The sequence below is a fragment of the Mobiluncus sp. genome, from assembly GCF_985070215.1.
This window is the reverse complement of record NZ_CFKZQR010000013.1, coordinates 1-49,307: the sequence shown is the minus strand read 5'-3', so window position 1 is coordinate 49,307 and position 49,307 is coordinate 1. Positions and strand designations below refer to the sequence as shown.

Annotated in this window: 40 protein-coding genes and 4 tRNA genes; 20 read left to right on the top strand and 24 right to left on the bottom strand. The window is 55.3% G+C overall.

Going from position 1 to position 49,307, the window contains the following annotated elements; genetic code table 11:
• Window positions 1-221 precede the first annotated feature (221 nt).
• Window positions 222-701, top strand: a complete 480-nt coding sequence (locus AC5LBQ_RS04350; protein ID WP_366125153.1) for a DUF2116 family Zn-ribbon domain-containing protein — start codon at window positions 222-224, stop codon at window positions 699-701.
• Window positions 698-3,463: a MobF family relaxase gene (gene mobF, locus AC5LBQ_RS04345; RefSeq protein ID WP_493264728.1), complete on the top strand. Its 2,766-nt coding sequence runs from the start codon at window positions 698-700 to the stop codon at window positions 3,461-3,463. Before AC5LBQ_RS04350 ends, mobF begins: the two co-directional genes overlap by 4 nt.
• Window positions 3,464-3,523: 60 nt before the next feature.
• Here mobF and AC5LBQ_RS04340 read toward each other — a convergent pair whose 3' ends face one another.
• Complete coding sequence (locus AC5LBQ_RS04340) at window positions 3,524-4,636, bottom strand: tyrosine-type recombinase/integrase (protein ID WP_493264727.1); 1,113 nt, start codon at window positions 4,634-4,636, stop codon at window positions 3,524-3,526.
• Window positions 4,637-4,810: 174 nt separating this feature from the next.
• Window positions 4,811-4,895, bottom strand: a tRNA-Ser gene (locus AC5LBQ_RS04335).
• A gap of 94 nt (window positions 4,896-4,989) precedes the next feature.
• Here AC5LBQ_RS04335 and AC5LBQ_RS04330 point away from each other — a divergent pair.
• Both AC5LBQ_RS04330 and pyk read left to right on the top strand, forming a co-directional pair.
• A tRNA-Ser gene (locus AC5LBQ_RS04330) sits at window positions 4,990-5,075 on the top strand.
• A 139-nt stretch (window positions 5,076-5,214) separates the two neighbouring features.
• Window positions 5,215-6,636, top strand: coding sequence for a pyruvate kinase (gene pyk / locus AC5LBQ_RS04325; protein ID WP_307741905.1), 1,422 nt, complete (start codon window positions 5,215-5,217; stop codon window positions 6,634-6,636).
• 144 nt (window positions 6,637-6,780) lie between these two features.
• Here pyk and AC5LBQ_RS04320 read toward each other — a convergent pair whose 3' ends face one another.
• The 4 genes from AC5LBQ_RS04320 to pheA form a co-directional block, all read right to left on the bottom strand.
• A complete protein-coding gene (locus tag AC5LBQ_RS04320) occupies window positions 6,781-8,088 on the bottom strand; it encodes an AGE family epimerase/isomerase (protein ID WP_295026343.1) in 1,308 nt (435 codons plus the stop codon).
• A 173-nt stretch (window positions 8,089-8,261) separates the two neighbouring features.
• On the bottom strand, window positions 8,262-9,131 hold the full coding sequence (locus AC5LBQ_RS04315; protein ID WP_295026341.1) for an HAD family hydrolase: 870 nt from the start codon (window positions 9,129-9,131) through the stop codon (window positions 8,262-8,264).
• 46 nt (window positions 9,132-9,177) lie between these two features.
• Window positions 9,178-10,467, bottom strand: a complete 1,290-nt coding sequence (gene serS, locus AC5LBQ_RS04310; protein WP_295026339.1) for a serine--tRNA ligase — start codon at window positions 10,465-10,467, stop codon at window positions 9,178-9,180.
• A gap of 57 nt (window positions 10,468-10,524) precedes the next feature.
• The gene (pheA, locus tag AC5LBQ_RS04305) at window positions 10,525-11,535 is read right to left on the bottom strand and encodes a prephenate dehydratase (protein ID WP_297345901.1); all 1,011 of its coding nucleotides are present in this window, start codon (window positions 11,533-11,535) and stop codon (window positions 10,525-10,527) included.
• A 69-nt stretch (window positions 11,536-11,604) separates the two neighbouring features.
• Here pheA and AC5LBQ_RS04300 point away from each other — a divergent pair, with 69 nt between their 5' ends.
• Window positions 11,605-12,177 carry a superantigen-like protein SSL4 gene (locus tag AC5LBQ_RS04300; protein WP_297345902.1) on the top strand — a complete coding sequence of 191 codons (573 nt, stop codon included), beginning with the start codon at window positions 11,605-11,607 and terminating at the stop codon, window positions 12,175-12,177.
• 68 nt (window positions 12,178-12,245) lie between these two features.
• Window positions 12,246-14,342 (top strand): hypothetical protein, encoded by a 2,097-nt coding sequence (locus AC5LBQ_RS04295; RefSeq protein ID WP_493264726.1) that lies wholly within the window; start codon window positions 12,246-12,248, stop codon window positions 14,340-14,342.
• On the opposite strand, the gene AC5LBQ_RS04290 is transcribed toward AC5LBQ_RS04295, so the two are convergent.
• Complete coding sequence (locus AC5LBQ_RS04290) at window positions 14,327-15,106, bottom strand: glycosyltransferase family 2 protein (RefSeq protein ID WP_297345913.1); 780 nt, start codon at window positions 15,104-15,106, stop codon at window positions 14,327-14,329. The two genes, AC5LBQ_RS04295 and AC5LBQ_RS04290, sit on opposite strands and share 16 nt — an antisense overlap.
• A 159-nt stretch (window positions 15,107-15,265) precedes the next feature.
• Between AC5LBQ_RS04290 and pgm the strand changes: the two genes are divergently transcribed.
• Window positions 15,266-16,930, top strand: coding sequence for a phosphoglucomutase (alpha-D-glucose-1,6-bisphosphate-dependent) (pgm, locus tag AC5LBQ_RS04285; RefSeq protein WP_295026332.1), 1,665 nt, complete (start codon window positions 15,266-15,268; stop codon window positions 16,928-16,930).
• 21 nt (window positions 16,931-16,951) lie between these two features.
• Here pgm and AC5LBQ_RS04280 read toward each other — a convergent pair whose 3' ends face one another.
• From AC5LBQ_RS04280 to AC5LBQ_RS04260, 5 genes are all read right to left on the bottom strand, one after another.
• Entirely contained in the window at window positions 16,952-17,680 is a 729-nt protein-coding gene (locus AC5LBQ_RS04280; protein ID WP_295026331.1) for an HNH endonuclease family protein, read from the bottom strand.
• Entirely contained in the window at window positions 17,677-18,492 is an 816-nt protein-coding gene (locus AC5LBQ_RS04275; protein ID WP_374043456.1) for a trimeric intracellular cation channel family protein, read from the bottom strand. The genes AC5LBQ_RS04280 and AC5LBQ_RS04275 overlap by 4 nt, the downstream gene beginning before the upstream one ends.
• 178 nt (window positions 18,493-18,670) lie before the next feature.
• Window positions 18,671-19,921, bottom strand: coding sequence for a VIT1/CCC1 transporter family protein (locus AC5LBQ_RS04270; protein ID WP_307741908.1), 1,251 nt, complete (start codon window positions 19,919-19,921; stop codon window positions 18,671-18,673).
• Window positions 19,922-19,951: 30 nt separating this feature from the next.
• Window positions 19,952-20,335, bottom strand: a complete 384-nt coding sequence (locus AC5LBQ_RS04265) for a hypothetical protein (RefSeq protein WP_297345905.1) — start codon at window positions 20,333-20,335, stop codon at window positions 19,952-19,954.
• Window positions 20,336-20,398: 63 nt separating this feature from the next.
• On the bottom strand, window positions 20,399-21,364 hold the full coding sequence (locus AC5LBQ_RS04260) for a hypothetical protein (RefSeq protein ID WP_307741910.1): 966 nt from the start codon (window positions 21,362-21,364) through the stop codon (window positions 20,399-20,401).
• A 101-nt stretch (window positions 21,365-21,465) separates the two neighbouring features.
• Between AC5LBQ_RS04260 and hrpA the strand changes: the two genes are divergently transcribed.
• Window positions 21,466-25,299 (top strand): ATP-dependent RNA helicase HrpA, encoded by a 3,834-nt coding sequence (gene hrpA, locus AC5LBQ_RS04255; protein ID WP_493264725.1) that lies wholly within the window; start codon window positions 21,466-21,468, stop codon window positions 25,297-25,299.
• A gap of 83 nt (window positions 25,300-25,382) precedes the next feature.
• Here hrpA and AC5LBQ_RS04250 read toward each other — a convergent pair whose 3' ends face one another.
• Entirely contained in the window at window positions 25,383-26,309 is a 927-nt protein-coding gene (locus tag AC5LBQ_RS04250) for a LasA N-terminal domain-containing protein (RefSeq protein ID WP_493264724.1), read from the bottom strand.
• Window positions 26,310-26,403: 94 nt separating this feature from the next.
• Here AC5LBQ_RS04250 and AC5LBQ_RS04245 point away from each other — a divergent pair, with 94 nt between their 5' ends.
• Window positions 26,404-27,072 (top strand): nucleoside/nucleotide kinase family protein, encoded by a 669-nt coding sequence (locus AC5LBQ_RS04245; RefSeq protein WP_295026317.1) that lies wholly within the window; start codon window positions 26,404-26,406, stop codon window positions 27,070-27,072.
• A 32-nt stretch (window positions 27,073-27,104) separates the two neighbouring features.
• On the opposite strand, the gene AC5LBQ_RS04240 is transcribed toward AC5LBQ_RS04245, so the two are convergent.
• From AC5LBQ_RS04240 to nrdF, 3 genes are all read right to left on the bottom strand, one after another.
• The gene (locus AC5LBQ_RS04240) at window positions 27,105-29,018 is read right to left on the bottom strand and encodes a cell wall-binding repeat-containing protein (RefSeq protein WP_493264723.1); all 1,914 of its coding nucleotides are present in this window, start codon (window positions 29,016-29,018) and stop codon (window positions 27,105-27,107) included.
• Window positions 29,019-29,084: 66 nt separating this feature from the next.
• The gene (locus AC5LBQ_RS04235; RefSeq protein ID WP_282922360.1) at window positions 29,085-29,834 is read right to left on the bottom strand and encodes a multidrug transporter; all 750 of its coding nucleotides are present in this window, start codon (window positions 29,832-29,834) and stop codon (window positions 29,085-29,087) included.
• A 189-nt stretch (window positions 29,835-30,023) separates the two neighbouring features.
• Window positions 30,024-30,992, bottom strand: coding sequence for a class 1b ribonucleoside-diphosphate reductase subunit beta (gene nrdF / locus AC5LBQ_RS04230; protein WP_282922359.1), 969 nt, complete (start codon window positions 30,990-30,992; stop codon window positions 30,024-30,026).
• Between the two features lie 209 nt (window positions 30,993-31,201).
• On the opposite strand from nrdF, the gene AC5LBQ_RS04225 reads away from it, so the two are divergent.
• Window positions 31,202-32,107: a hypothetical protein gene (locus tag AC5LBQ_RS04225; protein ID WP_282922358.1), complete on the top strand. Its 906-nt coding sequence runs from the start codon at window positions 31,202-31,204 to the stop codon at window positions 32,105-32,107.
• A gap of 94 nt (window positions 32,108-32,201) precedes the next feature.
• Here AC5LBQ_RS04225 and nrdE read toward each other — a convergent pair whose 3' ends face one another.
• From nrdE to nrdH, 3 genes are all read right to left on the bottom strand, one after another.
• The gene (gene nrdE / locus AC5LBQ_RS04220; protein ID WP_493264722.1) at window positions 32,202-34,346 is read right to left on the bottom strand and encodes a class 1b ribonucleoside-diphosphate reductase subunit alpha; all 2,145 of its coding nucleotides are present in this window, start codon (window positions 34,344-34,346) and stop codon (window positions 32,202-32,204) included.
• Window positions 34,343-34,789: a class Ib ribonucleoside-diphosphate reductase assembly flavoprotein NrdI gene (gene nrdI / locus AC5LBQ_RS04215; RefSeq protein ID WP_297589495.1), complete on the bottom strand. Its 447-nt coding sequence runs from the start codon at window positions 34,787-34,789 to the stop codon at window positions 34,343-34,345. The genes nrdE and nrdI overlap by 4 nt, the downstream gene beginning before the upstream one ends.
• A 134-nt stretch (window positions 34,790-34,923) precedes the next feature.
• A complete protein-coding gene (nrdH, locus tag AC5LBQ_RS04210; protein WP_297589492.1) occupies window positions 34,924-35,172 on the bottom strand; it encodes a glutaredoxin-like protein NrdH in 249 nt (82 codons plus the stop codon).
• 367 nt (window positions 35,173-35,539) lie between these two features.
• Between nrdH and AC5LBQ_RS04205 the strand changes: the two genes are divergently transcribed.
• Window positions 35,540-36,007: an S-ribosylhomocysteine lyase gene (locus AC5LBQ_RS04205; RefSeq protein WP_493264729.1), complete on the top strand. Its 468-nt coding sequence runs from the start codon at window positions 35,540-35,542 to the stop codon at window positions 36,005-36,007.
• A gap of 33 nt (window positions 36,008-36,040) precedes the next feature.
• Here the strand turns inward: AC5LBQ_RS04205 and mtnN are convergent, their stop codons facing one another.
• Window positions 36,041-36,805: a 5'-methylthioadenosine/S-adenosylhomocysteine nucleosidase gene (mtnN, locus tag AC5LBQ_RS04200; RefSeq protein ID WP_493264721.1), complete on the bottom strand. Its 765-nt coding sequence runs from the start codon at window positions 36,803-36,805 to the stop codon at window positions 36,041-36,043.
• A 304-nt stretch (window positions 36,806-37,109) separates the two neighbouring features.
• Here mtnN and AC5LBQ_RS04195 point away from each other — a divergent pair.
• Window positions 37,110-37,194: transfer RNA gene (locus tag AC5LBQ_RS04195), tRNA-Ser, on the top strand.
• Between the two features lie 17 nt (window positions 37,195-37,211).
• Entirely contained in the window at window positions 37,212-38,687 is a 1,476-nt protein-coding gene (locus AC5LBQ_RS04190; protein ID WP_493264720.1) for a four-carbon acid sugar kinase family protein, read from the top strand.
• Window positions 38,688-38,705: 18 nt separating this feature from the next.
• Here the strand turns inward: AC5LBQ_RS04190 and AC5LBQ_RS04185 are convergent, their stop codons facing one another.
• Entirely contained in the window at window positions 38,706-39,248 is a 543-nt protein-coding gene (locus AC5LBQ_RS04185) for a nucleoside deaminase (protein ID WP_491680564.1), read from the bottom strand.
• Window positions 39,249-39,315: 67 nt separating this feature from the next.
• On the opposite strand from AC5LBQ_RS04185, the gene upp reads away from it, so the two are divergent.
• Complete coding sequence (upp, locus tag AC5LBQ_RS04180; RefSeq protein ID WP_282922350.1) at window positions 39,316-39,951, top strand: uracil phosphoribosyltransferase; 636 nt, start codon at window positions 39,316-39,318, stop codon at window positions 39,949-39,951.
• 69 nt (window positions 39,952-40,020) lie between these two features.
• Here the strand turns inward: upp and AC5LBQ_RS04175 are convergent, their stop codons facing one another.
• Both AC5LBQ_RS04175 and AC5LBQ_RS04170 read right to left on the bottom strand, forming a co-directional pair.
• Window positions 40,021-40,851, bottom strand: a complete 831-nt coding sequence (locus AC5LBQ_RS04175) for a MetQ/NlpA family ABC transporter substrate-binding protein (protein ID WP_295026297.1) — start codon at window positions 40,849-40,851, stop codon at window positions 40,021-40,023.
• Between the two features lie 126 nt (window positions 40,852-40,977).
• Window positions 40,978-41,061: transfer RNA gene (locus AC5LBQ_RS04170), tRNA-Leu, on the bottom strand.
• Window positions 41,062-41,394: 333 nt separating this feature from the next.
• Here AC5LBQ_RS04170 and AC5LBQ_RS04165 point away from each other — a divergent pair.
• Window positions 41,395-42,864 (top strand): hypothetical protein, encoded by a 1,470-nt coding sequence (locus AC5LBQ_RS04165; RefSeq protein WP_493264719.1) that lies wholly within the window; start codon window positions 41,395-41,397, stop codon window positions 42,862-42,864.
• 61 nt (window positions 42,865-42,925) lie between these two features.
• Here AC5LBQ_RS04165 and AC5LBQ_RS04160 read toward each other — a convergent pair whose 3' ends face one another.
• The gene (locus tag AC5LBQ_RS04160; protein WP_493264718.1) at window positions 42,926-43,282 is read right to left on the bottom strand and encodes a hypothetical protein; all 357 of its coding nucleotides are present in this window, start codon (window positions 43,280-43,282) and stop codon (window positions 42,926-42,928) included.
• Between the two features lie 95 nt (window positions 43,283-43,377).
• On the opposite strand from AC5LBQ_RS04160, the gene AC5LBQ_RS04155 reads away from it, so the two are divergent.
• From AC5LBQ_RS04155 to AC5LBQ_RS04135, 5 genes are all read left to right on the top strand, one after another.
• A complete protein-coding gene (locus tag AC5LBQ_RS04155; RefSeq protein WP_493264717.1) occupies window positions 43,378-44,802 on the top strand; it encodes a uracil-xanthine permease family protein in 1,425 nt (474 codons plus the stop codon).
• Window positions 44,789-45,394, top strand: a complete 606-nt coding sequence (locus AC5LBQ_RS04150; protein ID WP_295026290.1) for a LytR C-terminal domain-containing protein — start codon at window positions 44,789-44,791, stop codon at window positions 45,392-45,394. The genes AC5LBQ_RS04155 and AC5LBQ_RS04150 overlap by 14 nt, the downstream gene beginning before the upstream one ends.
• Window positions 45,395-45,554: 160 nt before the next feature.
• The gene (locus AC5LBQ_RS04145) at window positions 45,555-46,367 is read left to right on the top strand and encodes a hypothetical protein (RefSeq protein ID WP_493264716.1); all 813 of its coding nucleotides are present in this window, start codon (window positions 45,555-45,557) and stop codon (window positions 46,365-46,367) included.
• Window positions 46,368-46,519: 152 nt separating this feature from the next.
• Entirely contained in the window at window positions 46,520-47,656 is a 1,137-nt protein-coding gene (locus AC5LBQ_RS04140) for an esterase/lipase family protein (RefSeq protein WP_493264715.1), read from the top strand.
• Between the two features lie 72 nt (window positions 47,657-47,728).
• Complete coding sequence (locus tag AC5LBQ_RS04135) at window positions 47,729-49,168, top strand: MFS transporter (protein WP_493264714.1); 1,440 nt, start codon at window positions 47,729-47,731, stop codon at window positions 49,166-49,168.
• Window positions 49,169-49,307 lie beyond the last annotated feature (139 nt).

The following is a 49,307-nucleotide window of genomic DNA, read 5'->3' as shown; positions in this document are numbered from 1 at the left end:
GGGGTCACTTGACCCAAATCCGGGTCAGCAGCTCAGGGTCAGTGACCTGATTCAGGTGGGTCACTGGTGGGTCATGAACCAGAGGGTCAGGGTCAAAACGGGGGTCAGTCGATGTAGGTCAAAGGGGTCAGGCGGGAAGGTCACAATCACCCAACCCGCCGCTGCGGGATGCTGCGCATTAAAGAGTGAAGGTCGGCATTCACCGATTGAAAGGAATACTCATGATTGAAAAGCAATGTCCCGAGTGTGGGAAATTGTACGTCTGTAAAACGTTAGGGAAACGCACTTGCTCAGAATCGTGTAAGCGTGCCAGATTCGAGCGGCTCAACAAAGGCAGAAAATGTAAGAACTGCTATAAAGTTTTCAATCCTAAATTAGGGGACGGAAACTTTTGTTGTAAAAAATGTCGGAGAGAATACAAACAGACAGTTTACGATAGTGAAACTATCACCCGTTGCAGGGTTTGTAAAAAACCCATTCCATCGTGGAGGATGTATTGTTCCACCTCCTGTAAGAACAAATATCATAACGAACAACGCCGCCAAAGACGCATCCTCACCGAAGAACTAACTGTATTATACGACCTTTTGCGACAACTCCACACCCCCAGTGGGGACGACATAATCATTTGTACAGAATGTGGGCATCAGTGGCCGTGCGGCACACTGCAACTATTCGAGGGATGGGTGGAGATAAAATGATGGCAGTAACCGAACTTAAAGACTATGGACGAGGCTCCAAAGGAATCATCAAATACTTGACTGATTCCATAGCGGATGAAAACCCGATACAGCCCAATAGTATCAGCGGTTCCACTCGTTATTACACTAATAATGGTACCCCACCCGGCGTGTGGCTCGGAAGCGGTATAAACGCCTTTGCCGGGATAAACTCAGGCGATATGGTCAGTACCAGTCAGCTGGAAAACCTGATTGGTTTTGGAAAACACCCCGACACGGGTGAACAACTCGGCAGCGCTTTCAAAACGGTTATACCAAAAACAATAGATGAAGAATTCATAGCTCAAGTTGAAGAATACCGCGCTGAAGCACCAGCTGTGGCCAAACGAATCCTGCATAAATACTTTCAAGCAAACGCGAAGCCCAACGGTTCCGTACATGGCTTTGACTTCACGTTCTCACCCGCCAAAGACATCTCCCTACTGTGGGGACTGGGGGATAACGGAGTGCGCGAAATCGTAGAAAAAGCCCACCACGATGCCATCAACCGCACCCTCGCACGCCTCGAAGCCACAGCCCTCTACACTCGCGAAGGCTCAGGAGGAAAAAATCAAGTCAAAACCCGAGGACTCATCGCAGCACGATACGACCACTGGGACACCCGTGAAGGCGACCCTCATCTACACTCACACGTTGTGGTCGCCAATAAGGTTCAAACCCAAGACGGAAAATGGCTCACCATCGACTCACGCGGGGGAGTATTCCCCTCAGCCGTAGCTATCAGCGAATACTACGACAACATCCTGATGGACATTCTCACCGCGCGCCTCGGGGTAGCCTGGGAAATCCGTTCCGAAACCCGCAGCGGGAAACCAATCTGGGGCATCCAAGGCATAGACGAAAGCCTCATTCAAGAATTCTCCACCCGCCACCGGAAAATCGTGGCAGCACGAACAGAATCTAGCAACAGAAAAGACGACAAGGCAGCATGGGACAAAACTAGACGCGCCAAAAAACGCGCCTCACTGGAACAGTTACGTGAACTGTGGGCAACCCGCGCCGGGAAAACCCACCTAGACGACGTATGTAACCTCGATGCCGCTGGTCGTGGACTCGCCACCCCCCAAGACCTCGCCGAACAATATAAACAACAGCTGGGGCATATCGCCCTGCAAGCCTTAGAGAAATCGAAATCAAACTGGAGCCGCTGGAACGTTGTCGCTGAAGTCGAACGCGCCGCCAGAGAAGTCCGCCTCGCCTATGGCAGGGATGAAGTCGTGGAAGAAATCAGCGACAACATTATGGAAGGCATGATTGAACTCAACCCTGACCAACCCACCCAATACCGGCGCTGGTCCACCCAACGCATCCTGGACGCTGAAACCCTCATGCTCGACACCTCTAACACGTATCTCGCGAAAGGCATAGACCACCAGACAGTCGTCACCCAACTCGACCAATGGCGCAGCGATGACGGTTGGGCGCTATCTCGCACCCAAGCAATGGCAGCGTGGGAAATCCTCACTTCCAACCGTACCTGCGACCTGCTCGTAGGACCCGCCGGAGCCGGAAAAACCACCACCCTGTCCGGGCTTGTAGACGTATGGCGACAAAACGGAGGCGAAGTCTACGGCTACGCCCCCTCAGCCGTAGCAGCGAAAGTCCTAAAAGAATCCACCGGAGACGCAAACACACTCGCCTCATGGATACACAGCCAACACCGCCCCGAATTCGATAAAAACACGCTCGTAATCATCGATGAAGCCTCCATGTCCGGCACCCTGGAACTCGCCGAAATCACCCAAGCAGTACGCGAAAAAGGCGGAAAAATCCTGCTCGTAGGCGATCCAAACCAGCTAAACGCAGTCGAAGTCGGGGGAGCCTTCGCCATGCTCACCAGAGAACACCCCACCCCACCCAGCCTCTCAGAAGTTCACCGATTCAAAAACCCCTGGGAAGCCGAAGCCTCTCTCGCGCTACGCACCGGCAAAGACCTATCAGTAGTAGCGACCTATCTAAAAAACGAGCGGATAAAGTCAGGTCCTGCTCAAACCATCGAAACCCAAATGTTTGCAGCCTGGTGGAACGACACCAGCGAAAACAAAGAATCCCTCATGCTCGCAGGCGATAACGAAACAGTCACCCGACTAAACCAAGCCGCCCAAAACCGCCTCATCGAAGCCGGAAAAGTCCAAGCAAACGGACAAACCATCACCCTGCACGACGCAACCCAAGCCCGACTCGGAGACAAAATCGTCACCCGGCGCAATGCTAGGAAAACCATCCATGACGAAGTAATCAACGGTGCAACCTTCCAAATCCGCGCCATCAACAAAGACGGCACTCTCCTCGTATCCCCAATCGGAAAGGACATCCTGCTGACCCTTCCCGCCCAATACGTCACCCAACACGTAGACCTCGGCTACGCGGGCACCATCCACCGCGCGCAAGGACGAACCGTAGACACCTGCCACACCCTCATTTCCGACACCACCACCGCCAACGGTCTCTACGTCGGAATGACTCGCGGGAAAAACTGCAACACAGCTTGGGCCATCACCTCCACCCCAGCCAGCCCAGACGGGCCAACCCCCCAAGAAATCAGTGGCATCCAAATTTTCACTCAAGCCATCCAAAACAGAGAGGACAACCGCACCGCCATCGAACTATTCCAAAAACCAGCCCGGCAGGAAGAAACACCACAAATGGTCGCCACCATACACCCCACCCCACCACCAGTAGACGCATACCCAGAACTTCAAAACAGCGGCTACGAACTATAGGAGTCAAAGCCCAAACTTCCAGGAAGCCAAGGGGGACGCTCTCGCCTGCCCCGGTCAGCATTATCCCCCGAGCTTGGCCGCGAGGGCGCGATCTCTTTCCAGTGAGGCGTGTTGGTAAATCATGGCAGCTCCAACATCGGAGTGTCCAGCCCGTGCCATGAGTTCCGCCAAAGTCGCTCCAGCTTCTCCAGCCAAAGTTAACCCAGTGTGACGTAAATCATGGAATCGTAGTCCTTCCAAGCCTAGAGATTTCACTACCGGGTCAAACCTGGAATGCAGCTCCTTATTTCTGAGCCAAGCTTTCCCCTGTGAGCCAGGCTGCCACACAACCAAGTCAGTGGTTCCAATCCCGTACTCATCCAAGTGTTGCTTAATACGCTCAAGTGCGACAGGGGGGATGGCCACCGTGCGGTTTCCTGCCAGCGTTTTCACCGGTCCTTCTGAAATCGCTCCACCTATCCCACGCTTGGTACTCTTCGTGACTCGAACTGTCCCCGCCAACACATCAATATCCCCGCCACGCAGCGCCGCGATTTCCCCGAAACGCAATGCACACCAACCCGCCAAATCGATAGTAACAGCCAACTCGCGAGGCATTCCTTCACGTATCGCGGCAAGCTGCTGGGGCGTAGCAGTGAGATACTTAGTCCGCCTCTGCCGGTTGGCCACGGCCAACCTCACCCTGGGAACCTGCTCAATATACCCGGCATCCGCAGCATAAGTCAGCATCCGCTTCAACAAATTCGTCGCCTTACGCCGAGTATTCTGTGCCTCCCACTTCATACCAGCATCCCAAGCCACAATCCATTTAGAAGTCATCTTAGTCACCGGCATACTACCAATATCAGGCTGCAAATAACGCACCCAACTAGATCGGTAAGTCCTGATTGTATTCGGGGAATAATCTGCCTGTTCCATCTGGGTCAGCATCTCCACAAAAACCTGCTGCATCGTCGGAACCTTGTGCGCGACCACACGTTCCTCCTCGCGCATCTGTTCAATATCTTCCCCATCAGCAATCCGCACCTGAGCACGTAACAACCACGTCCGCGCCTCATTACGAGTCCGAAAAGTGTTCGGAGCCTTAATTCTGTGACCATCAATCACCGGGGTTTGCGCCTGATAATTCCCAGAAGGAAGCTGACGGATAGTTCCCCAGGCTTCCCTAGACATGACAAAGCCCCCAATCTGGAACGTGCAACTGGTCACATTTCGTGCAACATTTCGTGCAACATCATAGCGAAAGATGGGTAAAAATGTCCAAAGATGGGTAATACACAAGCACGATAAAACGCCGCTATATCAACATAAAATCCGCAGAATATCAACGATTGCCGGGGGTAAAAGCGGAGGGCGAGGGATTCGAACCCCCGGTGAGTTTCCCCACAACGGTTTTCAAGACCGTCACATTCGGCCGCTCTGTCAGCCCTCCATGCGCGAAAAGCGTGATACCGATTCTATCAGGTGAAAGCCGAGCTGCCGACTTTTGGAAAATCTGAGGGAATTTCGCTAGAGTTAAAACCCTTGGAGACGTGGCTGAGCGGCCGAAAGCGGCACCCTGCTAAGGTGTTAGGGGCCTTGCCCCTCGCAGGTTCAAATCCTGTCGTCTCCGCAAACCCGCGTCACCTGTAGTGACGCGGGAATTTTTATACTTACTGGCAGATCCAAGTTCTGTATCCTGCGGCATACGCCTACAGGATATAGAGATAATTCCTTTCAGTTTTGCCGGTTAATGGAGATAGCCTTGTACTATGCGTCGTTCCAAAATTGTCTGTACCCTTGGCCCCGCTACGAATTCTGAGGATAAGATTCGTTCCTTGATGCAAGCCGGGATGAATGTGGTGCGTATCAATCGTTCCCACGGCACTCAAGCGGAGGCGGCTGAGCAAATCGACTTGGTACGCCGAGTTGAGAAAGAATTTGAACATCCCGTGGCTGTCCTGGTTGACTTACAGGGTCCCAAGATTCGCCTGGGGACGTTCGTCAACGGTCTTGAAAATCTCCTTCTGGGGCAGGATTTCACCATTACCACCCGTGATGTACCGGGGGATGCCAGCATCGTCTCTACGACTTTCAAGGGACTGCCAGGCGACTGTCATCCCGGTGATGTGCTTTTGATTGATGACGGTAACGTGCAAGTCAGGGTCACTCGCATCGAAGGCGAGGATGTGGTGACAAAAGTCGAGGTTCCCGGAACAGTATCGGATCATAAAGGGCTGAACTTGCCGGGCGTGGCTGTTTCCGTACCGGCTCTTTCCGAAAAAGATAAAGACGACTTGCGCTGGGCGCTGACCCAGGACGTTGACTACATTGCCCTGTCATTTGTGCGTCGGGCAGATGACCTGGATGACGTACATCGGATAATGGACGAAGTTGGGCATCGCCTCCCGGTTATCGCCAAAATTGAAAAACCCCAGGCTGTGAATCATTTGCAGGAAATTATTCACGCTTTCGATGCCATCATGGTGGCTCGCGGTGATCTCGGGGTGGAAATGCCGCTGGAGGAAATTCCTACTGTGCAAAAGAGAGCCATCGAATTGTGCCGTGCTGAGGCAAAACCGGTCATAGTGGCTACCCAAGTGCTGGAATCCATGATTTGCAACGCGCGTCCCACCAGAGCAGAAGCCTCAGATTGTGCCAATGCGGTGTGGGATGGGGCTAGCGCGGTCATGCTTTCAGGCGAGACGGCGGTGGGCAGCTATCCGATTCAAGCCGTAGAAACAATGGCAAAAATCATCGAAGCTGCTGAGGAGCTAGGAACGCGCCACTTCGCGAAACTCAAGGACGGCGACCTTGATTGGGAATCCATCATTGCGCGTCATTCGATTTTGATTGCGAAGTCAACCAATTCTAAGTTCGTGGCGGCTTTCACAAATTCTGGAGCTACAGCTCACCGGTTGGCTCGATTGCGCTCCACAATACCTCTGTATGTGTTCTGCTATCACGAACACGTCCGTCGCCAATTGGCTCTGGAATGGGGGATTCAAACCTATCCCATCAAAATGGCGCGGCGACTCTATCTGATGATTCATGAGGCGGAAGATATTTTGCTGGAGCGCGGTATTGCCCAACGAGACCAAGTTGCCGTATTTGTCGGGGGTCTCCCCCCAGGGCAAGAGGGCAACACCAACTCTATCCGGTTGCACCGGGTAGGTTCATACCGAGATGTCTGATTCCATTCATTGACACGGTTGACGATTTGCCGAGCGTGAGACGGGGCTGTCGGACTCAGTTGCGACGACTAGGGCGCTGTTCCAGAACCCGGGTATCAGCCTCGGCAGACAAATCGGGAGCGACTGTACCTACAGACCGTCCTGTCATTCGGCGCGATGAGGGTGGTCGAGGTGGCCTTGGGCAATCGCGGCCGGGGTGGAGAGAGCGTTCGGCAAACGCGGAGCCAGCAGTACTCTAACCGAATGAAAAATATCGGGAGCCCCGGGCCATACGGTGTCATCAGGTAGGTTGTTTGCGTTCAGCTCGCCTACCCAGTAGCCATCACTTTGGATTACGTATCCCTCCAAATAGTCCCACCATCGATAGTAAAGCTCGAGGTAAGGTTCTAATTCTTCCACTGAGGCACCCTGTTCACGCAACTCAAAAACCAGGGCTACTACAGCTTGGATGGCTTCCGTGAGAACCCAGGTAAACCGTTGACGCATCAAAGGTTTACCTTGGTAGTCCACGGTAAAGAAAATACCGCTATGGCCGTCTTTACACCACGAATCTGAGGCTGTCCGATTAAAAATCTCCCGGGCCACGTGCAAGTAATCTTTCGGTGGCTCGAGACCGTTTTTTTGTGAAGCGGCAGCGACTTGGACAATTTTCCGTGACCAGCCAAAATTATGTCCGACGTTGATTCCATACGGCCGGCGCGGGTCAGCTGGAGTGCCGACGTTGTAGTTTCGATCCAGATTCCAATTTCCATCGAAATGTTCCGGGACACGCCAATTGTTGTTCCGGGCTTGCTCCATGGCAAATGAAACAATCCGCGAGGCTCGTTCAATCCACTTTTTGTCTTGAGTGGCATCACCGACAGCGAGAAAAGCCGAGACGGCGTGCAGATTTGAGCTCATGCCGTGATAGCTTTCCATCTCAGAAAAATCCCGCGCGAAGTTTTCGTTTACACGGCCAAGTTCTTCGTCCCAAAAGTATTTCTCTTCGACTTTGATGGCTTGTTTCAGTAAGTCTTTAGCGCTACTGACAGGGGTTAATGAAGCTGCGGCAGCTGCCTCCAAAAGATAGGACATAGCCCGTGAGCTTTTCCGATTCCCCTCTGTCCCTGCAGGTATGCCACGCGTATTTGCTAACTTTTGGCGTTCTTGAATTGGTTCAATCAAAGAAAACCAGCCATCGTAGTCAGGATCTTTGAACGCATATGTGATGGCTTGGACTCCGTGTTCGCACCGTCGCAGAGATCCGGGGATTCCCAATAACGAAGCTACGGCATAAATGTAGGTCGAGCGAGCCGTCAAATCGAGCTCCACAGGTTTTGCTGTATCGACGCTCCCATCGCTGCGAATGTACCCAAAACCGCCGTGAATGTATGCATGCTGGCCGTATTCCAGCACCGTTTGCAGGTGATTTCCTAGCCAACGAACATGTTCAGTGGAATCGAATCTTGGCATTGTCGCTCCCTCCTCACCAGCCATCGATACGAAAATTTTACCCGTTGATTCCTAAGTTTTTTGGACTTCGGTTGAATTTTCAACACTTATTAATTGCTTGAGAGAGTAAGTTTCGCGTTGCGTTCGGCAGATTTTTATCTGGTAACCGATTCACCCTGGAGGCTTCGAGTACTTCAAAGTCCCATTACTTGGGTGAGAGCTTCCAAGACTGCACCCGCACCCTGCTTCGTGTCCGGCAGGGTAGTGGCGGCAGCGGCTGCCTTGACTTCGGGTCGGGCATTTCCCATGGCGACACCGTAACCAGCGGTTCGCAGCAGGGGGATATCGTTACCTCCGTCTCCGATGGCAATAGTGTGACCCAAGTCAACCCCTAAATTCGCGCAAACAGTGGCAAGTCCGTGCCCTTTTGAAGTTCCCGGAGGGTTGATGTCCAGCCAGGAACGCCACCCGATAGCGTGTTCCACCCCGGTAAAATCAATGCGATTAACCGCGCAATGAAATTCCTCATTATTCAACTGGGGTTCACGAATGACCACCCGGGAAACCGGGGTCGCCAAAAGTGTATCGAGGTCTTGAACCTCCAGGGTTTCACGCAGTTCTCCGGGAGGGAAAGGCTTGGAAACCCGGAAACCGAGGGGATTGTCCTCCACTCCAATGCAGGCTTCGGGAAGAACCTGCAGCACGCGAGCAACTATGGGACGAGGATCGAAAGTATATTGATTCGTCAGGGCGTAACCGTCAGTTTGCGTATAATGACCGACCAAGGAGCCATTAGCACTGGCAATCCAGGCACTTTCCAGTTCCAGCCCTTCCACCACCGGCAGGGTTGCCGGAACGGAACGTCCTGTGGTGATGCAGATGTGAACCCCACCAATACGGAGTCGATCGGCATATTCCTTTACTTTGGGATAAATCTGCTGTTCGGGGGTGACTATGGTGCCGTCAATGTCCAGGGAGACCAACACGTCACGAGGATTTTTGGGCAAGCCCATTAGTCCCAGCGCGATAGCGTGGCGCGTGACTTGTTCGGCATACTCGCCCAAAAAAACCTCCGGAATCGGCTAATATCCTGATGGAAAACGATTCAAGTTATTTACCTGGTTGACTGATAGGTTCCAGAACTTCCAACCCGCCCAGATAGGGACGTAACCCGGCGGGTACCCGCACCGAACCATCGGCCTGCTGATGGTTTTCTAAAATAGCCACAATCCAGCGCGTAGTTCCCAACGTTCCGTTCAAAGTGGCGCAGACCTGCGGTTTTCCTTCCGCATCGCGGTAGCGAATTCCTAGGCGTCGTGCCTGGAAGGTCGTGCAGTTGGAGGTAGACGTGACCTCCATAAACCGCTTCTGGGTGGGAAGCCAGGCTTCGCAGTCAAACTTTTGCGCCGCGCTGGAACCGAGATCCCCGGCCGCGGTATTGATGACCCGATAGGGCAACTCCACCTTGGCGAGCATTTCGCGTTCCATATTGAGCAGCTTTTGATGCTCCGCCAGCGCATCTTCGGGCTTGCAATAGGAAAACATCTCTACCTTGTGGAACTGGTGGACGCGAATAATGCCGCGGGTATCCTTACCGTAGGAACCTGCCTCGCGCCTAAAACAGGCTGACCAGCCGGTATAGCGTTTGGGGCCGGCGGATAAATCGATGATTTCATTCGTGTGATAGCCCGCCAGAGCGACCTCGGAGGTGCCGGTCAAATAGAGTTCATCAGCAGGCAAGTAGTAAATCTCGTCCGAGTGCTCGCCCAAGAATCCCGTCCCGCTCATAGTCTCAGGTGACACCATGCACGGCGTAATCATCGGGGTGAACCCGTGAGCCATGGCGGTGTCGAAAGCAGCATTGAGGATAGCGAGTTCGAGGCGCGCGCCCACTCCCTTCAGATAGTAGAACCGCGCCCCCGAAACTTTGGCGCCCCGATCGGTGTCGATGGCATCCAAACCGATACCCAGGTCGAGATGATCCTTGGGGGTGAAGCCTTCCGCCGCAAAGTCACGAATCGCTACACCCTCCTGGCCCAGGACCTCGTAGTCGTCCTCACCGCCGGAAGGCACCCCGTCCAAAATCAGGTTTTCCAGCACCATCGCGGCCCGCTTGGCTTCCTCAGCAGCCTGGTTGGAGGCATCTTCCAAAGCCTTGACGTTTTCACTCAGCTTCTTGGCCTGCTCCAGCAGGGCGGGGCGTTCCTCTTTCGAGGCACTGCCGATTTTCTTGGAAAAGGCCTTTTGCTCAGCGCGCGCTGTTTCAAAAGCGGTCAGCGCCGCCCGGCGGCGTTCGTCAGCGGCTAAGGCCTGGTCTACAGTTGCGGGGTCGTTACCGCGAGCCACCTGAGAGGCCCGCATCGGTTCCGGATTGTCTTTCATCGCACGCAAATCAATCATGCTTAAAGCATAACCGTTTTGCGCCTCATCTTTAGATAGCGCGGCTCGATAGCGAACTCACACCGCGCGACCGGAGACGACCTGTTCCATCCAGGCTTGTGCCGTGGCGAAATCCATATTCGCCGTCCCCCGCACAATCTGAGTACGCATCCGATCCGCCCGCGGATACGAACCTAAAAACCGCACATCCGGGCAGGTCCGATGCAGCCCCATCAAAGCATCTTTGACACGTTCTTCAAAAATATGGCCCTCGATATCAATGGAAAAGGCATAGCGGTCAAAGTGCCCTCCGACAGGGCGTGATTCAATGCGCGAAAGGTTTACTCCCCGTGCCGAAAACTGTTCTAGCATGGTCAGAAGCGCGCCGGATTCATTGTCCGGTAACGTAACTTGAACTGTGGTTTTGTCTGCCCCTGTGGGGGGAGGAATAGCTCCGGGAGGGGAAACTAGGACGAATCGGGTTTGGGCGCTGTCGTCATCCGCAATCCCCTCCGCGAGAGTTTTTCCGCCGTAGGCCGAAGCGGACACTGCGGAGCAAAGAGCCGCGTCATAGCCGCACGAGTCATCTTCCATCAGCAGTTTGGCGGCCGCGGCGGTGGAGGTGGTGGGAATATGAGTTACTTCGCCGATGTGCTGTTCCACCCAACAGCGAGTTTGTGCCCAGGCGTGTGGATGTGTGCCGATTCTCTTAATCTGACCCAACTCCAGCCCGGAATCTGTCCGTACCATCAACGCAAAGGCAATCGGTACTAAAACTTCGCCCACAATCGTCAAGGGTTGACCGTGAGCTAAAGCGTCCAAAGTGGCGTTAACTCCGCCTTCCACCGAGTTTTCAATTGGAACCACTGCGCGATCGGCCTCGCCGGTACGAACCAGGTGCAGGGCGGATTCGACGCCAGCAGCGGGTAGCAAGGTAGCGCCGCGGGGTGTGATTTCTCGGGTAGCTTGTTCGCTAAATGTCCCGAAAGGTCCCAGGAAGGAAACTCGTAAAGGACCTCTCACCTCCGGTCCGGGAAGTGAGGTTCCAGTCGAAATCGATGGTGCCGGGTCTGTTAATGCGGTATTCATAGGCAGTACTCCTCAAAATAATTATCGCGAAGCAGCGCAATTTCGACAAAACTCGGTATGATTTTAACCATGCAGACAAAAGTCAAACCTCCTTCTACGCCCTCGCGCTCAATGTCGGGGCGAGCGGGAAGCGGTACGCGCAAACCGATTAAGCGTTCTTATAAACCGCTGCCCACTACGCGTTACCTGGTTGCTGGTTTGACCGCAATTATTGTCAGCATGGGCTTGATCGCGGGGGCGATGAGCTCAACCAATACTTTTGACGTGAAGCCCTGGGATCCTTCCCAAGAAATGCACTGGGATCCATTCGAACATCACGAGATTGCCGGTGTGGATGTAGGCTCCCTCAGCGAGGCGGGGCGTCGTACCTCGGAGGCAATCAAACCTAAGACGGCGGCAACTCCCACAGAAACTAAGAAGCAGACGAAACCTGAGAAAACTCCTGAGGCAACTCCGACTGAGTCGCCGGCTCAAGAGGAGAACCCGTCCTCCACTGTCGTCCAGACTTTTGAAGTTCCAGGAGCGCCTCAGGAGCCGACCGCTTCGGAAGCCCCCGAAGGGGCGCCGCCAGTGGCTATGGGTCCCATCGCTAAGGATTCACGAGTTGACCGGGTTCACGAGGTCGCGGTCCCAAAAGCATAGCTACCGGTGCGTATTCATCGGTTCCCAGTCTGGGTGGTGGCTTCGGTCCGGTAGGCATGTCTGCCCAGGTGAGCCGCACACCTCTGTTAGTTTTGTTAGGCATCCAATGGCGTTGGGATGATGATTCCCTGGCCGACCCGGATTTACGTCAGCTCTTGGAAAGTTCTACCCGCGCCAATTCGGTGGTGCGCACCAAAGCGAACACCACTCTTCCCGCTGCCGGATTTCGCGCTTTGGCGACGGGGAATCGTACGGGGTCGAGCGAGAACGGATGGATCCTGGGCCAGGCGGTGCTGGATTCGGGTGTGAACTTGCGTTTGTTTGGTGATGGAGCCGCGGCTGGAATGGGTTTCGTGCATCCTGACGCACCCGGCGCCAACCTTCCCAAGTCCCTGAGTTTTTCACCGGCCTCCAGCTATCGCGGCGCCAGTCCGGAAGTGTTTGCGGACCTGCTCTGCCAGGTCATGACTCCCGGAGCGGTAGTCGTGGTAGATATGCGGGTGTTTCCCCGCCATTTGCAGCCCCAAGTTCTGCGCGCTGCCTGGCAGCGTGGTGACGATTTGGGGTGGAATACCATTATTTCCTCAATAGCTGACGATAAACCGGTGACAAATCGAGAATCTGATGTTTACCTAATTGACAAATCTGCCCCCAAAAAGACGATTGTCCCGCCGGGAGATCCCCGACTGCAAGTCTTTGCGGCGCGCGGCCCCCAGTTCGGCAATGGGGGCGCGACCTCGGCTTCCACTCATCGACCGGGATGGGTGCAAACCGCCGACTTGACCGCTACCATCTTGGATTACGTTGGAGCTGAAAAACCAGCGTGGGTGCAAGGCTCCGCAATCACTATGGGAAATGTGGTCACTGTGGAGTCTCTCGCATCGGCGGCGCGCCGAGCCGCGATGATTCGCAATGTCCAGGTTTGGTTTCTTCCCGGCTTGGGAGTGGGAGTAGCTTTGCTTTTGATTGCGGCAGTATGGATGCTGAACCGCCGCACGCACCCCCGGTTGGGTGAGGAGTGGGACCAGCCTCGGGCGCTGTTGGGATTTTGGCGAATGGTGGCAACCTTTGCCGCTCTCATCCCGGCAATGGCATATTTCATGAACTTGGCACCGTGGTGGGAACTCGGACCGGCCGACACAGACGTTGCCGCCGCTAGCTATCTGTGGCTAGGATGTTTGCTCCCGGTAATCCTGAGCGCCCTCGTGGCTATCGTCTGGAGTGCTTTGGGGTTGAATTCCCTTCTCGGCCCGTTATTCATAATAAGCATATCGTCGCTGATAGTAGGGGTACTAGACCCCTTGATTGGTTCCCCGATGGTGTTGGATTCCATTATGGGACTGCAATCAACAGTCGGGGGGCGTTTCTTTGGCATCGACAATGTCATGTTTGCGGTACTCGCCACCGGAGCACTGATTCTCGCTACGGTTGTCTACGGGTTGGTAGCGGAACGCAAACAATCTACGACCACAGAGAAATCCTTGATGGTGGTGCTGATTGTCATGGCTAGCGCGGTAATTTTCCTAGATTCTGCCCCCAGCTTGGGGGCGGATTTTGGTGGCACGATGGCTCTGGTTCCCGGCTTTGCCATTCTGTTCTTAAAATTCAACCGAAAACCTCTAACAGTCCTATCATCTGCACTGATAGTCTTATTAACGGTAGCTGTAGCAGCTCTATTTGCTTATATTGATTGGTTGCGTCCCGCTGCGGAACGGACCCATTTGGGTAACTTTATCGATACGCTCACTCAGGGCCGGGTGCTGCCGGTACTCATTAATAAATCCACGATGGTTTGGAACGCTGGCTGGCCGGCGTGGCTCATTATCAGCGTTATTCTGGCTATTCTGCTGGCGATGGTGATTATTTTGGCTCCGTTATTCGCCAATATGCGAAACCCTTACCGCCGTGACTACGGTTGGTTGTGGGGTAGCGTCGGCGCAAAACTTCGTCCCGAAGGAATTGCCTGGAATCACGCGGAAAGAGCCTTATTTAGCGCCTGGATTACCACTATGGTGGTGGGCATGCTGCTCAATGATTCGGGAATCCTGCTGGGTCTGGCGGGAGCCGCCGTCATGTTTCCGGCCATCTTGGCTCAAGGATGTCACAAGTTCCTGATTGACTCCCCAGGCGATAACCGTTCAGTGCAGCCTTACTTCAGGCAGTAAACCTCACCGGGCTCCTGTTTAATTGCTGCGGACAGGCGCAGCCGAAGGGGAGCCCGAACGTGGCGCACAAAGCGTGTGGCGGAGGCCAGAAATACATCCCGGAATTGGCTCAGGCGGTGACGGTATCCCGCCATATCGTTGCCGGTAGCCCGGTGTGTCAGGTCGCAAGGAACTTCCTGCACCGAGTACCCCTTAACCAGCAGGTCGATAGTCATGCCGGTTTCCACCCCCCACTTATGCGCCAGGGGCAGACAATCGAAAAAGGCTTCCGCACTCAGGCAGCGCTGACCCGACAGTGGTTGGAGCGGTTCCCACCCGGTCGCCCAGCGAATGGCCCGGCGCGATAAACGTGTCACAAAACCGTGACCACCGGCACCGGCTTGGCGCGGCAGGGCAGCTATGGCACAGTCCGTGCGTCCCTGCATTACCGCCTCCACCAGCGGGAAAGTCTGGGCGGCGGAATCTCCCAAGTCCGCGTCCAGGAACAGAATGAGACGCCGAGGCCCGTCCTCGGGGTCGCGCATAGCCACGACTTTTGCCCCTGTTTCCATAGCACTGGCCTTACCGCGGTTGACGGAATGGCGTACCACCACGGCACCGGCACTGCGCGCGGCTTCACCCGTATTGTCATTAGACCCATCATCAATCACCACGAATAAATCGGCTCGGGGCAAAGCCTTGGAGGCACGAATTGTCGCCCCAATCGAATCGCCTTCGTCCTTGGCGGGAATGATGACCGCAACTTTCTGGTTCGGATCAGGAATGGCTGGGGCAGAGTTTTTGCTGTTTTCCTTGTCAGTTTCAGGCACGTGTGCAATTTTAAAGCCCTATCTAGCCAAATGCGAGCTTTCGGCGCCAGAAGTTTACGGGTTTTGTCATCTAAACGCCCGCGCCAGTACAGAAATTGGTGAAACAATGAGGCTATGCATGAACGAGCTGGACAACTTGCCAAACCGGAAGACCTCATCAACGTTGATGAAGTCATTAGCGCTTATTATGACCTGGAACCCGATGTGAATGAGCCTGCACAGGCAGTTTCGTTCGGGACTTCGGGCCATCGCGGTTCGTCTCTGGACCGCGCCTTTAACGAGGCTCATATCGTTGCCACCACGGCCGCGATTGTGGAATATCGTCAATCACAAGGTTATGACGGCCCCCTGTTCATCGGGCGCGATACGCACGCCCTATCAGAGCCGGCGTGGCGTACCGCCCTGGAGGTCCTCGCGGGCATGGAAGTGCGCACTCTGACAGACGCACGCGATTCCTTCACTCCGACACCCTCCGTATCTCACGCCATTCTCAAGGCTAACGGGGCGGGCACGCCGGGAGGTGTGCGGCTGAGCGGAGCGGGTTTGGCTGATGGTATCGTTGTTACCCCTTCGCATAATCCGCCTCGTGACGGCGGCTTTAAATACAACCCGCCCAGTGGCGGTCCCGCAGATTCGGACGCGACTTCCTGGATTGCTAATCGTGCCAATGAGATTTTGCGCCAGGGTTGGCGTTCCGTGCCGAGGAACCCGCATCCCGAGCAATCAGAATTTATTGGAAAAACAGATTTTCTACCGTCATACGTCGACTCGCTAATTGACGTAGTTGACGTTGAGGCGATTCGGTCCGCCGGTGTCCGCATCGGGGCTGACCCCTTGGGCGGCGCTTCGGTAGACTACTGGGCCGCCATCGCCGAACGTTACGGATTGAACCTGACGGTGGTGAATGAAAAGGTCGATCCGCGCTGGTCTTTCATGACTTTGGACTGGGACGGCAAGATTCGGATGGACTGCTCCTCGCCCTACGCGATGGCTTCTCTGCGTCAGGTGATGGAGGGTGGCTCGGCTCCCTACGATATTGCGACTGGAAACGACGCTGATTCAGACCGTCACGGCATCGTTACTGCCGATGGCCTGATGAATCCGAATCACTATCTGGCGGTGGCAATCGAATACCTGTTCACCCACCGTCCGCACTGGTCGCAAGGCTGTGCCGTCGGCAAAACGCTGGTGTCATCGGCTTTAATCGACCGGGTAGTAGCCGATATGGGACGCAAACTCGTCGAGGTCCCCGTTGGTTTCAAGCATTTTGTGCCGGGATTGCTGGATGGGTCCGTAGGCTTTGGCGGCGAGGAATCCGCTGGCGCATCTTTCCTGCGCAAAGACGGCACCGTGTGGACTACCGACAAGGACGGGTTGATTGCGGCTTTGCTGGCCTCCGAAATCCTCGCAGTGACCGGGAAAACTCCCAGCGCTCTGCACGAAGAACAGGTGGCCCGGTTTGGTGCTTCCGCTTACGAACGGGTGGATGCCCCCGCGACCAAGGCTGAAAAAGCCAAGCTCGCGGCTTTGGCGCCCGAAGACGTCGCGGCCTCGACACTGGGCGGGGAGCCGATTGTCGACCGCCTGGTGCAGGCACCGGGCAACCACGCGGCTATCGGAGGACTGAAAGTCACTACCAAGAACGCCTGGTTCGCCGCGCGTCCCTCCGGCACCGAAGATATTTATAAGATTTATGCCGAATCCTTTAAGGGTCCCGAGCATCTTCAGACTATTCAAGAAGAAGCAAAACAGGTGGTTGCCCAGGCTCTGGCAAAATAAGGTGCGTTTCACCACGCTGGCCTAGCATTTGGTCAGGGCAGAGAGCAACGCGGCTTTTTCCGCAACGGTGACCGTCAGGTTCCACCGATACTTGATGTCGATTTGTTGGCGGGCGTAGGCGCAGCGGAAGTTGTGGTTTGGAGGCATCCAAGCATCGGCAGAGGCGTCTGATTTCTGTTGGTTAGCCGGTCCGTCTGCCGCCAGCAGCACGCTCGGGTCATTTGCATATGCTTCCCGCTGTGCTTTCGTCCAGGCCCAAGCCCCGGACTTCCACGCATTGCCCAGTGCCACCACGTGGTCAATCTGGACTTTGCGGCCCGGTGCCGTTTCAAATTGCACGGTTTTACCGGTGTAGGGATCGTGAAAGGTTCCCCCGGTCAACCGGCACGGCTTGGCGCTGTCCGCGAAACGCGGGGATTGAAAGTCTCGAGCCAATATTTCCGCTCTGGTATCGCAGCCATTCCCATCGCGATCCATCCACCCCGCTCCGAACATGTCGCGCTGATACCCGCCGGGTCCAGCGTCTTTACGGACCGTCAGGGCACATAGTTCACTCAGGGAACCGCCGATATTCGCGCTGGTGGAACCGGCGGGGCAACGTAAACCGGGGGTGGGAAAATTCGCCAGATTCGGCCCTGCTCCAGGCCATAGTGCCCACCAAACCAGTGCCGCGCAGCCAACCAACACAACGTCGCCGATACTGGCTCGGCGCTTTGGCATCGAAGGTTCGATACTAGAGAAACCGCTCACTTCTCAAGTGTGGTACCGGAGTCGCTACTTTCGCCATCCTCATCGGTTTTACCTGTGGAAAACTGGTTTTTCCACAGCTTCTTTGTCTTAGCATCCGGATAGTCTCCACGGGCGATTCGGCGAGCTCGCTGTGCCGATTTCCACTGTTGGCGAGTCATCGAAATCGTCCAATCGTGAGTTTCGGGAAGAATCCAGCGCCGCCAGGAAGCCAAGATGGTAAGGGTTGAGCCGATCAGAGCCGCTGCCACCATACCGGTCAGGGGATATCCAAGTTTGTAGAAAGAGGCATCTGCACACGAAGCGAGGATAGCCGGGATGGCATAGAGGCTGCTTCCCCCGAACACCATCGGCACGTTGCCCGCAGCGATATCACGCACCATACCTCCGCCGATAGCGGTGATTACACCCATCAATATGGACGGAATCACGTCGAAGCCCAAGCTCAGAGCCTTTTGAGTCCCTGTGCCAGCCCAGATTCCCAGCACCAGAGCATCGAATAAAATGAGGGTTCGCCGCGACCATTTGCCGTCAAACTTCCATAACCCGGCGACCACCGCCCCAGCCAAAGCCATGGTCAAATAAAATTTGTCGGTCAGGGCTACAGGAGGGGCATTGTTCAGCATAATGTCGCGGATGATGCCACCACCCAAAGCGGAAACCACTGCCAAAACTCCGAAACCAACTAAATCAAAATGCTTTTGACGAGCCAATCTGCCGCCGAGGATACCGTTGAGGAAAACGCCGGTAATGTCGAGAACTCGAAACACCTGGGGTAAAAGGTCATTGAAAGAAACTGGTGCAGCTGCCGAGATAGTTGTGGGAAACAGGCCGGTATCGAAAGAGAATATAGCACTCAGCACGTGAGCATTGTACCTGAGCCGAGAGGAAACTTTTCTCCAAAATCGGCAGCAGATTCTCTAGTGAGGTCTTTCATTGCTCGTTTGTTCAGTGGAGCTCCGGGGCGCTGGTAAGTCGGGTGTCGGACGGGGGTTACAGTGAAAAAGCTCCCCCGGCGGCGAGACCCAAAAGGTAAGTGACAACTGCAGCACCGATGCCGATAGCAGCCTGCCGTAAGGCTCGCAAAAACGGCGGTTTACCAGATAGAATGCCGATTGTTCCGCCAATCATCAGTAAAATGAGTCCGACCAGTACAACTGCGGCGCTAATAGCGGGGATTCCACTGAATCCTAGGAGGAAGGGAATCAGGGGAATGAATGCCCCCAAGGTGAAAGCCAAAAAAGAGGACAGGGCCGCCTGGGGTCCGGAGCCAATCGCCTCCAGCTCCCCAGAGGGGGCTTCTTCAAAGGCTAAGGCGAGGGGATAGTCATCTGTTTCTTTGAATTCTTCAGTTGACATTCTTGACGCAGAAAGGGTGGTGGTGTCGTTGTCTACAGAGGTCATTTCGTCCATGGATTCGCTCTGACTGACGCCTTCCAAGAAATCTGGAGTAGCCGTTTTAGACAGCGTGCGTGACTGCAACTGAGCATCAATGGTTTCCAAGGCCAAAACCGCGTGTGCAGCAGCCTCCTCAGGATTGTCACCTCGGGCCATAAACAGGAGTTTCAGCTCATTAGCGGCGCGGTCCAACATGGGCAGACGCTGTTTCACATCCGGGTTAGGCTGCGAAGATTCCAACAACTCGCGTTGAGACGTGATAGAAATGTATTCCCCTGCAGCCATCGACAGGGCTCCTGCCACCAACCCGGTTAGCCCCGTGACCAGAATTATTGACACCGGAACTCCCGTACCAGCGATGCCCGCCACGAGAGCGAGATTGGAAACCAAGCCATCATTGATTCCGAAAACCATGGCGCGGGCACGTCCGGAAAAACGAGCTCGGGAGCGAGCCGCCAAAGCGCGAACCACTTCAGAATGCAGGTGCTCATCGGCCGCCATCTGTGGGGTGGCATCTGCATCGACATCGTAAGTGCCACGTTCTTCGGAGCGTTGCATCATCGCCAAAACAAAGATAGAGCCTATCTTGATGGCCAGACCCTGCAGTAGCCGGATATACCAGGGGCTGCGTGGGGCCGGCTCGGCGTGAGTGCCGAGTTGCGCCAGCCAGTAATCCTCGTGACGCTTTTCGGCATCCGCCAGTTCCAACAGAATCTCGCGATTGATGCCCTGGCGTTTTTTCGCGATGGCACGGTAGATTTTGGCTTCGTCACGTTCCTCGGCGAGATAGCGCCGCCAGCGCTTAATTTGTTCCGGAGTGGGTTCGGGGAGGTTCTGTGAGTTCATCTACTTTGGCAGCCTCTCCATCGGTTTGGATTAGGCAACGATTTTTCCATCAATAATTACGTGGCCGTCTTTGTCACGGGTAACACCGTTTTTATCGGTTGATGTGGTTGACGCTTCCGGAGGGGTCTTTCCGGCATTCCCGGCGTTGGCGAAGCCCGCCCAAGCAGCACTGCCCCCTGCGTTTAGCTGGGTCTTTAGGCTCTCTGCCAACTTGTCAATGAGTTTAGCTCCCTGTGTGCGCAAGACATCGTCCATTTTTTCCGTGGCTACCCTGCGAGCATCCGTGACGCTTTCCGAGTTAGCAATTTTTGCTGCAAAACCCTTTACACTGCTAATTTGCTTTTCACTCATCCGCAAGGCCAATGCGGCTCCAGCCCCCAAACCAGCCAGAAACAGCCACTTGCCTTCAGACATTGCCCACACCTCCGAAAAACTATGCGCGGCAATTCTACTGTTTATCGGTCTTTTGCGCCAAAGCTAGACGGGAAGGGAAGTGGCCTTTCCCGCTCGGGACAACACATCAGCCACGAAAGCGGAAGCCACCGTAGTCTTGCCCTGGGTCAGCGCGTTAGCTAAATCCAGGGCTTCAAAAATCTTTTCTCGCGCCCCCGCCAAGCGAGTTCTGGCAACGAAATCCAAGTCCTCGCGCAGCGGTAGTGTGAGGGATTCCAAACCGAAATGCCCCGCGATTCCCACGGCAACTTCCGATTGACTGTCTAATTTGGCTCGCATCAACACCAGTGTTTCTAAAGCGGCTTCCAAATTAGTTCTCTCGCTGTCCTTGGCATCAATAATTTTGCCGACCACGCGCTGAGTTGCCAGATACTTCAGCTGTTCACGCCGAGGTTGGTAGCCATTGAGAAGGTCCAGCGATATTGTTTCAAAAGCGCTCATAATCCCTTGATTTTGAGAATGTAGGGCTCCGGGCAAGACACTTAAAGCCGGATGCAGGCCTGCGTCAGCGGCGCGCCTGGCAACCTGTATCAATTGCGAATCAAGGTTTTCCCCCGGAACCTCAATTTCCAGGCCATACCAGTTATTCTCCGCTAAACGTGACAACAGTTTGGCGCTAGCTTGGGGATTTTCCAGCAGCTCCTGAGCGCTGACTTCGGCGCGCAGGGCTCGGCCCAGCTGGGGTGCCGTGTCACCCAGACAAAACAATTCAGACCAGGAAGCTGGATCATCAAGCGGAATCCTCACTCCGACTTCTCCGCGCTGGGCGGGAACGCCGAGCTGTAGCTCCAAGCGCAGGGCCGTGGCAAAAGCGGAGCTGACATAGACCGTATCGCCCAGAGCTTGACTCAAGAGTTTCGCGTTTTTCCACGGCAAAATAGGCACTTGCACCGGGAGGAACTGGGAAAAGTCCGATGGTGCGAGGGGAGTTGAGGGTAAACCGGCGGCACCGGGCGGCTCCGGGGAAAGGTTCGGCGTGGAGTTACTCACGTCCCTATTCTCTCGCATTCACGGGCTGACGGGAGGATCCCGGCGGGTTTTGCCCGCGGTCAGGTGAAGTTTGCGCCATCCTTGCCTAAAATAGGTGGGTTATGTCCCTAGAGTTGTCCTACCCTTCCGATTTGCCCCTCAGCGCGGCAAGACCGCAGATTCTCGCTGCTTTACGTGAGCATCAAGTCGTTGTTATCAGCGGAGCCACCGGAAGCGGAAAGACCACCCAGCTGCCGAAAATGTGCCTGGAAGTAGGCCGGGGTACGCGGGGCATGATTGGCCATACCCAGCCGCGCCGCCTGGCTGCCCGAACCGTTGCTTCGCGAATTGCCTCCGAATTGGGTCAATCACTAGGTTCCACCGTTGGTTACCAGGTGCGGTTTCGCCAAACTTTGGGTCCTGAGACGCAAATCAAACTGATGACCGATGGGATTTTGCTGGCCGAAATCAGCCACGATCCACTGCTGAAACAATACGATGCACTGATTATTGATGAGGCTCACGAAAGGTCTTTGAACATTGACTTTATCTTGGGCTATTTGCACCGTTTGGTAGTGAAACGTCCCGACCTGCTGGTGATTATTACTTCCGCTACCATTGATTCCGAACGTTTTGCCACGGCTTTTGGGCCAGATACCCCCATTATTGAAGTCGCGGGTCGAACGTATCCGGTAGAGGTCAGATATCGCCCTTTGGTTGACGTAGATGACGAATACTCGGGGCCACTTATGGCCGACACCGCCGAGGAGGACCTCACAAGGGCGGAAACCGGTGAGATTGACCAGGTCACCGGCATTTTGCGGGCGGTGGATGAACTGTGCCGGGAAGGTCCCGGAGACATTTTGGTTTTCCTGGCGGGGGAGCGCGATATTCGCGATACGGCTCAGGCTCTGCAGGGACATCTGGGACGCCGTTACGTGGCTCCCGGTCAGCGGACCTCAGTTCCGGGGGCGGTGGAAGTCTTGCCGCTGTTTTCCCGGCTTAGCGAGGCGGAACAAAAGCGCGTGTTTGCCCCGCATCCATACCGGCGGGTAGTCCTCGCTACGAATGTCGCCGAAACGTCCTTGACCGTACCGGGTATCGTTTACGTGATTGACCCCGGAGTGGCACGAATTTCCCGCTATTCAAACAAGACTCGTGTGCAGCGCCTGCCTATCGAACCCATCTCGCAAGCCTCCGCCAACCAGCGAAAAGGGCGCTGTGGCCGGGTGGCTCCGGGAGTGTGCATTCGCCTGTATTCCGAAGCGGATTTTTTGTCTCGTCCCGCCTACACCGAGCCTGAAATTCAACGCACTTCGCTGTCTGCCGTGATTTTGCAGATGGCAGCCCTAGGTTTGGGCGAAGTCGCGGATTTTCCTTTCCTGGATCCACCCTCGCCCCGCTCCGTTACGGATGGGGTGACGGAACTGAGCCAACTGGGAGCGTTAGATACCCGAAAGAAACCCGCTCGACTGACCCGCCTGGGACGCAAACTTTCTCGGTTTCCTCTCGACCCGCGCTTGGCCCGTATCCTTGTCGAAGCGGACTGCCTTGGAGTCATCGACCCCGCGGTCGTGGTCGTGGCCGCGTTGGCGATGCAAGACGTGCGGGAGAGACCCAGCGAACGCCGGGCAGAGGCCGACCTCGCCCACGCCCGTTTCGAAGACGAGCGTTCGGATTTCTTAAGTTATCTGAAACTGTGGAGTTACCTGCAAGACCGGATTGAAACTCTGTCCTCCAGCGCATTTCGCCGGTTGTGCAGCCGCGAGTTCTTGCATTTCCTCCGGGTACGGGAGTGGATCGACCTGGTGGCAGAACTGCGCGGAATGTGTCGTGACGTTGGGATAAAAACTAGGGAAATCAAGGTAGTAGACCTTGACCAGGTTGACGTCGAGAGCCTGCACCAAGCCATCTTAAGTGGGATGCTCACCCAGATTGGGTTCTGGTCAGAGACAAAAAGGGAATATCACGGGGCGCACGGGACTCGATTCGTGGTGTGGCCGGGTTCGGGTTTGAGCCGCAAACACTACGACTGGGTTATGGCTGCTGAGTTGGTAGAAACATCGCGACTGTTTGCCAGGACGGTGGCACGGGTCGAACCTGAATGGATTGAACAGGCGGGACGTTACCTGTTGACGCGGACTTATTTCGATCCGTACTGGTCCACACGTTTCGGGCGTGCCATGATTCACGAGCGGGTCAGCTTGTTCGGGATGGTTCTCAGCGCGGATCGCTCCGTCCCGCTGGCTTCCCTGCGGGATACGGTGGTGGAAGGGACACCGGCCCGGAGCTTGGCGCGGGAATTGTTCATTCGTCACGGAATTGTGCGCGGAGAATGGCGTTCGGTCTATCCCTTTATGGAAGACAATCAGCGCCGGCTAGAGATGGCTGCCGAAGCGCGGCGGCGGCGCCAAATTCCGGGCGAAGTCGACCCCTATGCCTTGGAAAAATGGTTGGAAACGCGCATTGACCCCGCCGTGACCTCAGGAACAGCTTTTGAGGCGTGGTGGAAAAATCAGCGTCTCAAGCACCCGGATTGGTTGGAATACCCCTGGGATTTATTGGTGCCAGATAGCGGAGACAATACCGACCAATTCCCCGATTTTTGGCCGGCGGGAGAGCACCTGCTACCGCTGGCCTACACATTTTCAGGTAAGCGCGGACCGACCCCCGAAGCGGCGAATCAGCGTGACTTACCATACAATAAAGGGAAAAAATCTAAGAAAACCAAGGAACGTGAGATTGACACGGTTAACCTTCCAGAAGGTGTTACCATCATCGTCGATGAGGCAATCTTAGAGTCTCTCGAATCTCGGGGCTTCGATTGGCCGATTCCCGGAGCGCTGCGCGATTACCTGCTGGCTTGCGTCAAAGCCCTGCCGAAATCCGTGCGGAAGTACGTGGTGCCCGCGGCAAACTTCGTTGACGAGATCCTGCCCCGGTTTGAGCGTTACGTAAACGAACCTCCCCAACAGCGTCCCGACTTTGACGAAATCTTTACGCAGAGCGTAGCCGCGGTTCGCCAAGTCGACCTGACCGAGACGGACTTAACCGCCATGCATGCGGCTCTGGAGGAAGGCCAGCGAAATCACTTCGCGATTGTGGGACGCGGCGGGAAAGTTCTGGGTTTGGGAGACGACTTTCAGGCTCTGCGTGACCGCTTGATTGTGAAAACCACCCAGGAACAAGGCAAAGTCTGGGCGCAACAGGAAGCCGAAAAAGCTAAAGTTGAGCGGCCCAGAGATTTTGCCCAGCAACTCAGTCAAGCCCTTCGCCTCACGGAGACACGAGTGTCGACCCGGTGGCGAGGAGCGGAAGCGGCGGCTTTGGCCGCGTCCCCCTATCCCTCCACTTCAGCCCTGATAGATGCGGCACAAAGCGCGGCTGGCCGGGCTTTGGTGACGGAATACCTGGCGGAGGGACATTCCCTCACAGACGATACGGACCTGGCTGAACTGCAAGAATGGGCTATTGACCGCTACGAGGACCAGGTCTATAGAATTCTGCAAGCCGTTGCTGCCGCGATGCAGGCGCAAGGGGAGCTCGAGCAACAATTGCGAGGGTCCGCCGGCTCTGCCCTCGCCGCCACAAAAGCAGATATTGTAAACCATGTAAACCAATTGGTAGGCGGCGACTTCTTGGCGAGGACGCCTGCCAAATGGCTGGTTCAGCTGGTCCGTTACCTGCGGGCAGATGCCCTACGATTGGACAAGGCCCGGCGTAACTCTGCTGGTGACGCCCAGTTAGCTGCACGTTTTGCGGAAGCTGCGACGGCCTTTGAGGCAGCGGTGAAGGCGGCGGAGGCACGCCCCTTTAACGCCGAGACCCATCACCGTTTACAGGAGTTACGTTGGCTGCTGGAGGAGTACCGGGTACAGACCTTTGCCCAGCAACTCGGCACGATTGAAAAGGTGTCTGCCAAACGGATAAATAAGCAAATCTCGGCGTTCAAATAAGGAAATCTACTTGGTTAGCCCATACCAAATAGGGCGCGTTAAAAAACCTTAGAAACGCTTACTAGCTGCATTGATAAGCATATTTATCGATGTGAATCCCCGAACCAGGCCTTAAAAATCCCGTAAAAATTCGCGTTTCCGTAACTGGAGCATTCGCCGGGCGTCCCGCTCAGCAAAGCAGGATCCGGCTGATAAGGCGTGTAGTTGTAAAGCGCCGTGGTAGCCTGGTTAGCCAAAACCACTGGAGCCGAACCGCAGCTGTCCTGAGGGGAGTAGGGGATATTGTTGGCTATCCCGGTGCGAAAAGGGAATTGCGCGGGGTTTTGCCGATAGCGCTGAAACTGAGCCGCAGCATAGTAAACCTGGGTTCCAAAACCAAAGTATTGCGGGTCACAATTCCCCCCGTCAGGGCAAGCAAACCCCGTTGCGACCTCATAGCGGCTCGGGGACAAGTTGTAATCAGAGGCCGTGAGCAGACCCTGTTCCTTCTGCAGCAACACCAGCAGGACCTGAGGATTAATCTTGCACGATTGGGCGGTTTTATAGATGATCGTTCCCGCGGATTCTCCCGGTGCCCCTTGGTAGCCTTCACAGCGCGGCGAAGCGGGAACGTCAATAGTGTCCTCGGTGTAGTCAGCCAAACAGGGGGTGGAAAGACTCACGCACCCCGCGTTCTTGTCGCGAATAAAGTTCTCTATATCCGCTTGGCTCATGGATTGGTAATCGTAGAAAACCGCGTCGGAAATGATATTTCCGGGGTCGAATCCAGACAGGTCAAGGGCGGGAGCCACGGGACGGGTTGCCGTTGGAGAAGCCGGTTGCTCCGTACTGGCAAAAAAATGAATCCCCGCCGCAGCCAAAGCCCCGCCCAAACCGAGTGCGATCAAGGCTAGACCCAAAATCACCAAGAGGGCACGAAAAAACCCACCCTTGCGTCGCTTCACTCGTACGGAAGCGCGCGCGGACGGGTAGGCTTCCCGGGAGGGACGCTGGGGCACTCTTGAGGACACCTCACCATCGTAACCTACCTCCCGGGAGGGGCGCTTGGGCTGTTAGACTGAGAGATAGCGAACTCATTTCAACCAAAGCGAACCGAGGATAAATATGGTCCAGACATTCTCAGGTACCCTTGATGAACTGCTGAGCGATTTGGCCACGGAGCTAAAGGAACTGGCTGACAACGGACACGTCTTGCGCGTGGTTGGCTTTACCGGCGCCCCCGGAGTGGGTAAATCTGAGGCGGTAGCCAGGCTGGGGAAGTTGCTGGACGGAACTGTTTTGGGTACACAGTCACTGTTAGCCGGCATCATTCCGATGGATGGTTTCCACAAGTCAAACGAAGTCCTCCAAGCCGAGGGTCTCAGCGACTATAAAGGACGTCCGGACACTTTCGACGTGGTGGGCTACCTGATGGCTTTGGATCGGGCCCACGATGCTAAAACGGTGGTGTACGCTCCCGGATACGACCGTCAGCTTGGTCAAGCTATCGCGGCACGTTACAAGGTCGAACGAGAAGGCGTGGTACTTACGGAAGGCAACTACCTGGCACTGCAAGACGGGGCATGGTCCCTGGTTCGCGAAGCAATCGACCTGCTGATTTACCTGGAGGCGTCGCCGGAGGTAACACAGGCTCGCCTAGTCGCTCGCCACACGCATCACGGCAGAACCCCGGAACAGGCGCTCGCTTGGGTGCAGCGGGTTGACGAACCGAACCGGCTGCTGGTCCAGAGTTCTCAAGCGCGGGCAGACCGCATTTGGAACCTGCCTGCATAAGTAAACCAGGTTAACCGACGCAAGCTAATCTTCTATAGCAAACCAGATCCGGCACTAACTACTACTGCTTTAACCGTATCGGGATGCACTGCTCCTAAACCGCCGAGAGCAATAATCGTGTTGGGGTGCAGGACACTCAGATAGTTCGCCACCGGAGCGGGGGCTTGGTTGGTACGGGAAGGCACCAGCAGCACCGGACCGTCTCGCAAAGCTCCAGCCACCAATGCATCCGCAAAGTTGTCGCCGCGAGCAATGTAAGCGACATAATCGCTCACGGTTGGCGCACCGGTCTCATCTAGCCGCGCTATCGCGGGATAGGCATGAGCTGAGATAGCTGCCGCGGTACCGTAACGGTCCGCCCCAGCCAGACGGGAGACGTTTGCTCCCGATTGAGCCGCAATCGTGGTTAGAGCTTGTTGCGGGAGGACACCGGGCCCACCCAAACCAACGACTTCGGAAACGTGCAAGTCAGAAACTTCAGAAGCAACGTACTTCCACGTCTCGGGACTGCGCGGGTTGACTATCAAAACCGGACCATCGCTCAGAGTTCCCCCAACGACCGCATCGGGAGAACCAGCCCCGTTAGCCCCCACGCCATCGGCAATATAAATCCGCTTGGCGCCCTGTGGGAACGCATGGTGCGAGATTGCGATAGCTGTGGCGTATCGATCAGGACCGAAGATCCGCGAAGTTTGACGTCCTTGCGCCGCGTTTGCCAGGACCGCATCAGGAATTGCTCCCGGCCCACCTAGAGCCACCACCGTGGTGGCTTTCAGCCGGTTGATTTCCCGAGTAACTGCAGAGGGAATGGGGCCGTTAATGGGAACCAGCAACACCGGACCATCAGGCAGAATCCCGCCCGCTAAAGCATCAATGGGCATATCTGAACGAGCTAAATAAACCCGTTGCGAACCACCGGGAAAAGCCCGAGCCGAGATTCCCGCCGCGGTCTCAATTCGGCTAGCGCCCGAAATCCGCAGCGAGGGAACCGCATTAGACGAACCGGCAGAACCAAACCAGGACGTAAAGAAGCGATAAAAGTTGCGATTTCCGTAGCTGGAGCACTTGTCTCCCAGGCCACCTCCGGCGGCCAGGGCTGCCTCATTCGGGGTGTAAGGCGTGTAGTTGTACAGTCCCGCGGTCGCTTGGTTTTCAATGAAAATTGGAGTAGTTCCGCACTTGTAGGAGCCATCCTGATTCCGAGACGGGTGATACAGCAGGTCATTGACTCGCCCGGCACGATGACGGAATTTTGTCGGATGCTTTTGGTAGTAGCGGAAACGGTGCGCCGCTTGATAAACCTGATTAAAGAATCCGTAGTACTGGGTGTCGCAAGGAGCCGTATCCGGGCAGCCGTACCCCATAGCCTTCTGGTATCGCGACAGTTTCAAAGCCTTATCCGAAGCGGTAATCAGGCTCTGTTCTTTTTGCAGAGTCACCAGTAATACCTGGGGGTTAATCTGGCAAGCCTGGCTGACTTTCCAGATGATTTGCGCGGCGCTCTCGCCTTCGGCTCCTTGATAGGCGCCACGGCAATAGGCATCAGCCGGACGATCCGGGGTGTCCAAAACGTAGTCTTTGAGGCAAGGAATGGTGATTTCTTGCGTGGTGGGCTGAGCATCTGGCTTATCTTGGGGAGCCGGGATGGTAATCGTGTCTACACCTGGCTGGCAAGCCCGCCCTTTCGCGTTCAAGAACTGCTGAATAGCGTTGGCGTCCATAGTGTTCGGGTTGTAAAAAACCTCATCGGAAATAATCATTCCGGGTTTAAACCCTACGACCGCAGAGGTGAACTCGGATTGGACCGCGGGGGTGGAATCCGAGTCTTGCCCGTAAGCCGGGCTCAGACCAAAACCGGCGAGAGCCAAACCTGCCAGCGAGAAAACCGCCAGGCAAGTACCCCCAAAATGACGAAAAAGATGTCGTTCGCCGTGAAGTGTGTTCACTTTTCCTCCCAGTGGAATCGAAAATCAGACTCGCGACATTCAGGATATCGCCTGACGTGAAAAAACTCAGGAAAAGCTCTTGGATTTCACCATTTGGTCTGCCAGTTCCATGACATGATTCCAGGTGCCGCGCAACTGACGCTGCGCCGCGGCGGAGGGCCAGACGCGTCCAGCTCGACGTTCCCGCGCTACCCACTGACAGTAGTAAGCCACGGTGGCGCCCTTACCGATTTCGTTGCAGTGCATCAAAAACTCGGCACCGGCGCGCAGGTAAATCTCATCGGTGAACTTTAATGAGCCCCGGGAACGACCTCGTTTGGAGGTCATCAGTCCCATGTTGTGCAGTGCTTCATTCCACGAGCCACCGCACCGCTTGGTGATGGTTTGGCAAGTCGGCGGCCAGCGCACCATGCCTTGCGAGGAGCGCACCCCTCGACTGGTGATGTCTTGGGTACGTAGCCGTTCATAGACTGCAGCGGGGATGGTAGTTTCCTGATGGTCATGCGCGCGCTTCTTGGCCAGCACGATACGCGGCCAGACCTCATCAATGGACGGAAAAATGTAGTTTTCTTTTTCCGCGCCGAGTTCCTTGTCGGCCGCCTGCTGGGTCTTAACGACCTCGCATTCCTCGGCCAGAACCTCAGCCAGCTCAGTCTTCATTCGAGAGTTAATCTTTAGCTTGGCCGCCCAGTAATCAATCATGTCGGCTGGAAACTGCTTCAGCTCGCGGTCGATTTCGTCCTGATAACGCAGAGAAAGCACATACCACAGACCGGCTTCCACGGCCTCTTGGGACAAGATAATTTGGCGAGACAAGTATTACACCTCGATTACGTTGATATTAACCACTGCATTCTAGCAAATTTGAACGCTAGACGCAGAAGAACATTCACAAAGTAAATGCACACCGTACCCGCGACAGTACGGAAACGGCCTACAGCTAACAAGAATACTCCCAACCGGGAAGTAGCGTGGACTAACGGTTGGATTCAATCTTGAAGAAGCCTAGAACTCCCAGTCGGCGTCCTCGGTTTCCTCGGCAGTGCCAATGGCGTAGGAGGAACCCGAACCGGAGAAGAAGTCGTGGTTTTCATCAGCTGCGGGGGACAAAGCCGCCAAAATCGCGGGATTGACGTCAACCTGGTCAGCCGTGAAGAGGGCTTCGTAACCCAGGTTCATCAAAGCCTTATTCGCGTTGTACTTGAGGAACTTCTTGACGTCTTCCGTCAAGCCCAGCGGATCGTAGAGGGTCTCGGTGTACAGCTCTTCGTTGTCGTACAAGTCCATCAGCAGGGAGAACGTGTAATCCTTCATCTCTTGGCGCCGGGACTCGGAGGATTCGCGGATAGCCAGTTGATACTTGTAGCCGATGTAGTAGCCGTGAACTGCCTCATCGCGGATGATGAGGCGGATAAGGTCAGCGGTGTTAGTCAGTTTCGCGTGAGCCGACCAGTACATCGGAGCGTAAAAACCACTGTAGAACAGGAAAGATTCCAGCATGGTCGAGGCGACCTTGCGCTTTTCCGGGTCATTGCCGTGGTAGTAGTCCAGCACGATATGGGCTTTCTTTTGGAGGTATTCGTTTTCCTCTGACCAGCGGAAAGACTCGTTGATTTCCTCGGTGGACAGCAGGGTCGAGAACACCGAGGAATAGGACTTGGCGTGCACCGATTCCATAAATGCGATGTTGGTGTAAACCGCTTCTTCGTGGGGAGTCCGGGAATCCGGAATCAATGAAACCGCGCCCACCGTGCCCTGGATGGTGTCCAGCAGGGTCAAACCGGTGAACACGCGGTTCGTCATGTTTTTTTCGTCTTCGTTCAAGGTTTTCCATGAGGGAATATCGTTAGAGAGCGGAATCTTTTCCGGAAGCCAGAAATTTCCGGTCAGACGATCCCACACCTCCAAATCTTTGTCATCTTCGATGTCATTCCAGTTAATGGCTTGCACGGTTTTTGGAATCCCAATGACCACGAGTTTCTCCTTGAATTCAATAGTATTTTTGGGTTTGCGCAAAGCAGGAAATATCGCGCGAAACTGACTTTCCCAGTCTATCCCGTGAGACCCAGGTTTCAATTTGGGATACAAAAAAACCGCGGTGCGGATAGGGTAGGAACAGAAATGAACTAACTCAACGATGAGGATGCACAAACAGACTAAAAAGTGTTCGAAGGCAAGAAACAGTGGACGACTCGGACTTGATTCGCTTGGCAACCCAGCTGCCGGTTTCGCAGCTGGGAGACCAGTTGCTACATCTGCAACCCGGATCCAAGCTGGGTTTATATCTGCTTGAGCTGTCTAACCAGCCGATTACTCCCGCGATGGTGGAGGTCGCGGAACGGGCATTAAACCGACCGCTAGCTTGGATTTTGTCCCAGCTGCGGGATGGTTGCGCGGGTTTGGACATGCAGGACTTCATGGATTTGATGCAGCATCCCGGTCCGGACTTATTGGACTTTGTGCTGCCGAGCCACACCCCCCTTGCGGACTGCTCTGATGGTAGCGATTTGGCAGCTGGGCAGTATATTCCTTCCGCGGTTTCCTCGTGCTCTGTCCAGTACGGCGACGACAATCTGGTACAGATCAAAGCCGTCCATCCGGATTCCACAATGGACGTGAATCACCTTCCCGATGACTTTGTGATCTCCCTGTCCAATTCCTTGCAAGCCTATTTCCTCATGGCGGTGAAATCGAAGCTCATTAACTTAGCTGGTCCCCAAGTCATGCTTTCGCTGATGGGGATTCGTCAGCTGCGTTCGCCGCAGCCTATCTTGCCGATGGTGGCTTTCGCCTTGAGTGATAGCGATGAAGATGAGTTTTTCCTGCGTCTCATTATTGGGGCACTCGCCCAGGCTTTCGCCTATTGCGACTGGGCAGAGTCAGATGACCCGCGGACGGTGGCGGTCGACCTGCTGCACGAGATGGGACAAGATGCCACCCCAGAGGCGGTAGGTGAAGCTGTGGAGGTGTTTAATAACTTTCTGTTTTCAGCAGGTTGTTTGAACTCTCGCGGGGAGGTCGACCCGCGGGCGCACACTCCGATGGTGCTGCTGCAATACCTGGTCTCGGAAGCCCTCCAACCCAAGTAAGACATCCGGTTCATCGTTCTTAGAAAGGAAATCCCCGGTTGACGCGGTTCACGATTCAACCGGGGATTTCCCGTATATAAGCAGTCAGAAAGACTTAGAGCATACAGCTGACGCAGCCTTGCACTTCGGTGCCTTCCAGGGCAGCTTGGCGCAGACGGATGTAGTACAGCGACTTGATGCCTTTGCGCCAGGCGTAAATCTGGGCTTTATTCACGTCACGAGTCGTAATCGTGTCCGGGAAGAACAGAGTCAGGCTCAGCCCCTGATCCACGTGCTTCGTGGCCTCAGCGTAGGTGTCGATAATCTTTTCATACCCGATTTCGTAAGCATCCTGATAGTAGTCCAGGTTGTCGTTGGTCATGTAGGGAGCCGGATAGTACACCCGGCCAATCTTGCCCTCCTTGCGGATTTCAATCTTGGAGGCGATGGGGTGAATCGACGAGGTCGAGTTATTGATGTAAGAAATCGATCCGGTGGGCGGAATGGCCTGCAAGTTTTGGTTGTACATACCGTCGCGCTTGATGTCCGCGGCTAGGGCCCGCCAATCTTCCGGGGTTGGCAGGTGGATCGAGGATTTCTCGAACAGTTCGCGAACCTTGGCGGTCTTTGGGGTCCAGTCCCCGTGAAGATACTTTTCAAAGTATTCTCCACTGGCGTACTGGGAACGTTCGAAACCCTCAAAAGTCACGCCGCGCTCTACTGCCAAAGCGTGAGACGCCTTGAGGGCATAGAACGCCGTGGCGTAAAAGTACATATTCGTAAAGTCCAGACCTTCGTCCGAACCGTAGAAAATCCGGTTTTTCGCCAAACAGCCGTGCAAGTTCATCGCTCCCAAACCGATGGCGTGAGACATCGAGTTGCCGCGCTGGATAGTCGGCACGCACTCTACGTTCGTCAAATCCGACACCGCAGTCAAAGCGCGAATCGCCACGTTGATGGATTTCGCAAAATCGGGGGATTCCAAGGTTTTGGCGATGTTCATGGAACCGAGGTTGCAAGAAATATCTTTGCCAACTTTCGCGTACGACAGGTCCTCATTCAATACGGAGGGCTCGGATACCTGGAGAATCTCGGAGCACAGGTTTGACATGATGATGCGTCCGTCAATCGGGTTTGCCCGGTTCACGGTGTCCTCGAAAACGATGTAGGGATAGCCGGACTCGAATTGGATTTCCGCCAAGGTTTGGAAAAACTTGCGGGCGTCAATCTTTTTCTTGCGGATGTTAGGGTTGTCAACCATCTCCCGGTACTTTTCCGTGACGGAAATATCGCTGAAAGGCACCCCGTAAACCTGTTCGACATCGTAGGGACTAAACAGGTACATCGGTTCTTTGTTGCGTGCCAGCTCGAAAGTGATGTCGGGAACCATGACCCCCAGGGACAGGGTCTTGATGCGAATCTTTTCGTCTGCGTTCTCACGCTTGGTGTCCAAGAAAGACATGATGTCAGGGTGGAACGCGCTGATGTAGACCGCTCCCGCGCCCTGGCGAGCCCCCAGCTGGTTTGCGTACGAAAAAGAATCTTCCAGCAGCTTCATCACCGGAACCACCCCGGAAGACTGGTTTTGAATCTTTTTAATCGGAGCGCCCGCCTCGCGCAGATTCGTCAGCAGCAAAGCGACGCCGCCCCCGCGCTTGGACAGCTGCAGGGCGGAGTTGATGCCCCGGGCGATGGACTCCATATTGTCCTCCAGGCGCACCAGGAAGCACGAAACCATCTCTCCACGAGCTTTCTTTCCGGCGTTGAGGAAAGTGGGGGTGGCGGGCTGGTAGCGTCCCGTAATGATTTCTTCCATGATGTCCACGGCCAACTGTTCATCGCCGCGTGCCAGGTACAACGCCACCATGCATACGCGATCTTCGAAACGTTCCAGGTAACGCTTGCCGTCAAACGTCTTTAGCGTGTAGGAAGTGTAGTACTTGAACGCCCCCAGGAAAGTCGGGAAACGGAACTTGTGACTGTAGGCCTTTTCGTACAGGGACTTGATGAACTCAAAACTGTACTGTTTGAGAGTTTCCGCCTCGTAGTAGCCTTCCTCGACTAGGTAGTCGAGCTTCTCTTTCAAATCGTGGAAGAACACCGTGTTCTTGTTCACATGCTGTAAGAAGTACTGGCGAGCAGCTTCCTGGTCCGCATCGAACTGGATTTTCCCATCCTCACCGTAGAGGTTCAGTTTCGCGTTTAGCGAGTGGTAATCGTGTTCGGGGTCGAGGAATTCGTCTTCGAGTGTGTCAGTCATGACTCCGGAGACGCCGGGGAGTCCGATTCCGCTTGTTGAGAGTGTAGGTTCGCCCAAAATTCTTCCAATCCTTTTCTGACTGCAGTTACATCTTCCGGGGTTCCCAATAGTTCAAATTTGTACAGGAAGGGAACCTTGAGTTTGCGAGAAAGTACTTTGCCGGCGATGCAATAGGCCTCGCCGAAATTGATATTTCCGCTGGAAATTACGCCGCGGCATAAGTTGCGGTTGTGTTCGATGTTCAAAAACTTGATGACTTGTTTGGGGACTGCCTTACTGGTGTCCCCGCCGCCGTATGAGGGCACCATGAGCACATATTCCTCATCGACCAACAAAGGTTCAGAACCGGGGTGCAACGGGATACGCAACGCCGGAACACCGACACGTTCCACGAATCGTTTGGTGTTCTCAGTTGCGGAGGAAAAATAAACCAATAACCCCACGGTTTTGCCTTACTTCAATGCGGTTTTTCTAGCTGATTCACAAGGTTTTCCGGTCGCACTAACGGGGCGCGGCGGCGTGGCACGCACTCAACTCCGAGCCGGTGGCGCGCAGTGGGCGAACCGGGATGTCGCGGTTAAATAGCGGCAGCGGTGAGTGCCGCGATGGCGAGAGCCTTGATTTTATCGGGACGGAACCCGGACCAGGAATCATCGCCGGCAAAAACGACGGGAGCCTGTTGGAATCCCAGGCTCTTGATGTGATCGAGAGCGTTCACGTCCTCGGTCAGGTCGACGGTTTCGTAGTCCAGACCCTGTTTGTCCAGAGCGCGCTTCGTTGCGTTGCACTGAACACAGTTAGGTTTCGTGTAAAGAGTGATACTCATCTCTAGGCTTCCTCCGCAATATCTCCCAGTGTGTGGTTTTCCTGCGGCAATTTCGTGGACCGCGAAGCGAAAACTACAACGTTGTTATTCTACCAGCACTGAAAAGTCCTGTCGAGTTCAAAACACTACACCTTGTGGGCAGGTGTGTCTACCACCACTACATATAGTGGTCGGTTTTTTCTCCCCGCCACCTGTGGACAAGTCCGATTTCAGCTGTGGACGAGGTTGTGTATAGCTGTGTCAGCCCACGTAATAGGGCTAAGTTACATGGGTGTAGTTATCCACAGTTTGTGCAAAAAGTAATTTTTAGAAAAATGACAGCTTCGGCGTGTCGCCAGAATTTTGGGGAAGCTATAGAATTTTGACTATGGAAATCGAGAAAACTAACGTGGAATCTTTTCAGCTTGATCACACCAAAGTCAAGGCTCCATTCGTGCGGGTGGCACACCAAGAAACCTTGCCTGGTGGGGATGAGTTCATTAAGTACGATGTGCGGTTTTGCCAGCCCAACGTGGAGCATCTAGATATGCCGGTGGTGCACTCTTTGGAGCACAGCATGGCGGAACACATGCGTGACCACACGGACAAACTGCTAGATTTCTCGCCGATGGGATGCCAGACAGGCTTTTATGCGATGACCTTAGGCCTCCAGCCGGAAGAATTTATGTCTGTATTGGAAGCAACCCTTGTTGACGTGGTTAACATGACTGAGGTGCCGGCGGCGAATGAAGTCCAATGTGGTTGGGGCCAGAGCCACAGCTTGGCAGGAGCGCAAGCCGCGGCGCAAAAGATGCTGGACCATAGAGAAGAGTGGGGTCGCATCTATTCCCACTAAAGCGGATTCCCCGGCTGTGTCGGGAAACTGAGACTACTTGACTTCCTCAGGTTCACGCAGTCCCAACAGGCACAGCGCCACCAGGAAACTCAGGCGAGCCACGTCCCCGGCTCGGGAGTAGTTTTCCGCCGCCGCTTCGGGCCCGCACAAATCACTGATACCCCGGATTGCCAGGAAGGGGACCTCGACCCCGTAAGCAACCTGGGCCAAAGCCGCTGACTCCATATCGACCGTGGTCGCCTCGGGATAGCGTTCCCTCAGCTGCAAAGCAGTCTCGGTGCCTACGAATTGGTCAGCAGAGAGAAACTCCCCGCTGCGGGTGCGTGACCCAGCTAGCTGTTCGGGCAGAGCCTGAAAACGACCCAACAGGTCTCCGTCAGCTAAATAACGTTCGGGCATTCCCGGAATCTGACCCAGGGCGTAACCAAATTCGCGGGCATCGGCGGTGGAAAACAGGCAAGACGAAGCCGCGACTACGTCCCGGACTTGTGAATTCGCATCCAAACCGCCAGCTGAACCGCAGCTAAAAATGTAACGTGGGGAAACATAGGTCAGGGCTGCAGCCAGCGAACTGGCAGCGTTGACCAGCCCGATTCCGGTAGTCAACAGGGCAATCGTGGCGTCCTCAATCTGGAGCAGTTGTAAGCTGCCTTTCGCACCCAAACGCACCAGATTCCCTCCGCCCTTAGCCAGGTCCCACAGGGGCGCCGCTTCGTCCTCCATCGCGGCGGTAATGATGGCCAGAACCGGAATGCGAGCCGGGGGCAGGGGAAGATTCAGGTCGCGGTCAACTGACATATCGAGCCTTTCGTGTGACTGAGTAGCGAATGGGTCATTTCCAGGAAATCTCGAAACAAAATTGTAGAGCATATTTGGACTGTCCTGCTGGTTTCGGTTTTTCCAGGCTTAACCTGGTGGCATAGCTAAAGCATAGAAATAAGACCAACAGTGCCGATAACTGCATTGCTCGCAACAAAAATGAAGATTAAACACCCCAGCAGAAGGCCACGGCGATGCCCTCGCTGCGTACACGTGGGGCCGCCGGAAGATTTCCCCCTTAGCTTCATGGTAAAATCATGGCTCGTGCTGAAAAGCGCGACTAGGTAGAGTGTCCGAGCGGCCGAAGGTGCAGCACTCGAAATGCTGTGTGGGGCAACCCACCGTGGGTTCAAATCCCACCTCTACCGCAAATTTGGGAGGCTTTATGGCTAAACCTAGCGAGACGCCGGCAGTCCCGGTGAACGTGGAGGAGCTGACGAAAGACTGGCCGGCACTTCTCGCCATAACTGCGGCTCAGGTGCGCCAAGCCCGGGCGAACCATCCCGGTCCCTTCTTTGTGGTACTCGACGATGACCCTACCGGCACCCAATCAGTCTGCGACTTACCGGTGCTGATGAACTGGGAAGAGACGGATTTTCTCTGGGCTCTCGGCACCGCCGCGCCAGCCGTTTACGTGGTGACCAATACTCGCTCTCTGGATCCGGATTCTGCCCGCCGGGTCAACCAGGAAATCGTGGACGCGGCAACCCGTGCGGGCGCAGCACTGGGGCGGGAAGTCGCGTTTATTTCACGGTCTGATTCCACCTTGCGCGGACATTTCCCCCTGGAACCCAATACGATTGGCACCGAGTTAGAAAAGCGTGGCCAAACTGTTGACGGGGTCATTATCGTGCCGGCGTTCCCTGAGGCTGGACGTATCACTGTCGGTGGGGTTCACTATGCCGGCTCGCCGCGTCAAGGTTTCATTCCAGTAGGTCAATCAGAGTTCGCTAAGGACGCGACCTTTGGGTATAAACAATCGGATTTGGCGCAGTGGGTCGAGGAAAAATCGGCGGGCCAATACCGGGCCGAAGCGGTTATCCGGATTGATTTGCAGGATTTGCGTCACCGGGAAGCGGAGGAGGCGCTGCATAAGCTATTGTCCGCCTCAAACCGCCAACCGCTCATCTGTGATGCCCTCACCGAGGATGACCTGCGGCTCTTAGCTCTAGCGGTCATTCAGGCCGAAGCACAGGGGAAACGATTTATCTATCGCACCGGTCCTGCTTTCGTGCGGGCTCGCCTGGGGCAAGACATTCCCCGTACGCTACAGACCCCGGATATTGCTCCGACGCGGATTCCCGATTCCGATTCCGACAGGACCTCCGTTCCCGGCGGTCTCATCGTGGTGGGTTCCCACGTGGGTCTGACGACCCGGCAACTGGCTCGATTAGAGTCATGTATACCCCTGAAGCAGGTTGAAATCGAGGTGGCAGCGGTTATTAGCCAGGATCAGCCCGGCGCATTTATTCAGCAGGTCGTGAGTGAAGTCTGTCAGGCTTTAGAGAGCGGTTCAGTGGTGGTTTACACCTCCCGTAACCTGGTAAAAGGCCAGGATCGGGAAGACTCGCTGCGTATTGCCCGCCTGGTTTCGCAGGCGGTGGTGCGCGTCGTGCAGGGAGTTATCGCCACGGTCAAACCGCGGTTTGTGGTCGCGAAAGGGGGCATTACATCCTCCGATGTGGCGGCGAAAGGCCTGGAGATGCGTCGTGCCTGGGTGCGCGGCCCCATGCTGGAGGGGTTGGTGTCGCTTTGGAGTGCCTCAGACGGTCCTGGGGTGGGTATTCCTTACGTGATTTTTCCGGGCAACGTGGGGGACGAAAATTCCTTGCGACAGGTAGTCGAGAAACTCACGGTTTGACCCGGGTCGTGCTGTAGCCTACCTGCGCTCCCCAAAGAACTCTCTCAACAGGGCTTTTACGCGAGGTTCATCTACCCCGCCTTTGACCTCTACCTGATGGTTAAGCCGGCTATCGCGCACCACATCGCGTACCGACCCGCAGGCACCGGCTTTCGCATCCCAAGCGCCAAAAATAAGCCGCGAAATCCGCGCGTTCACGATGGCTCCGGCACACATCGTGCAAGGCTCCAGCGTCACCACTAGGGTACACCCCTTGAGATTCCAACGTTCCAGCCGGCCCGCAGCTTCCCGTAGCGCCACAATTTCCGCATGAGCGCTGGGATCGTAAGGCGGACACTCGCGCTGGTTCAGCCCCAATCCCGCCACTATCCCCTCCGGGGTTAACACGACGGCGCCGACCGGGACGTCTCCGCCCTGTCCCGACTGCTGAGCAAGATGAAACGCGGTATCCAACGCCCGCACTTCTGCCGGGGACAAACCGAAAGCCGCGCCCCCGCCTGGTGAATTCTCGGAGGAATCGCCGGAAAGATTGGGAACAGAGGGAATACCGGAGGAAACCATAGAGTAACTCTAACCGACCCGAGTGAACTTCACGCGAGGCGGGGTGCTTTCGCGGTAAGTTAAAACCATGCACTTATATGTTGCGGATCATCCGCTGATTAACCATAAATTGACCCTGTTGCGCGACAAAAACACGCCGTCGCCGATGTTTCGCCAGCTCGTGGACGAGTTGATGACCTTGCTGGCCTATGAATCAACCCGCAATGTTCGGGTAGAGACGATTGACGTAGAAACCCCTATCACCAAGACACAAGGCCAGGTTATGGCAGACCCGCGTCCTATCGTGATTCCGATTTTGCGGGCCGGTTTGGGGATGCTGGAAGGCATGACTCGCTTGTTGCCGACCGCGGAAGTCGGATTTTTGGGAATGAAACGCGACGAACAGACCCTCGCGATTGAAACCTACGCTAACCGGTTGCCCAGCGACCTGTCCGGGCGTCAGTGCTTTATCGTTGACCCGATGCTGGCGACGGGCGGGACCTTGGTGGCGGCTATCAACTACGTGTTGGAACGCGGTGCTCGGGATGTCACCTGTACGTGTATTCTGGCTGCTCCTGAGGGGATTAAGGCCGTGACTGATGCTGTGGGGGACCGGGCGGAAGTGACGGTTGTCGTGGCTGGGGTGGATGACCATCTGAACGAGGATGCCTACATTGTGCCCGGTTTGGGTGATGCCGGAGATCGTCTCTACGGGCTGGTCTGAACAGCGATTTCATTAAAACTATTGGCGGTCAAGGTTTTGCCTTGACTGCCAATAGTTTTAGCTCTCGAATCAGAACGCCGGGATGACCGACTGATTCGGCCAGGTGTCCTCAATGTATTTCTTGGTCACGTCAGAATGCAGCAGCTCATCGAGCTTCTTAATGGCTTCGAGCTTGTCCTTTTCATCGGCGCGCCACACCAAGACGTTCACGGCAGGGTTACCTTCCGGGTCTTCCAAAGACAAAGCATCAGCCGGATTCAAGCCCCCACCTTGAGCATAGTTGCCGTTGATAACGGCAATATCCACGTCAGGCAGCAGGGATGGCTCTGTGGCTCCATCAACTTCGGTGAACTGGAAACCGTGCGGATTAGCGTCTGGATTAGCCTTAACGTTTACGACCGAGATGTCTTTCATGCCCTTCAACTGCAGCAAATCATTGTTCTCTAGCAGTATGAGTTGGCGTGCCTGGTTCGACGGGTCGTTAATGATGGCAATCTTGGCGCCATCTTTGAGCTCATCGAGACTCTTGATTTTACTGGAATAAATGCCCATCGGCTCCAGGTGAATACCCTTGCCGGCAGTGAATTTGTAACCGCGAGAGGCTGATTGTTCCTCGAGATAGGGTACGGTTTGGTAATAGTTGGCATCGATGTCCCCAGACTTCAAAGCCTCGTTGGGTTGGATGTAATCAGAAAATTCCTGAACTTTAATGGTGATGCCAGCCTTTTCAGCGGCACCGGAATCCTGCAGGTACTGCAGAATCTTGGCGTGCGGGGTGGGAGAAGCGCCAACGGTCACAACATTTGCGTCACCGGTGCCGCCTCCGCCGCAAGCAGTCAAAGAAATAGCCAGAGCACCAGCGCCCAAAACTGCGGCGGCACGAGTCAAAAATTTGTTCATGATGTCCCTTTCCCTCGAGTTCATGTTAACAATGAAAGGATAGTAAAGATTCGAGAAAATAAGAAAAAACCGGCAGAACAGACCGTGAAACCGGGTGCTGTACCAAGCCGGGAAACCCCGTAAACGTGCGCGAAAGGGGAGTTGAACCCCTACCCCATCACTGGGACACGGACCTGAACCGTGCGCGTCTACCAATTCCGCCACTCGCGCGTGTGCGGTTGTTCACAAAAACAACGCCATAAAAAGATACCTAAACTATGTCAGTTCGGCAAATTTTAGGGTTTGTCGGGAGTGGTTGGCACGGTGAGGAGGACGCAGGGTGCCAATCATTTCTTGGGGAGTTGGTGAGGAAAAGTTGAACTCACTTGCGATTTATCTAGGTAGGTTGGCTCGCTGAGGAGCCAGCTCGCAGCCCTAAGCGGGAGCTTGTTTGAAAATACGGGGAAAGTTTAATTCTTCTTTACAGAATCATGCGCCCCCACCTGTTTCAACCTTGTACAATGGTGTCCAGGTATATGTATGTTCGAGGAGGATTACAGGTTTATGACTGGCGTAAATGTGCCCGGCAACGGTCAGGGGGGCAGACCTGCGCCTAAACCTGCAAATGCCAACCCGAACCTGGTTTCCTTGGGCGGTACCCCCTCTGGAGCGGTTCCACTTAATCAGGCAGCGGTTCCTTTGAACCCGGAAGCTGTTCCTCCCCAAAACTACGGTGGTGCGCCCCGCAACGGTAATTTAGTTTCCTTAGATGGGGAGATGGGAGGTGCGGTGCCTCTCAACGCAGCCGCGCCATACAACAACGGGTCGGTACCTCTGCGTGGGGAATATAGCGGCATGGACGGCGTGATGGGAATGCCACCAGCTGCACCAATGGGAATGCCGGCGTACAACCCAAACACCCAGTCCCCGAATCCGAATGCATATGCTGATTACGGCTATGGGAATCCCAACATAACTCAGCCGCCTTTCTCCGGCGGTCAGATGCCTGTTTCCAATCCTGCAGGGTATCCAGATTATTCAGGATACCCTGCGCAAAACCAGCCGAGTGTCCCCCGTCAGCCGGGAACCCCACCCCAGCAGCCCGCCGGATATCCCCCGATGGGAGCGCCTGCTGCCCGGTACGAACCCCAGCCCATGGATCCTCGCCAGGTGGCACAACTCACGGAGGAACAGCATCCTGATTTGCAAGACATCCGCACACGGGTGCCCTTTAACATGCCGACTTTGGGGTCCGACCAGTCTGCCGTGGTCGGTCGTGCCTCTCGGCGCAAAAAGCGTGATGCCAGCCGGGGGGAAAACAAATCCGAAGGTATACGGGGGAGCTTCACCCTTCCCGGAGACCCGAATGCGGGCCTATCCCTAAAGGAACTGTTGGGTCAGCCCGTGTCAAATATGGCTGCGGCGACAATTCTGAGTCCCAAAGAAATCGAAGATTCTGACGGACTGCAGATGCGAGCCGTAGGTTTGGCTGTGGGTGAAGTACCCGAGGTGGATGCCCGCTACGAAATTCCTTACATTGCTCGCGAACACCCGTCGTATTACACCGGCTACGAAATCAGCCTGATTATGGAGTCCATTCGCGATCCCGAACATGCCCGTCAGGTTCTGGCCCGTATCGTCGCGATTCCGCGATGGATTCGCTGGGTCATTTCCTTGTTCGGCGGCGTGTGCGGGGCGGCTGTATCCGCTTTGAACGCCTTCCTTTCCTTGATTGCCTTTACCGTGTTGATGGCGATTGTGCTGCTCTTCACCTACGCTTTTGCCAGCCGTATCGGTTCGGGACGTTTCTATGATCCGACCGGGTACAAGGTCATTTGGTTGGGGTCTTTTATGCCCATTGGTTTACTGTCTGCCATTATTGTGGCGCGCTCAATGGTGGGACAGCCCTGGCTGGCTATTATTGCTTTTGTCGTCACTACGACTTGCGGGATTTTGTGGACCACCTGGATTCAAAAGTTCCAGGTGCGCCGTCTGCTCTCTTCTGAGATTCCCGATGAGCCTATCGATGAATAACTAGTCGACTTGGATTAGGGATTCCCCTGCATCGAAAACGGGACGCTGTAGCTAACAGAGGCTAAAACGGGACGACTGTCACAGTCACTTTGGTGATTACCCAAGCCAGGAACCACACTGTGCCCCAGCCTATAGACAGGAAAGACAGGCCGAAAGTGGCTCGCAGCAGCCCGTCTCCGGGTTGGCGTTCGCAAGAGAGAGCGCGCGCCCGCAGCATCCCGCCCGCCAGCACTGCCACGACGATGGCAGCTATCGAAAAAAACATCGGCACCACGAAACTGACCAGAGTAATCACGAACAACGTAATGACGATGCCGGGGATTTTTTGTGTGGAGTCAGTGTACCCGGGTCGGGAAAAAACCTCTCGCGGGTCAACCTTTTCCAGGCCGGGAAAATCCGAAACATAGGCATCGCTCACGTGTTTAGCCTAATGCAACAGGCGTTTTTTTGCGCAACGGAGGCCGTATTAGGATGGGAGGGACAAATTCGGGAGTCTGCAAGGAAGGACGAAATATGTCAGAAACGAAAACCGGTAATTTCAAGTGGAAATTGCATGGGGACGGCAAGCACATTACTACCGGTGAGGTAGTACAGCCCAACGAGCGTCTAACTTGGCCGCGAACCATCGGTATCGGGGCTCAACATATTGTCGCTATGTTCGGCGCGACCTTCCTGGTTCCGTTGCTGACCGGGTTTTCTCCCGCAACCACCCTGTTCTTTACGGGTGTGGGCACCATCCTGTTTATTCTCATCACTTCCGGACGCTTGCCTTCGTATTTGGGTTCATCTTTTGCGTTGATTGCGCCCATCGGTGCGGTCACCGGTTACGTTTCCGGGGGCGGAGCTCCCATCGACTCTGACAAGATGGCTCTGGCACAAGGCGGGGTGATTTCCGCCGGCGCCTTGCTGCTGTTGGTCGGTGTGTTAGTTCACTTCGCTGGTGCGGCCTGGATTGACCGGATTATGCCACCGATTGTGACGGGGGCTATCGTTTCCCTCATTGGTTTCAACCTGGCTCCTTCGGCATGGAATAACGTCCAGCAGGCTCCCGTGACGGCCACCGTGACCATCGTGTCCGTCCTGCTGATTACCGTACTGTTCAAGGGCATCATCGGACGTTTATCGATTCTCATCGGGGTGCTTATCGGCTATGCGACCGCGGTGATTCGCCACGAAGTGAACTTTGAAGCTATCAGCAAAGCCGACTGGGTGGGCCTACCGACTTTCCACGCTCCGGCGTTTAGCCCCGCCCTGTTGGGCTTGTTCCTTCCGGTAGTGTTGGTTCTCATCGCCGAAAACGTGGGACACGTAAAGTCCGTGTCCGCCATGACCGGTCAGAATCTCGATGACCTGACGGGTCGGGCTTTGATTGCGGACGGTTTGTCCACCATGATTGCCGGCAGCGGCGGCGGTTCTGGTACAACCACCTATGCCGAAAACATCGGCGTGATGGCCGCGACTCGGGTTTACTCCACCGTGGCTTACATCATTGCCGCTATCGGGGCTCTGGCCCTGTCCCTGTTGCCCAAGTTCGGTGAGATTATCGCCACCATTCCGCCGGGGGTTCTGGGTGGAGCCGCGACGATTCTGTACGGCATGATTGGGATGCTCGGAGTGCGTATCTGGGTCCAGAACCAGGTGGATTTCGCTGACCCGGTGAACCTGAATACGGCCGCGGTGGCGATGGTGATGGCTATCGCGAACTACACCTTGGTCATCGGCGACGTGAAGTTCGAGGGTATCGCGATGGGTTCCTTCGGCGCCATCATCATGTACCACGTCATGCGGGCGATTTCTAACGTTCGTGGCACCAAACTGGAGCAGGCCTCCCCGGCTTCCGCCCCGGCCGGAACGGAATTGCATTCCGAAGCCTACGCTAAGCGTCACGCGGATCAAGAACTCCGAGCCACGCAAGGCCAAAACGATGCCCAGAATTGAAGCAAAGGACCTGCTCGGCCAGGGTGATTCCCAGGAGATACGCGCCAAACGGAGACGACGCACCCTGGCTCGCCAAACCGTGATTTTCGGCTGGATTGTGCTAGCGATGGCTGCGGTTTTGGTGGTTTCCCTGCCTTTTGCTATGGGTTTGGTTTCTCTGCCTTTCGGTAATTCTTTTGTTTTGTCCGAGGAGGCAAAGGCGAAAGTGCCGCCATGCGCTCCGAAGGGAAAGCCGGTTTCCTTACAGGGAGTGACGGTAAACATATTCAACGGATCTTCCCAAAACGGTCTGGCCACGCAAACGGCACAGCGACTGAAAGGTTTTGGCGTCAAGGTGAACGTGGTAGGGAATTCGCCCGATTCCTACGCCGGGGCAGCTCGCATTAACACCAGCAAGAAAAATGTGGCGAAAGCATTTTCGTTGGCGCGTGCCCTGCCGGAAGCTGACGTCAGGATTGATTTGAATCGCGGCTCAGAGATTAACGTCCTGTTGGGGGAACAGTTCCAGGGTGCGCTCGCTATGGATAACCTCAGTGACGGCGATTTGGGACCCTATCCGCCGGCACCGAAAAACTGTCAGGAAGTTGACTGAGTGCACCACGAGGCTGGCGATTTCCCTGTTGAATTCTCAAAAAAACCGTTGGAAAGCTACCAACCGGACTTATCGGTCAACGATTTTGGCTATGCTTGAAAATAGTTTTGTCGCCTGAGAATGTAAAGAGTGCAGGTAAAACTCGTGAAAGGGGAACGGCGTGGGGTTGTTTTCTAAGGGTAGACCCGATACCAGCGGTCCGGTTCGCCCCTACCTTAAAAGTTTTGCCGGGTGGGAAGCGCCTTCTACGTTTGCCACCGTTGAGGATTCGCTAGAGCTACAAGATGATTTTGCGGCGCTGTTTGCCGGACACAACGTGGACGATATTCATGGCGCGGAAATAGATGACTGGGCTTACCTGGTGCGTGACCGCAACAATCCTGATGATTACGCGGCGGTCTGCGTGTGGGTGCAAGGCCACTTCGTGGGCTATTTGGATCACGCTACCGCCGGCAAATATGTGGTGGAACTCAATGGTCTTGATGCCCAAGAACTCAACCTGGTAGTGCCTTGCCACCTGTGGGCGCAACGTACCAAATCTAGGTTGGCAAACCGCGTGACCTTGAGCTTACCTCCTGTCGGTGGGGTGGGTCCGGTCAATATGTTCCCGAGAAAAGCCTTTACAATTTTGCCTCCTGGGGAAGAAATCCCTTTGGAGGATTACGATGACCACATTGCTCCGCTCCATCCGTATATTTCTACTGGCAAGACGGTGCCGGTGGCTCTGTGGATGCGGGAGGACGACGGCGGCTTGGGCGCCTATCTCGACAAGAAAACGTATATCGGACGAGTCCCCCTTCACGCGGCAGAGCTAATTGTGCCCCTGGTGCGGATTGCGGTGGCGCATAAACTCATCCCGATTGCCCGCGGTATGCTAACAGGTTCTAACATTCGTAACGACCTCACCATTGTCACGGGGGACACCCGGACGGTCGGTTCTCATTGGAAACCCACTCACGACGGCGGAAAGTGAGTGCGTGAGCGGCGCGAGACGGTGTACAATCTCCCGGCCGCGCTTTTGAAGCGGTCCTGACTAGGAAAAACGTCCCTTGTTTGTCAGGGACAAACAATTGTTTTTCTTTCAGAATCCTTTTAGGATTTATTCAAGGAACTGACGGAGTAGGCGTGGCGAAGAACAGCCTCAGCACGAAAAACAGCTCCTGGAAACTTGTGACAATCCAAACCAAGAAGGAGACTGAGTTGAAGAAGCTAACTCGTATCGCGGCGGCAGCTGGGGCAGCATTTCTAGGGTTGGGTCTGAGCGCCAATGCGGCTCTGGCTCTTCCGGCTCCTGCGGATCCCACTATTGACAATATTGGTGGCATTGAAGCCCCAAGTTCCCCGGGAGGAATTCCCGCCAATGGATACGGCCCTGATTACCACACGGCGATGGTGGGTTTGGGCCAAGCCGCTTTGCATCCGGGGATGACGCCTTTAGGTGCTAATGATTTCAACTGCCGACCGGCCCCAGGCACGGAACCGGTCGTCTTGATTCCGGGTACCAGCAATGATGCCTTTGGAGCCTGGTCCTACATGTCTCCACGCTTGAAGCAGGCCGGGTACTGCGTATTTACGTTTAACTACAACCCTGCGACCTCAAAGAACTCTAAGGGCGAAACCATCATCAACGACTCAAAAGCCTTCAGCGGAGATATCAAGCAAAGCGCCGCGTTTATGGCCGGTTTTGTGGATCGGGTCTTGGCGGCTACCGGTGCCACGAAGGTTGACTTGGTGGGGCATTCCCAGGGCGGTGGAGCGCTGCCGCGGGCGTACATCAAGTGGTACGGCGGAGACCAGAAAGTTGACCAGCTCATTGGCCTGACCCCGAACAACCACGGTACGACCTTGGGAGGAATGCTGAACCTAGTTAACTGGCTGCGTCAGGAAATTCCGACCCTTGACGACAAAGTGTTCCACAGCTCTAACCAGACAGGTTTAATGCAGCAGCTGGTCGGTTCGGAGTTCTTTAACCAGCTCAATGACGGTATTGAGGTTTACCCGAACATCGACTACACCGTGATTACCACCAAGTTGGACACGGTTGTTACCCCCTACACCAGCGAATTCCTGGAAGGCAGCAACGTCAATAACGTGGTGCTCCAAGACGTGTGCCCGGCAGATACGCATCGACACCAAAACATGACCTATAGTGATGTGGCGCTGCAGCTTGTGCTGCAAGAACTACAAGAGGATCGTTTATCCTGGCAGATTCCGGTGCAGTGCCAACGCTCCCAGCCTTACTTGAAGGCCTCTGATTTGTAATCTGGGGAGACCGAATAATTTTTGCCAACTCCCTGTCGGAGCCTTAACCTAGGGTTCCGACAGGGAGATTTTTTGAGTGATGAGGGAGTGAGTAAATCCGTGGACGGCGTGGAAGCATCGGGACACAACCAGAAGTCAGCTGAGAACGAGGGAAATAACTATCTCAGCGGTTACCTAGCGGCCTGGTTTAAAGTCATCGCTACCGGGATGATTACCCTGGTTGCTTTTGAAGCAATCGCGGTAAACACAGCCATGCCCTTCATCGTGGACCGTCTGGACGGCAAAAATCTGTTTGCGCTGGCAGCCGGAATCTCCATGTCCACCCAGTTGATCACCACCGCCCTAGCCGGGGCTTGGGTTGATACTAAAGGCCCGAAACCGGTAATTTACACGGGTATAGTGGCCTTCACCGGGGGACTGCTGGTGGCGAGTTTCGCCCCGAACATTTGGTTTGTCGTGGTGGGACGCGCGATTCAGGGCCTGGGCGGCGGTTTGCTGATTGTGCCCCTCTACGTGATGGTGGGCGCCTACGTCTTACCGCACAAGCAGCCGGCTTTTTTTGCGGTCTTTGCTATCGCCTGGGTGGTGCCTTCCCTGGTCGGCCCGCTGGTGGCGGGATTCCTGGTGGACTATGTGCATTGGCGTTTCGTTTTCGGAATTTGCCCAATCCTATTTCTGGTGTTTTTTCCGGTAGTGTGGCCCAAATTTCGCCAATTTCCTCCGCTGCATGACCCGGTGCCGTTCCGTCCCTCGCCCCGACTGCTTTGGGGTTCCATCTTTAGCGGCATCCTAATTGGCGCCCTGCAAGTCATCTCCGGGGTGGAACGTGAAACTGTCTCTCCGGTACTCATTATTGCTGCCTTAGTCCTGACCTTGGCGCTGTTCTTTGCGGCCCGTCCTATCCTTCCTCCCGGCACTTTCCGGGCGGTGCGCGGCGTCCCCTCCACCGTGGCGATGCGCGGACTGTTGAACGGCACTTTTGTCACCGTAGACCTTTACCTACCCCTGCTGCTGAAAGAAATTCACGGTTGGGGTCCCACCATGGCCGGCCTGTCCATGACGGTTTCGTCCATGACCTGGGCCTTCAGCTCGTGGATTCAGGGCCGGATTGTGAATCCAGCGCACCGCCGTTGGCTGATTATCATCGGTCCCATCATCCAGATTACGGGCACCCTGGTGGTACTCCTGGCAGTTGTGCCCGGTTTCAGCCCCTGGTTTGTGCTGGTGGGATGGGCCATCGCCGGTTCGGGTCAAGGCCTCATCTTCCCGCTGGCCACCGTCCACGCCCTCTCCCTGACCCCGCCCCAACGCCACGGCGAAGTCTCCGCAGCTCTGAACGTAGCCGACACCCTCGCGGCTGCTGCACTGGTGGCTTACGGCGGAATTACCTACGCCATGACCCTCTTTCTGGGGCCCTGGGCATTCGCTGCCACGATTGGTTTGATGGTGTTGATGATGTTTGTCCAATTCTGGGTCGGTACCAGGATTTTCGAGTTTCCATCACGCAAGTGAGACGCTAAAGTTGGTTGTAGTTAAACGTAAATACGCAGTACCCGGCCTGCTTCAAGCGTGGAGACATGTAGGACCAGGCTCCAAAGGCATCATTGCTGGTACCCGGAATCAAGACGACCGGTTCCGTGCCTGGGGCCGG

What these genes read in the sequence shown, in the direction of transcription:
- AC5LBQ_RS04350 (WP_366125153.1), top strand. Translation starts at nt 222, where the DNA reads ATGATTGAAAAGCAATGTCCCGAGTGTGGGAAATTGTACGTCTGTAAA.
- mobF (WP_493264728.1), top strand. Translation starts at nt 698, where the DNA reads ATGATGGCAGTAACCGAACTTAAAGACTATGGACGAGGCTCCAAAGGA.
- AC5LBQ_RS04340 (WP_493264727.1), bottom strand. Translation starts at nt 4,636, where the DNA reads ATGTCTAGGGAAGCCTGGGGAACTATCCGTCAGCTTCCTTCTGGGAAT.
- pyk (WP_307741905.1), top strand. Translation starts at nt 5,215, where the DNA reads ATGCGTCGTTCCAAAATTGTCTGTACCCTTGGCCCCGCTACGAATTCT.
- AC5LBQ_RS04320 (WP_295026343.1), bottom strand. Translation starts at nt 8,088, where the DNA reads ATGCCAAGATTCGATTCCACTGAACATGTTCGTTGGCTAGGAAATCAC.
- serS (WP_295026339.1), bottom strand. Translation starts at nt 10,467, where the DNA reads ATGATTGATTTGCGTGCGATGAAAGACAATCCGGAACCGATGCGGGCC.
- pheA (WP_297345901.1), bottom strand. Translation starts at nt 11,535, where the DNA reads ATGAATACCGCATTAACAGACCCGGCACCATCGATTTCGACTGGAACC.
- AC5LBQ_RS04300 (WP_297345902.1), top strand. Translation starts at nt 11,605, where the DNA reads ATGCAGACAAAAGTCAAACCTCCTTCTACGCCCTCGCGCTCAATGTCG.
- pgm (WP_295026332.1), top strand. Translation starts at nt 15,266, where the DNA reads ATGCATGAACGAGCTGGACAACTTGCCAAACCGGAAGACCTCATCAAC.
- AC5LBQ_RS04270 (WP_307741908.1), bottom strand. Translation starts at nt 19,921, where the DNA reads ATGAACTCACAGAACCTCCCCGAACCCACTCCGGAACAAATTAAGCGC.
- AC5LBQ_RS04265 (WP_297345905.1), bottom strand. Translation starts at nt 20,335, where the DNA reads ATGTCTGAAGGCAAGTGGCTGTTTCTGGCTGGTTTGGGGGCTGGAGCC.
- hrpA (WP_493264725.1), top strand. Translation starts at nt 21,466, where the DNA reads ATGTCCCTAGAGTTGTCCTACCCTTCCGATTTGCCCCTCAGCGCGGCA.
- AC5LBQ_RS04245 (WP_295026317.1), top strand. Translation starts at nt 26,404, where the DNA reads ATGGTCCAGACATTCTCAGGTACCCTTGATGAACTGCTGAGCGATTTG.
- nrdE (WP_493264722.1), bottom strand. Translation starts at nt 34,346, where the DNA reads ATGACTGACACACTCGAAGACGAATTCCTCGACCCCGAACACGATTAC.
- nrdH (WP_297589492.1), bottom strand. Translation starts at nt 35,172, where the DNA reads ATGAGTATCACTCTTTACACGAAACCTAACTGTGTTCAGTGCAACGCA.
- AC5LBQ_RS04205 (WP_493264729.1), top strand. Translation starts at nt 35,540, where the DNA reads ATGGAAATCGAGAAAACTAACGTGGAATCTTTTCAGCTTGATCACACC.
- mtnN (WP_493264721.1), bottom strand. Translation starts at nt 36,805, where the DNA reads ATGTCAGTTGACCGCGACCTGAATCTTCCCCTGCCCCCGGCTCGCATT.
- AC5LBQ_RS04190 (WP_493264720.1), top strand. Translation starts at nt 37,212, where the DNA reads ATGGCTAAACCTAGCGAGACGCCGGCAGTCCCGGTGAACGTGGAGGAG.
- AC5LBQ_RS04185 (WP_491680564.1), bottom strand. Translation starts at nt 39,248, where the DNA reads ATGGTTTCCTCCGGTATTCCCTCTGTTCCCAATCTTTCCGGCGATTCC.
- upp (WP_282922350.1), top strand. Translation starts at nt 39,316, where the DNA reads ATGCACTTATATGTTGCGGATCATCCGCTGATTAACCATAAATTGACC.
- AC5LBQ_RS04175 (WP_295026297.1), bottom strand. Translation starts at nt 40,851, where the DNA reads ATGAACAAATTTTTGACTCGTGCCGCCGCAGTTTTGGGCGCTGGTGCT.
- AC5LBQ_RS04165 (WP_493264719.1), top strand. Translation starts at nt 41,395, where the DNA reads ATGACTGGCGTAAATGTGCCCGGCAACGGTCAGGGGGGCAGACCTGCG.
- AC5LBQ_RS04155 (WP_493264717.1), top strand. Translation starts at nt 43,378, where the DNA reads ATGTCAGAAACGAAAACCGGTAATTTCAAGTGGAAATTGCATGGGGAC.
- AC5LBQ_RS04150 (WP_295026290.1), top strand. Translation starts at nt 44,789, where the DNA reads ATGCCCAGAATTGAAGCAAAGGACCTGCTCGGCCAGGGTGATTCCCAG.